Here is a 56545-nt window from a genome sequence, read left to right on the forward strand (position 1 = left end):
ACGTCTCGAAAAAGAGCTGGAAAAAACGAAAGTAGAACGTGTGAAAGAAGAGTATTCAGTTGAGTTCTCTATTCAAGCGAATAAAAAAGTAGGAAAACGTTTTTTAGAAGTGAAGCAATTGAGGAAAGAACTTAATAGACGAACATTATTTGAAAACGTTAATTTCACAATCCAGCACGGTGAGAAGGTTGCGATTATTGGACCAAACGGTAGCGGGAAAACAACATTACTGAAGATAATTATGGGAACGGATACTGCTCAAGGAGACATATGGATTTCACCATCTGCAAACATCGGTTATTTAACACAAGAAGTATTTGATTTACCACTGGATAAAACACCAGAAGATTTATTTTTTAAAGAGACATTTGAAGAAAGAGGAAAAGTCCAAAATTTAATGAAACATTTAGGATTTCAAGCTTCTCAATGGAAAGAGCCGATTGAGCATATGAGCATGGGCGAACGAGTGAAATGCAAGTTAATGTCTTATATTTTAGATGAAAAAGATGTACTTATTTTAGATGAACCGACGAATCATCTTGATCTCCCTTCACGTGAACAGCTTGAAAATACATTAGCGGAGTATAATGGAACACTAGTTATAGTTTCTCACGATCGATATTTTCTGGAGAAAACAACTAACACGAAACTCGTGTTTTCAAATAATACGATACAAAAGCAGCTAGAGAAGTCTACTAAGACAAGAGATGGCATTGAAGAGCTACGTTTAACGTTAGAAACAGAGAGACAAGAAGTATTAGGTAAATTAAGCTTTTTAACTTCTAAGGACAAAGGATATAAAGAACTTGACGAACGATTTAAAGAACTTACGAAGCAGATAAAGGCACTTTAATATACCTCTAGCTAGGAGGTATCTATAATTACTGAATTATAAAGTGAAACTTTAATCAGTGGGGGTTTTGTTCATCTCTTACTGATTATTAGTTGAAACAATCGGGCGTTTACGGGCAGTTAATCTCCCATCTAACTTCTTTGTTCCAGCCGAATTTTTGGTGGGAGTCTTACTGCCCGTTAATGCGGGATAAACGTGATTAAGGGGGATTATCATGGGAGAAGAAAATTCGGTTAAGTTATTTAAAATAGACTGTGGAGATATATACTTACAAGAGTTTTCCATTGAAGATGCGGAGAATATTTATAAAATAGCGAATCAACCGGAAATAGAAAAGTTTTTGCCAGACTGGAAATCAACGAAAGAACAACGAGTTAATTGGGTTGTAAATTATGAAATACCAGCAAATAAAGCATTTCTTGATGCGGTAACAAAAACAACAAACATAGATGGTCATTTTTTAAAACTGGGAGTATTTATAAAAGATACCAATGAATTTATTGGATGGTGCTGTACGGGCATTAAAGAAGAACTTCCTTCACCGAATAGAGAAATTATGTATGCTATTTCAAGTGAGTATCAAAATAATGGGTACGCTACGAAAGCGACTAAAGGGTTGATTAACTATTTGTTTAAAAATACAAATGTAGATGTCCTTAACGCAGTTGCTTTAATTAACAACGTACCATCAAATAAAGTTATTGAAAAATGCGGGTTTACTTATATGAGTCAGCAGACGATAGAAAATCAACTATTTAAACATTATTTATTGGGTAAATCAGAGTGGATAAATAATGGTGTTCTTTAAAAGGGCGATAATGGAATGAAATCATTTTAAGAACAAAAAGCTTAGAGTTAAAACTCTAAGCTTTTTTCATTTTATTTGCTTTTTAAGTTACTTATAAATCATTAGTTGTTATCCAATATATTGAAGTTGTATATTTATTTTTTAAGCTCCTTCGTATTTTGCTATTAATGATAGTAAGAGATAAAGTAATTACACCAATATTAAAGGCATGAAACGCCGCTTAATTCCACTTCTATTCTAGATGAGAATTTTAATGAACTAATAATGTCATGAAGATCAAAAATAAGTATCATTGTATTTTATACTGCTATGCAAATATTATAAGATAGATAGGCATTGGTTATAGAATTATTATCAGTTTTTTTAGAAATCTTACAAGCGTGTAAGATAAATGAAAGATGAATCAATATGAGCTATAAGACAATTCCTTTACACTTTGTAGTGAGCAGTGCAAATGAAGGGAGAATAGAAATGGAAATTTTACATGCAAAAAGTATTAGTAAAGTATATAAAGGGAAATTACCTTTTAAAGCATTGGTAGATATTGATTTGTCAATTCAAGAAGGTGAATTTGTAGGGATTATGGGGCCATCAGGAAGTGGGAAAACAACGTTATTAAATATGGTATCTACTATCGATTCTCCAACATCGGGAGAAATATTAATAAATGGCACAAATCCTTTCCAGTTATCATCAGATAATTTAGCTTTATTCCGTAGAAAAAAATTAGGATTTGTTTTTCAATCGTTCAATCTTCTCAGCACACTTACAGTAAAAGAAAACATTGTATTGCCAATGACATTAGATGGTGTTTCTGTACAAGAAATGAACAAACGAGTGGAAGAAGTTGCAGACAAATTAAATATTACAGATATATTGAGTAAAAGAACGTTTGAAATATCAGGGGGGCAAGCTCAAAGAACGGCAATCGCTCGTGCAATCGTTCATAAGCCGCAATTATTACTTGCCGATGAACCGACAGGGAACTTAGACTCTAAATCTTCAAATGATGTAATGGAGATGTTAGATACTCTTAATAAGGAAGAAAAGGCAACGATGATGTTAGTTACACACGATCCGTATGCAGCGAGTTTTTGCAGCAGAGTCATATTTATTAAAGATGGTCAACTATATAACGAAATTTATTGTGGTGAAAGCAGGCAAGCATTTTATCAAAAGATTATGGATGTCCTTTCTTTGTTAGGGGGGAAAAGGCATGACTTTTCGTCAGTTCGCATTTAATAATATTTTTCGTAATAAGCGTACTTATGCTGCTCACTTTTTAAGTAGTGCATTTTCTATTATGATTTTCTTTACGTATGCTCTTTTATTATTTCATCCTGATTTACAAGGCGAGTTAAAATCGACAAGTGCAACAATAAGTGCATTGGGTACAATGGGATTTACAATTTCGCAAGGTTTGATTTTTATATTTTCATTTTTCTTCATTCTATATTCAGTAAGTTCATTCTTAAAAACGCGTAAGAAAGAATTTGGCATATTAATGATGCAAGGTATGTCAATGAGACAGCTTAAAAAATTATTATTGATTGAAAATATGTTAATTGGATTTGGTTCAATTTGTATAGGCATTCTCATAGGTCTCATATTTTCTAAACTAGTTTTATTAATAAGTGCAAGTGTATTAACGATTAGTAATGGCTTACCTTTTTATATACCAGTGCAGGCTGTATTATTAACAGTCATCACATTCTTTTTCTTATTTTTAATTGTTTCGCTAGTTACATTTAAAATGATAAAAGTAACAGAACTGGTGGAACTTATACAAGCAGAGGAAAAGCCAAAGCCAGAACCGAAAGCTTCCATTTTATTATCGCTACTTTCTTTAATTAGTATAGGGTTTGGATATTTTTCAGTATTTCGTTTTATTTCAAGTCATAGCTTTATTTTGCTTGGAACCGGTGTACTTTTAGTAATTATAGGGACGTACTTTTTATATACGCAATGTAGCGTTTATATATTGTATTTTGCGAAAAGGAGTGAATCTTTCTTTTTAAAGAGAACAAATATATTAACATTTTCAGAATTGATTTATCGTATGAAAGATAATGCAACCATGTTTTTTATAGTATCTATTATTTCAGCAGTTGCATTTACAGCAATTGGTACAACAGCTGCTCTTGGAAATAAAGATTTGGTAAAGATGACCAATCCGTATACATTTCTGTATACAGGTCCTGAAAAAGACAAAATAGCGGATAAACATCTTTCTATTATAAAAAAACATCTTGCTGATGTTAATATTCCGTATCGAATGGCTTCATCTTCAAATAAATATACAGAAAGTAACGTAAATGTAATGAAGTTAAGTGAATATAACGAACTAGCGAGAGCACTCGGGTATCAACAAGAAACGATTGAAAAAGAAGATGAAATTTTATTAATCCCTGGAGTCGTATCACAAAAACAAGAATTTAAAAATGGTGACTATAAAAAGAATATTGAAGTCATTCAAGGAGATTGGACAAAGATATTTCGAGTGAAAAAAGCTGTAGAAAATTTAGTTTTACCACATGATTCTAGTAGTATTTTTATTGCTGTTCAAGATCATGTGTATGATGGAATTCCTCTTACTAGTGACCCGGATAATAAAGATATTCAATATCGTACTTACGGATTTGTTGTAGATGATTGGATGAAAACGAAGGAGATTTCAAACCAATTAAATAGTATATTCGATAAAGATACTAGAGAAGTACATTTTGAATTTCGAGCTTTAACATTAGAGTTGTTAAGTGCAAAGCAAATGAATGGATTATTACTTATGGCAAGTGTTTTAGTCGGCATCGTCTTCTTCACATTCGCTGCTAGTTTTATTTATTTCCGATTATATACTGATTTGGACCGCGATCAACAGCAATATAAAATGATTTCGAAAATGGGATTAAGTAAACGAGAATTAAAAAAAGTTGTAACGAGACAGTTATTATTAATGTTCTTCTTACCGATTGTCGTCGCGGTGATTCATACTGTAGTTGCTTATACGGCATTACAACAATTAGTCGATTTTTCTATTTTAAATAACTCTATCGTTATTTTAATTTCATTTATATGTATACAAGTTTTATATTTCTTTATAACCCGTTGGCGTTACCTACAAAAACTTTATAAGACTATGGAGCAATAGGGTATCTCAGCTAGAAAGATTACAGAAAAGCATGTAAAAAATGAATTGAATGATGAAAGGAACCGTGATGAAAAGAACTTTAACTATTTTTATGTTAACTATAATACTTTTAATAAGCTTGAGTGCATGCTCTAAAAGTGAAAACTCATTTCCAGTAAACGGTGTATTAATCATTGGAGATGAAAATAATATTTCTCCAATTATTAATCATTATCAGGAAATTACGAAAGAAAATGAAGTGTTTTCTGTGAAAAAAGGTGGAGTTGGAAATGGGCAGGTATTAATTTTAAATGAATCTACAGCACAAGCGATGATTAAAGCAAAGGTTTTTCGTAAACGAGATAATGGATCCAATTTTAAACCAATAGATACGTTACCGAAATTTCCAAAAGAGGGAGCGCTATTGTTTACACATGAAGACGAAAAGACTATGAAAAGTATTAAATTGGAAGGGAAAGAGATTCCTGTTACATACGATAGTGACGCTTGGATAGGTAACACTCGTAAATATCCAACGCAATCGTATGTGATTGTAGCAAAAAATAGTGTATATAAGGAAATAAAAGCAAATGAAACGAAAATGCATCTTCTTCAATTAAAGAAATCTCTAGGTGACGAAAAACCTAAAATGTCGACAGATAATACAATGATTAATGAGAATGTAAAAGTAACAAAGCTAATTAAAGGTATCGAAGGAAAAGTATCAGTCCAATTTGTAACGATTGGAGAAAAATCTTAAAAAAGAGTTAAAGGTTGATAAAAACTTTATCAACCTTTAACTCTTTTTAGTTATAGACCATTTAGATTACATTACTTCATTTAATCGAGTCTCACTCGTTTCTTCAATCGTATTTGAATTTTGAACCGAACTATTTTGAGCTTCCTTTTCTTTACGGGATTTTTGTAGCATTTCAAGTATGATCCATAAAGGAACACCTTTATCTTTTAACATCTTCCATAAATCTAATTCGTTAAATTTATGCTCAGGTTGTTTCATTTCTTTTCCAGATGAACGAATATCAAATTTGATTGAATCATTTGCTTTCTTATCTTCAAGTTTAGTAGAAGAGATAGTATTATGCCCAAGACTAGAGGGAGTTATTTTAGTAGGCTGAGATAATGTATGAATGTTTAATCCGATTTGCATTTTGTTGTTCCTCCTTTTTATGTAATCAAGATAGCCTTCTTATAAATTAATAGATTGGTTTAACATGAGGAAACTATATTCAATTATAAATTCTAATAATAAGATTTACAAGTTGTATTATAAAAAGTAAATGCTTACTTGAATTAATATTTATCAACATTTGTGTATGTTTTCTATATATACAATGTATATAAAATACTTTACATTATGTTTAAGTTAAAAACTAATTGTGTAAATCTTTTTCACGGAAAAATGTAAACGTTTTATTAGGGGGAGAAAGTATGGGGAAGTTATTTTTAAAAGTATGTTTTTTCGCATTAGGGACTTTGTTTTTATTCACAGCGAAAACAACTTACGCTGAAGAGAGACAACATAATAATTATCCTATCATATTAGTGAATGGCTTTGCCGGATGGGGTAGAGAAGAAATGCTTGGGGTTAAATATTGGGGTGGTGTTCATGATATACAGGAAGATTTAAAAAGAAATGGTTATACAGTACATACTGCTGCTGTTGGGCCTGTTTCTAGTAACTGGGATCGTGCCTGTGAATTATATGCACAAATTAACGGCGGAACAGTAGACTACGGTGCCGCACATGCTGAGAAACATGGACATAATCGTTTTGGCAGAACTTATAATGGTTTTGCACCAGGTTGGAGTGAAACAAATAAAGTTCATTTAGTTGGACATAGCATGGGTGGACAAACGACAAGAACATTAGTACAGCTATTAAAAGAAGGAAGTTTTGAAGAAAAAAATTATGTGCAAAATCATCCAAACACAAATATATCACCACTATTTGAAGGTGGAAAATCATATGTTCATAGTGTTACAACATTAGCAACTCCTCACAATGGGACAACACTTGCTGATGGAAGTCTTCTGTTGCCGTTTGTTAAAGATTTACTTATTACAGCTGCAAGTTTAGGAGGAAACAATAATTTATCATTATATGACTTTAAATTGGATCAATGGGGTATAAAAAAGAATGCTGGTGAGTCCTTTTTCCAATATGCTGATCGTATTCTAAGTAGTTCAATTTGGAAAAATACAAAAGATATTAGTCAATGGGATCTAAGTACTGATGGAGCAAAGGAGTTAAATAATTGGGTAAAGACGCAATCCGATGTATATTACTTATCATATAGTGGACATGCATCGCAAGCAGCACCTATAACAGGTTTACAATTACCTCATATTACGATGAATAAAGTGTTAATGGGGAATGCGTTTTTCTTAGGTTCTTATGCAAGATATGAAGAGAATCGCCCATTAATAGATACTTCTTGGTGGCAAAATGACGGTGTAGTAAATACAAACTCTATGATTTCGCCTTCGTCTAATATTGCTGTAAATAATAATGAGTCTTTACAGGTTGGAAAATGGAATCATATTGAAACGAAAGTAAATTGGGACCATCTCGATATGGTAGGACTTAGCGTTTCAGACACGTTAGGTTTTTCTAATATTCAAGAGTTTTATAGAACAATTGCAGATAAGTTATCACGTTTACCGAAATAGGTAATAATAAAGCGCTCTCGATGGAATTCGAGGGCGCTTTATATTATATTGAAAGAGGGATTTGGTAGAAAAATATGGGGGGATATTATGAAAATTCAAGTCGTATTATCAGGATATGGGACAGTAGGAAGAGAGTTTATAAAATTATTAAACGAAAAATATTTATATATATATGAAACATATGGAATTCATTTAGTTGTAAGTGGCGTATTAGGTAGAAATATTGCAATACATAATGAGGAGGGTTTATCTATTCATCATTTATTGATGTATGGTGGCGGTACTGCTGCAATTGAAAAATATTTAGAACATCACCCGAAGGAACGTGCAACAAATGGGATAAGTGGTACTGTACTGGTAGAATCAACTGTTACAAATCTTAAAGATGGAAACCCAGGAAAACAATATATAAAACAAGCGATTGAGAAACATATGGATATAGTAGCAATTTCAAAAGGTGCTCTTGTTACAAACTGGAAAGAAATAAATGAGGCAGCAAGAATCGCAAATGTACGAATTCGATATAGTGGTGCAACTGCCGCTGCACTACCGACACTCGATATCGGACAATTTAGTTTAGCTGGTTGCAATATTGAAAAAATAGAAGGGATATTAAACGGGACAACTAATTATATTCTTACAAAAATGTATGAAGCAGATATTACGTTTGAAGAAGCAATGGAAGAAGCGCAACATAAAGGAATTGCTGAGACGAACCCAATATTAGATGTAAGTGGTTCGGACAGTGCATGTAAATTGTTACTTTTAACAAACAGTTTAATGGGAGTAGAGAATACGTTTGAGAATATACATGTTAAAGGAATCGAACGCATTACAAAAAAACAAATACAAAATGCTAGGGAACAAAATAAAATTATTAAATTAATAGCATCAGCGCATAAAGATGAGGATGGCAATGTGAATCTAAACGTTGAACCGTATGAAATAGATAAAGACCATCCGTTAGCAAAAGTAAATGGGACAGAAAAAGGAATTACGTTCTTTACAGATACGATGGGGCAAGTTACTACAATTGGTGGGGCTTCTAATCCACGCGGAGCTGCAGCAGCAGCTTTAAAAGATGTAATTAACTTATATCGAAAAGATTTATCCCGCATTAACGGGCAGTAAAACTCCCATCTCAAAATTCGGCTGGTGCAAAGAAGTTAGATGGGAGATCAACTGCCCGTAAACGCCCGATTGGTTCAACTAATAATCAGTGGGGGATGAACAAAACCCCCACTGATTAAAGTTTCACTTTATAAGACCGTACCGCCATTTATAAAAAACACATATGTAGTGGACCTTTTGAGAATGAAATGAATATGCAAAAATGATTGCAGGGGGTTAGGAATTGTTTAAGGATTTTAAAGTTGTAAAAGATCGTCCCGTTTATATCCAACTGAAAGATTATTTAAAAAAGATGATTATGAAAGGACATTTGTTAGGGAACCAAAAAATCCCATCAACCCGAGAGCTGAGTGAATTATTATGTGTGAGCAGAAATACTGTACTCGCTGCTTATGCGGATTTAGAGCAAGAAGGGCTCATTTATGCAGTGAAAGGAAAAGGGAACTTTGTTGCGAAGGTTGATATTTCTAACACTGCGTCTGTTGAAATAGATTGGAAAAATAAACTCAATACTGTTACCGCATTAGCGGATGAATTAGATTTAATGAAACATGGAGTTCGCTGGGAAAAAGGAATGATTGTTTTTAATAGTATAGCCCCAGACGAAAAGCTATTTGATGTTGAAAATTTCAAAAGAGCTTTTCTTACTCGTATGTCCATTGAAGGGGATATCGTATTGAACTATGGATATGCAAAAGGTTATAGACCGTTAATGAATTATTTACTTCATTACATGGAAATGAAAGGTGTAGATATTTCAAACAAAGATATTCTAATTACAAATGGATTTACAGAAGGATTAGATATTGTACTATCTTCTTTATCAAAGAAATCAGGACGTGTAATTTGTGAGAATCCAACTCACCATGCTGCACTGAAGCTTTTTCACTTACATGGACTTGAAGTGCATGGTATTGATATGAATGATGATGGTATTAATACGAATGAAGTAGAAAAAAGTTTGCATGAAATGGATTTTGATTTCGCGTATTTAATACCTTCTTATCATAATCCAACTGGTATAGTTACGAGTTCGGAGAAAAGAACGGAATTGATGCGGTTATTTTCAAAATATAAGGTTCCTATTATTGAAGATGGATTTAATGAAGAATTACGTTATTCAGGTTCACATTTAGCACCATTATTAACTTTTGCTGGAGCTGGTAATAATGTGATTTATATTAGTAGCTTTTCAAAAGTACTTTTCCCTGGTTTACGTGTAGGTTGGATTATCGCAGATAAAGAGCTAATTCATTATTTAGAAAGTGTAAAAAGAGCAAGAACGATTCACACTTCTACATTAGATCAAGCTGTTCTGTTTCAATATTTACATGAAGGATATTTTGAAAAATATTTAAAAAAAGCAAGATCTGTTTATAAGAAAAAATATGAGTTAGCTGTTGGGGCGTGCAATCAGTACATTCCTTTTAAAAGAATGACTGGAGATGGTGGACTTCATTTATTTATAGAGTTGGAAGAAAATATTCACGCTCGCACACTTTTACAAAAGTGTTATGAGAAAGGTGTTACGTTTTCTCCTGGAGATGTTTTTTATTCTGATGGAGGAGGAGCGAATACGTTCCGGTTAGGCTTTTCACGTTTGAAAGAAAAGGAAATAGTTAGCGGGATTCAAATAATTGGCGAAACATTAAAAAATGAAATTTGGAGTTGAGAAGATGAGAATTGGCGTAATTATGGGAGGAGTATCCTCTGAAAAACAAGTATCCATTATGACTGGAAATGAAATGATTGCACATTTAAATAAGAGTAAGTATGAAATCGTTCCAATTACGTTAAATAAAAAAATGGATTTAATTGAAAAAGCGAAAGACATTGATTTTGCATTGCTAGCATTACACGGAAAGTACGGAGAAGATGGTACAGTACAAGGAACGCTTGAGAGTTTAGGTATTCCTTATAGCGGCAGTAATATGTTATCTAGTGGTATATGTATGGACAAAAATATTTCGAAAAAGATTTTGCGTTATGAAGGAGTAGAAACACCAGATTGGATTGAACTTACAAAAATGGAGGATCTAAAGCTTGAAGAGTTAGATAAGCTAGGATTTCCGTTAGTGGTAAAACCAAACTCTGGCGGCTCGAGTGTTGGAGTGAAAATCGTCTATGATAAAAATGAATTAATCTCTATGCTTGAAACTGTATTCGAATGGGATTCTGAAATAGTAATTGAGAAGTATATAAAAGGTGATGAGATTACATGTTCAATTTTTGACGGAAAACAGTTACCCATTATTTCAATTCAACATGCAGCTGAGTTTTTTGATTACAACGCAAAATATGATGATGCTAGTACAGTTGAAGAAGTTATAGAACTTCCAGCTGAAATTAAGGAACGTGTAAATAAAGCGTCAATGGCTTGTTATAGAGCATTAAAATGTAGTGTTTATGCAAGAGTTGATATGATTGTAAAGGACGGAATTCCATATGTAATGGAGGTTAATACATTACCTGGAATGACAAAATCAAGCTTGTTGCCAAAAAGTGCAGAAGCAGCGGGAATTAGCTATAGTAAGCTATTAGATATGATCGTTGAAACTTCTTTACAAGTAAGGAAAAACGAAGGACTTTAAGTTAGTTGTTTTGCCTTTACAAAACTATATAAAATGATTTGAATTCACATTTATATTGCTGTTCTTCTATATGAATTTACTATCAAGAATATAAGATGATGAGTCAAACAAACCTTGATATAACAACGTTTGTTTGACTTGTTTTTATGGAATGCAAACATAAGTTATCCAAAGATGCTTTTACCAAAGTTTTTAACAGCTTCTTCTTGCATGTTCGGTAAAACATGAGAATAAACACTAAGTGTCATTGAAGTGTCTGTATGACCTAATCTTTCACTGATAATTTTAGGATTAACTCCTTGTTTCAATAGTATGGTCGCGTGTCGTTCTAATGAAGTGTTTTCTGAAAGTTTCTCTTTTTACAAACGTTCCAAACTCATTGCAATTAATTAAATCAAAATCTTGATAAGCAGAACCAAATGTTAAAAAAGCAATTTATCACGGTCATGGATTTCAACCGTCACATTGCCTGGGAGAAGAGGACGGAAATACTTATAAATTACCCTTAGAGCTAGGGGACATTATCTATTATGGAGCGATTATAGCGCATGAGCTGGGATATACGTTAATAGCTGCGCCTACTGCAGAACCTAGCCAATCTCTCCAGCTTAATGTATTTAAAGGTGTATCTGTTAGATTCATAATTAAGAAGATAGCAAACATTAATACACCGAATGATAAGCATCCCCAAAATGTTTGTAAAGATTTAATCATCTTCTTTCGAAACTTGTTCATATAAAATCATCCTTTTGTATATAGAAAAATAAGATACTATGCTCCGTTGATTGGGAATCTTTTCTAAGGTATTCTTAAGGGTATGGGAATAGAAGGAATATCTTCAAGAAGAGAGTGATTAATTTATGTTAGGAAATTGGATGAATAAATTAAAAGAACCTAAATGTATACATAGATATAAACTTATTAAAAGTCAAGATAGTGAAGATTTTAAAACTGGTAAGATGGGGATAGTTAGTTATTATAAATGTGAAAAGTGTGGAAAAGAGAAGAAAATCAGTAAATATACTAATGACGTTAATAGTGACTATTGGGATATTTAAAATAATATTTGAATTAAGTCCGGCTAGAAAACTAGAGGACACCAATTCATTAAAGCAGCAATGAAAGCTGTTTTAGGAATAGGTGTCCTTTTTATTTTGAAAAGGGAGATGAAGGAATGAAGGTACTAAGAGATCAATTACGTGAACGGAAAAAGCAATCGAAACAAACAAGGGAGAAAAAAGATATAGAGTTCAAGTGGTTACGAGATAACTTGAAAATAGAAATTAAAGGAAGTTGATAATTAAAAAGATAAATAATTAAACATGCGGATGTATTAAATGCAAATGAAATTAAAATTAAAATTAAAAAGGTATAATTTTAATTTTTAAGTTAAGTATATAAACCGAATGAATTATCTAGATATAAAGAAAGGATGGATTTCTGCATATGAGCTCAAATGAATCAAATTTCAGTCTTACCAGTAACAAAGACATTGTAAAGTACCTTAATGTAAGAAAAGACCCTGTTGATTTAAGAGACAAAATGTTTCGGAGTTACTTATTTAGTAATGAGGGGGATCTGCCAACGCAAGTCGATCTTCGTTCTAAGATGTCAGGTATAGTAAACCAATGGAATATAGGCTCTTGTACGGCAAATGCAATTGTTTCAGGGTTACGAGAATACCTATTATTACAATCAGGTCGCCCATTTACTTGCTTATCTCGTTTGTTTTTATATTATCATGAGCGAGAAATAGAAGGACATATTCAGGAAGATAGCGGAGCGATTGTTCGTGATGGTATGGATGTTCTTAAAAACATTGGGGTATGCCCTGAAGAGGATTTTCCTTATACTGAGAATTTTAGAGATAAGCCATCTTCAAAGGCTGAATCCGATGCTGCGCTTTATAAAATTGGAACCTACTATCGTATTCAAGATTTATCGAGATTAAAGGCTGCGCTTGCTCATGGATTAGTTGTTGTACTTGGATTTGCTGTGCCAAAATCTTTTATGTCAGAAGAAGTTAAAAAGACTGGCATAGTTCCGGTATCAGGAACGGATGATGTAATTGTTGAAGATGATCAACAGGCAGGACATGCTGTTTGTGCTGTTGGATATGATGATAATAAGCAAACTGTTATTATTCGAAACAGCTGGGGAGAAGACTGGGGAGATAAAGGATATTGTTATTTTCCATATGAATTATTTAAAAATGGAATTGTTCAAGATATGTGGACAGGTCGTTAATTAGAAAAAGGAGTGGTAGTATGGAAACTACAAAACACGTTATACATGTTACAGGTAGTATAAAAGAGCGTGAAAAAGATGTAGAAATAAAGGGTGTAATGCATTATCATCTATTAATTAATAATATATCAGTTATACATGCAAGTGGTGTAGAGGTATCAACGATTCCAGATGAGCTATTCTGTGCTATTCGTTACGGAGATGACGAGGGTTTTGGGGAGCCATTAGTGGTCTAGAATCAGGTAATCCAATTGAATTACAGGGAGTCTATATTGATAAAAATCATGCATATCCTTCAATTGGAAATCCTGGTGATCCAGTTTTGCATTTTACCCATCATCCAGTAGGGTTTGTTATTTACAACGGAAAAAGATATGAGTAATATTTTTGTACAAGCTGGTATTTTAAAGTGAACGAAAAACAAATATCGTCCGGCTAGGAAACTAGAGGACACCAATTCATTAAAGCGGCAAATAAAGCTGTTTTAGGAATAGGTGTCCTTTTTATTTTGAAAAGGGAGATGGGGAAATGAAGGCGCTAAGAGATCAGCTACGTGAGTGGAAAAGGCAATCAAACCAAGCAAAGAAGAAAAACAAGAAAAAACGAAAAGAGAAATTAAGTACTCGTGACATTGAAGATTTAATGGGAATTCGTGGCCCACGTTATGAACGTAGACGTGGAGCATTAAGACAAAAATAATTATGGGTGCCATCTTCACAATACGCTATAGGTGCACCATTAAGATTATAAAAAGTAATGCCAGCCATGTTCTCACCTCATTTTCATGTAACATATTTCGACATGGTTGAAGAATTTCCTTTTTATTTTGTTGAAATAGTAATATTGGATGTGGGTGAATATTAATGGAAAAGAAAATAGCGGTAAGAGTAAAGGACGTATGGCGTTCGAGTATATTAATATTTTAATTAAAGCATTCCTTATGGAGTGCTTTTTATTATGCGAAACTTATATAAACCGTGTGAGAGTTGAAAAAATAGTATATTATCTTTCTCAATGTACATATTAAGTAAAGTGTTTAATATCATACCATTTGCGCGCAGCATGATAGGTCAGGGTTAATAATCGGTTAGGATGGAAAAAATCACTGCTGATTTAAGTTTCATTTTATAGTCTACAAGTAAAAGTCAATAATTTTGAGGCTTCTATGAAGTATGCTATGATGAATATGAAAACTAAATATTTATCCACTAGGGGGGCCTTTTATAGGCTGAGATCAAATATAATTTTGAAACTCTTAGTACCTGATCTGGTTAATGCCAGCGTAGGGAAGTGGGAAGACGGTCATATTTAATGAATAAATTAATATTGTCTATTTCACTTTCTTTACGCCTGTAAAGAAAGTTTTTTTATTTTCCAGCCTTAATAACTGTGGATAAATACTTATATTTTATACATTATTGGAGGGATTCAAATGACTTTTTCACAAACATTACGTAAAGAAGTAAATTCTATTTGGGAGGCAAGTTTTAATCATCCTTTTGTAAAAAAACTTGGTGAGGGAACATTAGATTTAGCTAGTTTTCGATATTACGTGCTTCAAGATTCGTATTATTTGAGTCATTTTGCTAGAGTACAAACTTTAGGAGCTGCAAAGGCTCTTGAATTAGAAACGACAGCTCGTATGGCACACCATGCCCAAAATACATATGAGGCGGAATTATCCTTACATGAGAATTTTGCCAAGAAGTTAGGGATAACAAGAGCAGAAAAAGATAATTTTATCCCTGCGCCAACTGCATATGCGTATACCTCACATATGTATCGTGCTGCGTATGAAGGACATTTAGGAGATATCATTGCAGCAATTTTACCTTGTTATTGGTTATATTACGAAATTGGTGAACGTTTAAAAGGGTGTCAGCCGGAAGAGCCAATTTATAGGGAATGGATTTCTGCTTATGGATCTGATTGGTTCCGTACGTTAGTTGAAGAACAAATTGTACGATTAGATGCTATCGCTGAAAAAGTAACAGAGGCAAATCGTAAGCGAATGAAACAGCACTTTATAATTAGTAGTCAATATGAATATTCATTTTGGGAAATGGCTTACACTTTAGAAAAGTGGCCGATTAATATAGAAGAAAAAGATACTATTAGATAAAAAGTTTAGTGGAGGTATTGCATGTACTTATGCAATACCTCTTCTTATGTATATTTTATGTAAAAAATACGTAAATTATAAATACGTTATATATAAATATAATATAATCATTCTTGAGGAGGGATATTAATGGAAAATATGACATAAATAAAATTAGATTTTTATTCCTTACTTTTAAAAGTAAGGAATTTATAGTGTAATATTGTCATAAAGCGATTTATTTTATTTTCTTTAAAGCACTTGGGTTTAAATTTCTTAGATTAGGATGTATACAAAGTAATTATTTTTTCTATTTTTTGATGATCAAGACAAATGAAGAAAGGAAGTATTCATTACATGGAAAAATTACGCTTATTAACATTTGAAAATATAGTAGAACCACTTTTTAATGAACATGTATCATTTATATATTTCCCTATTGAATGGTTGGACATTGTTGAGATACATTATAAGACATTTTTATTAACGAGTAAGCTGAAACGTTTAAACGAAAGACTGTATGATATGTTTTCAGATATATTATTTATTCAGCATAATCCGTATGTATTAAATGAAAATACACCATGGATTGTATCCAAAGAACCAATTAAACAAGAACAACTTGATTATATTTTCCAAAGCTGGTATGAGGTTATTCATGATTGGAAACCGAATCAATTAATAGAACCGCCAAAATATGAATGGCATTACGATTCGATTTCTAATTTACCTGTATTACATGATAATGAAACGTTTTCTAAGTGGATACCAGCTTTAATTTCACATATTTTTTGTGAACGCCCTATACAATTAGAAAATACAAATGAAGAAATCTATTTTTCTCCTCTTAGATCACAAAATATCTGTGAAGTTATGTCAGAGCCAATTAAAGATGAAAAAACACAAGATTTTTTCGCCTATGTATATCGACTTGAATGTATAACTCGCGGAGGCGAGAATGTCCCATTATTAAATGTTTCAGTAGGCATTCGGAGATTCTATCAAGAATATAACCATCCTGATATTCCTTTACTTTTAAGACGAAAACGGGGCATGATATTGATTTCTACTCCAGAATTCACATCAAATAATAAAAAAATACGGTTTGTAAAGCTAAAAGTGCAACAAGCTACAAACGGTATGAAATGGATTAAGTTATTTAGAAATTTAAAAGATGATTTTCATATAGGTGGAGAAGTTGAATTGGAACATATTCTTCAATACCCGAAAGACCATATTGTTGGAACAAATAGAAGAGTACTACTTCCATATAATGAGAGAATATATAAAGTTCAAGGTACTAAAATAAAACTTGGTATAAAGGTAAAGGAGAGGGAGGATCTATTTAAAGAATTTCAGCGGAAATTCTCTTATTTCTCATTACTTCCAGAATGTAAAAAGGTACTAACAAACAATGAAAATACATTATTATCATTATTTCTATCTAAATACCTCTATACTAATAATTCTGGTCGCTTTATCAAAACCTCTTGCCCACAATTTGCCCACGAGATTTCAAAAAATCATCGTATTGATTTACTGTGGTTTCTTCCATAGATTTTGTTACATGTAGGTAAACATCCGCTGTCATGTTGATAGTGGAATGTCCAAGGCGTTCAGAAACATATTTTATATTCGCTCCACTTTGTAACAGATGAACAGCATGCGTATGTCTGAAACCATGCAATGTAATATATTCGAATCCCCCCGTATTGCATGTTTTTTTCAAAAAACCTAGCGTTGAAGCCCGCAACATACAAGAGTTATCTTCATTGGTAAATACAAAGTTATAATCCTTATAATATTTCCCGTTTCTTAAGGTGTTTTTAGCTTGTTCTTTTTTTATTTTCTTTAAAAGTGCTAAAGTAGAATTATCTAGAGTAAGTATTCTGATACTACTTTTATTTTTAGGTGGTCCGAATTTTATAGACTGATTTCTTTGAGTGGTAATTAATGTTTTGTTAATATAGACTTGTTTTTTTTCAAATTCTATATCATCCCATTGTAACGCCAAACATTCTCCGATTCGTAAGCCAGTTCTCGATAAAAACATAAACAGAGAATAGTATTTAAAAGTAGCTTGTTCATTTAAAACGTAGTTCAAGAATGATTCTAATTCATCAATGTCAAAACATTTAATTTTTGTTCGTTTGTCGATTACCTGATGTTCTTTGATACTAATTTTGTTTGTTGGATTTTTAGCGAGAATTTCAAGTTCATTAACCGCTATTTCTAATGCATTGTGCATAGTAGCATTGATTTGCGATACGGTTTGTTTACTAAGTTTTTTTAAAAGGTCATTTATGAATTTTTGATATTTAACACGAGTTAAATCTTTCAATTTTATGTTACCAAATGCAGGTAATATATACAATCGAATATTCTTTTTGTAAACTTTATATGTTTGTTCAGAAATAGTTCCTTTTTTATAAGTATCTAACCATTCATACATATAGACGTTGAATGTTAAATTACTAATGTTTACGCCAACCCCGCTAGCTAACTTTTCTTCAACCTTAGCGGCAGCTAATTGAGCTTCTTTTTTGGTTTTAAATCCACCTTTAGAGGTTTCTTTGTATTTTCCCATCTCTTTGTATCTAATGCGATATTCCCATTTATCATTTCGTTTTCTGAAACTAGCCATTTAAACCCTCCGTTTTCATTAACTATATTTGGTGTGGAAAATTAGTCATGTTAATAATTAAAAGAAGCGTTCCATTTGCTTAGGTATTCCGTAATACTGTAATAATTCTTGTTTGGTTTGTATGTAGTAATCATGGTGACTTCCATCGATGAGAAACCTTGTTGCAAAATAATTTGCTTCTGCTTCTATACGGATTTCAGAACAAAGCGATACCTTAGATAATCTAGGTGTATTTTCATTTGGATGAAAGATAGCGTGTCCTAATTCGTGAAAGCAGGTGAATACTTGATTTTGATATGAAAGTCGTTCGTTAATATGAATAAAGGGGATACGAGATATTTTGTGATAGTATCCAAAAATATCTCCTAAGTCTTCTGTGATGACTACAATCCCCTTTTCTTCAGCAATGAGAAATGGATCCCTGGTGTTATATTGTCTAAGTAGTTTGTCTATTTTTAAATTGATTTGTTGTTTTGAAACCAACCAGATCCGCTCCCATCACTATTCGTTTCTGTATTTATTAGGTGTAAATTTCTTTTTAGCCATTTGTTTCCCCAATCTAAGAGAGTTTTCTAATGATACTAGTAGTAACTGCTTAGTTTCCTCTGACATTGGTTCAGAGTCTTTAGAGAAAGCGAGTGCTTCAGATTTACTCATATCCTCTATTAATTCTTCTAATTTCTTTTGTATATCCTTCTCTTCTTTTTCGTTTAGTTCCCAGTATTTCTTGTCGGTTCTTCCTAACAAGTAATCTGTTGACACATTAAAGTATTGAGCTATAGTTTCTATTCTATCTATTGATGGCTTTTGAGTTTTTAACTTATATAAAGTATTAGGGCTAAAGTCTAAGCGCCTTTCTAATTCAGCCATTGATAGTCCTTGATTAGAAGCCAGTTCTTTTACTTTTTCAAATAACGTCATTTGTTTCCACCTATCTCACGCTAAAACACATTCTATCCTAAAGGTTAGATTTAAATGTTGACTTCTTACTTATAGGATAGTATTATGTGTTCATAAGCTATTTATTTAGCTCTCGAAACACTACTGAATAAAGCCGTCATACCACGTTCCCCAACGTAAAAGGCTATTAATGTAGGTTTATTAGCTATGTCTTAATTCTAACTTTTAGGATAGATAATGTCAATAAAAAGCTAAAAAATTAGCTAATAAAATAGAAAGGGGAGAAAGCATGGATAATAATGCATTTGAAATTAAAGTTAAAACATGGCTGATAATCAATGATATGAAGCAAAAGGATTTAGCAGAAATGTTAGAGATTTCAAATCCGTATCTATCCGATATTCTTTCGGGAAAAAGGAACGGAAAAAAAGTAAGAGAAAAAATCATGAAAATTTTAGATGTGAAGGAGGCTTCATAATGGCAGCGACAGTGCAAGTCATAATTGATGATGTCTACTTGCAAAAAGAAGTTTCTCGACAAGTTAATGAAAGGTTAGCGGATATGGGAGTTGGTACTTGGTGGGATATGAAAAGACTTCAATATGAAACTAGTCGAAGTTATGACTGGTTAATGGAATATGTAGTTTGTGATCCTCGTGTACAAGAATTTGCTAAACAAAAAAATAATCGTTGGTTATTTAAAGCGAATGAAATGAAATTATTTCTTTCTAAGTTTTTCGACGAGCTATAAGGAGATGTATGGAGTGAAAAAAGTAACAGTAATTTTTAAATCAGGTGCAACAATTAATTTTATAGCTAAAGAATTCAAAATCGGAAAAGATGAAAATGGGAAAACAACTGCAATCAGTTGGAACTGTGAAGGAGTAAAAGAATATCCGGTACATATAGAGTTAGAAAATATCGATGCAATCTTATTAGAGGAAGTAGGCGAGTTAATTGAAGAACGGTAAAAAGCCCACTAAGAAAGAAAAAATCCATATCCAATCATACAATTTGAATCCGGAAAATTGGTTGATTTTCAAAAAGGTAAGTAGTGAATTGCATTTGATACATCGCTATGCAAATCAAACTAAAATCATTCCGAGTATATAGAGAGGAGGAAAAGTTATGGATCAATTAACAGTAGTAAATGAAAAACGTGTGAATAGTCAATTAGTATTTGAAGTTAATGGTGAGGTAGTAACGGACAGTTTAATGATTGCAGATATGTTTGGAAAAGATCATTACAATGTTTTAAAAGATATCCGAAAACAAATTGGATATGCAGGTAAAGAATTTGGACAAGTAAATTTTCACGAGTCCTCTTACAATAATTCGCAAAATAAAAGAATGCCTAAATTCGATTTAACAGAAGAAGCTTTCACACTGGTTGTCATGGGATACAACACAAAAGAAGCTGTTCAAATGAAAATCAAGTTTATTGAAGAGTTCAAACGTATGAAACAACATATACAAAATCAGCAAAAAGTACCAAAGGATCCAATGAGTGTTTTGAAATTAACGTTTGAAGCCTTAGAAGGACAAGCCCAAGAAATTCAGCATATTAAATCTGATGTAAAGGACTTACGTGAAAATGCACCTTTATATGCAGTTGAATGTGATGAAATATCAAAAGCTGTAAGAAAGTTGGGGGTTCTTCTATTGGGTGGTAAGGATTCTAATGCATATCAGGACATTAGCCTTAGAAAAAAACTATATAGCGATATTTATAGTCAGCTACATAGAGAGTTTGGCGTGAATAGTTATAAAGCTATCAAACGTCATCATTTAGATAGAGCAATTCAAATCATTAATCAAGAATATTCAATTCCAACAGTTTTAGATGAAGAAATTACGGTTACAAATGCACAAATAAACATAACGGAAGTTCAATAGGAGGAAATAACATGCAACAAAAGATTTTAGTAATCGTTAGTAATTTCGCAGGCTTCCCAGGTATCAATGAATTTAATTCAAAAGATGCTGCAAAAGAAGAAGTTAAAAAGTTGATTAAAAAAGGTGTAAGTCAAAAATCAATTCGTGTAACGCAAGAAATCCCTATAAATATCGATATTCAAGTAGATGTTGAATTTTAATAAGAAAGGTTTAGGTGAGAAAAGAAATGGAAGTCATGATTGATTTAAATACGTTTGCTGATGGAGCGCTTGCTGAAAGGTTTCATCAAGAGTTTGAGCGAGTAATGGAAAATATGGCGGATTTGAATACCGATCCGAAAAAAGCAAGAAAGATTGTTTTAACACTTTCGTTTGCTGGTGATAAAAAGCGTGATGTATGGAATTGTCAGGTTCAAGCAACTTCGAAACTAGCACCAACAGAAGCAGTGGAGTCTAAGATTCTATTAGATATGGACCAGAACGGAAATTTAGTTGGTCAAGAATTAGCTTCTGGAACCAAAGGACAATTCTATATGGATCTACAGGGTGATGTAAAAACAGATGTTGGACAACCCATAGAAGAAGTGGAAGAGCAAAACAAAGCTGCAGCAGATAAGCAAACGGTAGTAATCGATTATTTAAAAACTAAATCAAATTAAGAAATGAGGAAATGTAAAATGACTATGACAAGAGAAGCAATTGAAAAGGTATTAGAGATTGGAACGATTGAAACACATAAAATCGGTGAACAGACATACTCAACGCAACGATTACATCTTGTGCAAGAACCAACACCTGCAGAAATTATTGTACGTAGTTTATCTGGTTTAGTAGGTTATGTAAAATCAGAATTTGACACAACTGAACCTGTAATGATTCATATTGTAAATCCAACAACGGTAAGTTGCTTTACTGCAGTTAATGGAGATAAGGCTAGAAGTACATATATCCAAGCGCAAGCATCTACTCCACGTTTTAATTTTGGAAGCTTTTATGACAGGGAAGAATTTAATATTGCATTGCAATCGGGTTTTGTACAAAACAATCATCGAGACATCGTTTTACAGGTAGTAGGTACCGTCGTAGAAGAAGATGTAAAGGAAATTGGAGATGACGGTGTATCACAAGCTGTAACGGTGAAAACAGGAGTTGCTAGTAGAGGGAATGCGAAAGTACCAAATCCAGTTCAATTAAGCCCATATAGAACATTTGTTGAAGTGGAACAACCAGAAAGTAAGTTTGTATTCAGAATGCGTGAAGGTGCTCGTTGTGGTTTGTTTGAAGCTGACGGTGGGGCTTGGAAGCTAGAAGCGATGAATAACATTAAAGAGTACCTAAATGAAGCATTATCGCAAGAAATAGAGTCTAAAAAGGTGTTTGTTTTAGCCTAATGGACATTATAACGGTAGAAAGTACAACGAATGTCTGTATTTTTGGATTAGGGTTTGCGGTACTTATGTATGGAATTTATAAAGGTGGTACTTTCATTGAACGAAAGTTTGATGAAAGTGATCGTTTAGAAAGGGAGCGTTTGAACAATGGGAACCGAAAGCAGAGTGCTTCCAGAACATTTGATAATGGCATCAGAATTAGAAAAAGAGCGTAAGGAATGTATAAAGAACAGACAGCTTTTATATAAACAAATGGAGCAAGCTAATAGAAATGGGGACAAAATTGCTTATGTTGAACTTCATGATTTATATCAAAAGCAAAATAGTAGAGATTTAGAAATATCAAAAGAGTTATCAGCCATGTACTTTAAGAAAATAAAAAATGATTCCTCAAAGGAGAGTAAAGATGTTCTAGATATAGCAGATCGTCTGGAATCTGTAGGAGGAAGAAAAGAAGTTGTTGAAGCAATTCGAAGAAATGCATAAGGAAAGAACCCGCTGCAACGGGTCCTAAAGTAAAAACAATAATATGTATTATAGCAATTAATTGATTTTTTGCAAACAGGAGAGGTAGGGAATATGGGAATTGTAAGAGTGGAAAAGAACAAAAATTATTCTGTCGTAAATAATACCGGTTTAAGAGATGAAAGGCTTTCATGGAAAGCGAAAGGTATTTTAGCGTATATCCTTACACTTCCAGATGATTGGGTATTTTATAGAGAAGAGTTAGCTACACATGCGAAAGATGGTCTTGATAGTTTAAGAAGCGGCATGAAAGAGTTAAAAGAATACGGATATTTACAACGTCTTCCAATTAGAAACGAAAACAATAAAATTGTAAGTTGGGAAACAGTAATTCATGAAGTTCCGCAAGTGGAGCCACTGGCGGGTTTTCCACCAGTGGAAGAGCCACCAGTGGAAAATCCTCCGGTGGGAAATCCCGAGCTACTAAATACTAATATACCAAGTACTAATAAACTAAATACTGATATACCAAATACTAATCATCATGATGATAAGGATGAATCGAAATCACATGTATTAGTCGATGAAGAGTTTAAAATCAGTTACAACTTTTTAAGAGAAAAAGGCATTCCTTTAAGTGAAATTGCAATTACGGAATTAGGAGAGTTTTGTGATTTATTTGGTCGGGAGTTAATTCTACATGCGACTAATAAAGCAATTGACGAAAATGCACCTAAATGGAATTACATAAAAGCAATATTGAAAAATTGGCAAAAGCAAAAAGTAAAAACGTTAGATGATGTCGCTGCATTAGATAGACGTTTTGAAATGAGTAAGAACAGGAAATTTAATAGATCAGGTACAGGTCATTCGAATAGAAAAGAAATTGTTCCAGATTGGTTACGTGAAGATGTTGAACCAACTAAAAAAGAAATAGAAAAACAACACTCACAATCTATTGATGAAGAGCGTGAAAGATTGCAAGAAGTGTTAAACAAATATAAATCATAGGAGTGACTAACATGCTAGATATCTTTGCTGATGTAGGAGAATGGTGTGATATTTGCGGTAATTCTATTCCGCCTACTGATGAAAGAAATATGTACATTGATGGCTTAGAGAAAACATTGTGTAAAAGTTGCAGTGGACAAATCGAGCAAACGTTAAAAGTATTAGATTTTCGCTTGATTTGCGATTTGCTAAAGGAATTAATAAGAGGATTTGGTCGCGATAAGGTCCGTCAATTCAATTTAGTAACTGCAGAAAGATACGTTATTAAAAATGAAGTGGTTCTAACTATAGAAAAACGTGGTGGCAAGTTTAATCAAGAACCTTTAGGTGAATTTGTATCACTATCTACTCAAGAGTTAATTGCAGTCATCGAATTTCTAAAGAGAAAAATTAATCCTTATTTATGGATGAATGCAGTGATGGGGAATGTTTTGAAACGACAAATATTTATTACATTAGGTCAAGCAGAATGGAGCGAGAATCAATGAATTTACAAATAGCAAATCAAAAAGAAATAAAAGGACAATGGGTTGTTTGTGAACTGGAAGATGGTCCACAAATTACAAAGGTTGAAAAAGCTGTTAACAATAACGTTCATAATAAATTGGCTCTATGGGGATTTTGGCAAAGTGAAGGTTCAATTAAAGGGGAATGGGGATTCAATCATATAGATCAGTGCCGTTTAGCTACTGCAGAAGAAATTGATATGGAAAGTTGGCGTGAAGTATTCAGACGTAAAGGAAGAGTCCCAGGTAAGTTTATTACAGGTGACTGGGTAACGGATGATGTAAATGCACTAACAGTACTATATCAAGATGATGACATTGTAACAGTAGGTGTTGTTAATTCTACTAAAACATATCAAATTGCTGCAGAAGATTTAGAGCCATTGTTTTTTAAAGAAGACATGGCAGGGTGAAGTGAAACGTAAAACAAAATAAAAATTTCATTTTGCCGAAAAATGGCTTTTCAGATTCAAGAGAAACTATGGCGTTTTTCATTCCTAATACAATTTATCATGCGGATGTTAAAACGTCTTAGGAAGGAAAATAAAAGTATTTTATTAGATTTATAGTTTTTAGTAGAAAGTAGAGGCATAAATGGTTAATCGTAAGAAAACTCAAGAAAGCAATTAATAAACGTGCTAAAAAGTTCGAGAAAGATAGAGTTACATCTGCATGGAGAAATATATTTGTAAAACGTGGAATCTTGAAATAGAAAGTAGGTGATCTAGGTGGGTTATGCAAATAGAGGAATGGCGTTTGAACTTTTATTAAATAATACAAATCGAATGTATAAAGCAGCAAACATAGGTGTTTTTAATAAAAGACCTACACCAGTTAAAGTCTTAAAAACGGATAAACGAGGAAATATAACGAAAAGCAATTGGCAAGAGAAATCAACAGTTGATTATGATGGTGTATACAAAGGAAGGGCGGTATATTTTGAAGCGAAATCCACGGAAAAGAATACAAGTTTCCCTTTAGAATATATACATAGACATCAAATTGATTATCTAAAGGATACACAAGAAATGGGTGCTATTTGTTTCTTCTTAATTGAATTCCGAACGGACCATGTTATATATTTTGTTCCAGTTTCCTTGGTAGCCGAATATTACGAATCAATGCTTTATGATGGAGGAAGAAAGTCTATTCCAAGAGAGGAATTTGAGAAAAGAGCGTATATAGTGCCACAAACAAATAGAGCGGCTGTTGATTATTTGTATCATGTAGATAAATTAGGAATGACAGCTATATGAATAAAAAAGAAGCGAGAATGGAAGTTGGGAAGCTGTTAGAGGATCATTGTCATGGTTGTAAAAATAAGTATTCTCGTGATTTGCAATATTGTTGGAGTAAATGCGAGATAGGAAAAATGCTCAATGAGATTGGTGTATTTTTGGGTGGTACAGTCGTTAATAAACAGCTAAAACGAAGAACAACAGAGCAATGGGATGAAATTTGTGAAACAACAGTCAAGCTTAAAGAGAACGGAATGACATACAAGAAGATTGCTAATAAGTTTAACGTGTGCGTGGGACATTTAAGATTACAACTAAAAAGAAGAAACATGACGAAATAAGCCCAGGCGCTGAAATAGAAAGTAGGTGAGTCATTCCTTGTTTAAATGGCTTAAAGATTATCAAAAACTTGAAGAAGAAATTGCATATTTAGAATACAACTTAGAACAAACAGAAGCTGAATTAAAACGTTGGATTAGAGGCGATTTGTGCAATGTCCGTTTAACATCAGATTCACAAGGTGCAAAGGTAGAAGAGATAATTGAGAAGATAAAAAGCGAACTTCATATAAAACAAGAGAAAATGAAAAATCTTGTACACTTAATAAGTAAGTTCAAAGGTTTAGAAAATAAAATACTTAAAAAGAAGTATATTGATGGAATGACATTAGAAGAAGTAGCTGAGAATATGAATTATAGTTCTAGCTATATTTATAAAAAACATGCTGAGATTATGAAACGAATAAAGTTTGCGGAAGAACTTGCACTTTAATGACACTCAGCTCCGTGAATGTTAACCATTGAAAAAATGAATTATAGTAATTTCATAGAATTTTACGTAAGAGCAACTGGTGCATGGTTGCTCTTTTCTATCTTTATAGAAAGCGCGAAATTTTAATGGGTTGGTTACCGAATGCAGCTTTTATGGATGCCTGTTTGAATGAACTGGTGTTTATAGTGTAAGTACATAATTACAAAGAGAACTTCCGAATCTATTTGAAATTATGTAAGAGTACAAAAAACTAAACGGTCTATAAAGAGAGCTTTTGCTCTTCTTCCAGTCACTGATGTATAAGACACGTAGTCTATTTAAATAAATACAGTGATTGGAAGAACAACAAAAGTTATATAGGAGAGAGCAACTGTTACACGGTTGCTCTCTTGTTATTGAAGATTTTATTTTAACTCCTTTTTAAAAGGTTTTTGAATGAAAAAAATGGTAAAATATAAATTGAAAAACTTTTTAGAAAACAAGAGGAGGAAATGAATTGGATACGATTGTAGTAAATGATGTAGAACTTCAGTGTGCTAGTTATGGGGAAATAATAGATGATAATGGAGAAGTAAATGCATTCGATATTGGTTTGCATGTTAAAGGTAAAAATAATTATTATATGATAAAAAATTTGTTTAAGGGAACAATCAAACTCTTATTTACAAATACACAATCAGAATATCGAGTGAAAGTAGATTCAGTATCTTCACGATATCAAGATGAATTGACAGATGATACTAATATCGACATACGATATATACTTTCCATTGTAGATGAAGAAGAATCTGATGATACTTTACAAGGAAGAACGATTAAACAATTGTTTGAAGCACAGTTGAAAATTCGTACATTGACCGAAATACTAATGGAAAAAGAGATTGCTACCAAGGAAGAGTTAGAGAACAAATTTCAGAGTGTTATACAACGTGATGGTAAAAAGCTAATTGAAGAGCTTACAGGTGTTAGTTATAAAGAAGATACCGAAGAGAACGAATAATAAAAAGACACTTTAATAAGTGTCTTTTTATTATGTGAAAATTACACAGGTGGTGTTTCGTATGTTTGGGTTATTTAAAAAGTTCAAAGATTCTAATCACAAACAATTAACTATAACTTCAGTAAAGTTTTTAGATCCAATAGACAAGATGGTTGAAAAGGAAATGGCACAATTGAAAGCTATAAAGGATGAGAAAGAGGAAATGAATGAAGTCTTGCATAATGTGATTGATGCGCATGAAGCTGCATCCATTCTTAATGTATCACCTGGGCATATCAAGAATCTTTGTGCTCAAAGAAAGATTGTAGCAAAGAAGATTGGTAATACGTGGGTGATTGATAAATCAAGATTAAGAGGAGTGAGATAATAATGATTACTGAAATTAGAAAAACAATATCAGGTACCGAGTATTGGGATAATGGAAAGAAGAAGAGTCTATTTGTTCCTACAGGTGAGGAACCAGGATTTGAAGTAACTGTTAATCCTGAGAGCATGATTCTGGGGATGGACTTACCAACTGAACCGGATAAGACAGTAGTTAGTGAAGTGCCAGTACTAAGTAACATGACAGTGAAAGAGTTACGTGAGTATGCTGATGAATTAGGCATTGAGATTCCAGCCGATGTTAAAAAGAAAGAAGACATCATTGAATTACTATCATGAGATACTGTAATTTCAATGGATGTAATAATAAGGTAGCAAAAGGTTTATATTGCGAAGAGCATAAGCGTAAAAAGAAGAAGAGAAAAAAGACTGAGGTTTATCATCACGAGAATAAACCTTTCTATCGTTCAGATGCATGGCAGTCAATGCGTTCATTTGTTTATGAAAGAGAAAAAGGTTGCTGTCAAAGGTGCGGAATATTTGTATTTGGTAGACAAGCACATGTTCATCATGTCATTCCAATAAAAAAGAATCCATTATTAAAATTAGAACCAAATAACTTAAGATTACTTTGTCCAACTTGTCATATGATTGAGGAAAATGAAGAAGACGATAAAAAGAAAAATATCTTTGCTAGTTATTTTAATTGTTAGCCCCCCTATCGAAAAATAAAATTTTACTCTCTAGGGGGATAGCTAGTGGGGAGTCAAACGTGTGTCAGAGTAAATTCTACATGAGGGGGGGTATAGTGTTATGGCGAAGTTGAGTAAGAAAAAACAAGATGAGTTAATTGAACAGGAAATCGAACGGTTAACCCAGCTTTTTAAAGATGTGCCAGATGATAAAAAGCAAGCGATAAGAGAATTGATTGAACGTGTTGCATTTATGACTATTACTCTTGAAATATTAGAAGATACCATAAAAACAAAAGGACCTACTTATATGTTTCAAAATGGTTCTCAAAAAATGCTTGTGGAAAATCCAGCCCAAAAATCTTATAACGCCATGATTAACAGATATACCGCAGCCTATGAGAAGTTGCTAAACTTTTTATCGAAAGATACACCAGGGCAGGGGAAAAATCCACCAGAAACCGATACCTTCCAAAAATTTAATAATAAGTGGAAGAAGTAACTATGATTGAACGTGGTATAAATTATGCGGATGAGTTCGCTAAAAAAGTTACAAAGAATAAAAAACAATATCCAAAAACAGTTGTTAAAGCTGTAGAACGATATAAACGGTGGAAAAAAAGAAAAGATATTTGGTTAGATCTTGATGAAGCGAATAGAGCAATGGATTTTATGGAGACTTTCTGTATTTATGCAGAAGGTGATGTTGCTGGACAAAATTATGAATTAAAAGATTGGCAACAATTCGCTTTTACAAATATTTATGGATGGAAAAAGAAAGATGATAAAGGGCGAATTGTCAGGGTTATTCGTACAGATTACATTCAAGTACCTCGCAAAAATGAAAAAACAACTATTGCAGCTGGACAAGCAACTTATGCTTTATATGGAGATGGCGAGGTTGGTGCTGAATGTTATACCGCAGCAACCGATAAAGACCAGGCGAACATTTCAGCAAAAAAGATTGCTATAACAATTGAAAATAGCCCGGATTTAGATCAGCGTACACAAATATATAGAGGACCAAAAGGCGGAGTAAACTCAATTGTTTACTCTTTTTCTGTTGAAGGAAAGAAATTTAGAAACTCTCTTCAACCTTTATCAAGAGATACTAAAGGTTTAGATGGTAAAAACCCTTCTTTCGTTTTACTTGATGAAGTTCACGCTCAAAATAATGCTGATATGTATGATGTATTAAAATCTGGTATGGGTTCACGTTCTCAGCCTTTAATGTCTATTGTTTCTACAGCTGGAAAAGGAACAACTTCAGTTGGATTACAGATTTACAATTATTCTAAGAAGATTTTAAATGGAGAAGTAAATGATGATTCATGGTTTGTTCTAATTTATGAACCTGATAAAGGTGATAAATGGGATGATCCAAAAGTTTGGGCAAAGGTTAATCCGAACTATGGCATTTCTGTTAAGAAAGACTATTTAGAAAACCAGTTCAAAGAAGCTCAAGTGTCAGCAGAACGAAAAGACGAGTTTTTAGCTAAGCATTTAAATATATTTGTTCGTTCAAGTGGTACTTATTTCGAGAAAGAGATTGTAGAAAAGTGTTTAGTGGAATATTTAGGAGAGTTGAGTGGTTTAGATTGTGTTATTGGGTTAGACCTTTCTAAGACTACCGATTTAACTTGTGTAAGTATAAATATTCCAGCATTTAATGATGAGGGGAAACCGAAATTAAAGGTAAAGCAAATGTATTTCATCCCCTCAGAAGGTATAGAAGCACGAGAAAAACTTGAAAATATTCCATATAGGAATTTAGTTGAACGCGGATTTGTGACACTGTGTGATGGGAAAACAATTGATTATGATATGGTTTTAGATTATATCAAAGAGCAGGCACAAATTTATAGTGTGAAACAAATTAACTATGATCCAGCGCATGCTGTTAAATTAGTTGAATCATTAGAACAAGAAGGTTTTGAATGTATAGAGGTTCGTCAGTATCCATCAAGTATGAATGCTCCATTTGATGACATTGAATTATTAATGTTTGAAGGGAAAGTTGAGACGGATAATCCTTTACTTATTTATTGTACTGAAAATGTTGTTGCCTTTATTAATATGCAAGGATTAAAAGCACCATCTAAAAAGCAGAGTCAAAATAAAATTGATGGATTTGTAGCGTTGCTCAATGCGCATAAAGAAACGATGATGATGATGAATGAAGTAAATGATGAGGGCTTGGATGAGTTACTGGATGAAATTTATAGATAAAAAAGTAGTTTCATATCTTATCAGTTATACTAAATATAAATATTAACTGATGAGGAAGTGTTTTTATGAAAGAATTTATACCTAATATTATAACAGGTGTTTGTACATTGATAGGTGCATTAGGAGGTGTCTATTGGACTCAAAAAGGAAATAAGAACATTCTGGAACAACAGGTAACGAGAGATATGATAAAAGAAAAAAGAAATGAACTAAAAGAAACATTATCAACTTACAGTCAAATTCTTAAGATTGATGGGGAGACACAATTATATATTAAAGTCGAAAGTACAATTATAGATTTTGATTTAGATTTTTATAAATCTAAAATCAGACCGATTCTTTTCGAGAAGTATCACATATTACACGATGATGTAGCACTCTCAGTAAAGAGGATAGATGACGTTATAAAAAAGTGTAATTACACTCAAAAAATCGAAAGAGATGATCACATACTTTTAAATCGTAATTACTCACTATTAGTTAGTAATATGAGGCAACATATTTATAATTTCCGTAAGGAGGATATATCTTAAGGAAGGCGGTGAGAAATTGAGTTTAAGGGATAGGTTTTCAAACTTTTTATTTAGACAAGCTGAGAAACGTGGCTTGTTCGAAGATATTTTCAATAATGTAGTTCGTTATGGTGGTAGATATGCAGGTGATGATAATATCTTGGAATCTAGTGATGTTTATGAGTTACTACAAGATATAAGTAATCAAATGATGTTAGCTGAGATTGTTGTGGAAGGTAAGGATGGCAAGGAAATTAAAGAAGATTTTGTTCTTAAAGTATTGAAGAATCCAAACAACTATCTTACACAGTCTGAATTCATCAAATTAATGACTAATACATATTTACTTCAAGGTGAAACCTTTCCAGTGTTGGATGGTGACCAATTACACTTAGCATCTAATGTTTATACAGAATTGGATGATAGATTGATAGAACATTTTAAAGTAAATGGAGAAGAAATACCTTCATATATGATTCGACATGTGAAGAATATTGGTGCTGATCATTTAAAAGGTAAAGGTATTCTTGATTTAGGAAAGGATACGCTTGAAGGTGTTATGTCAGCTGAGAAAACATTGACTGATAAGTATAAAAAGGGCGGATTATTAGCCTTTATTTTAAAGTTAGATGCCCATATTAACCCACAGAACGGTGCACAGTCTAAATTAATTAAAAAGATTTTAGATCAGTTGGAATCTATTGATGATGCAAGGTCCGTTAAAATGATTCCACTTGGAAAAGGGTACTCAATAGATACGCTTAAAAGCCCGTTAGACGATGAAAAAACTCTAGCATATCTAAATGTATACAAAAAGGATTTAGGTAAGTTTTTAGGTGTAAATGTGGATACATACACGGCTTTAATTAAGGAAGACCTTGAGCAGGCAATGATGTATTTACATAACAAAGCAGTTAGACCAATAATGAAAAACTTTGAAGACCATTTGAGTCTTCTTTTTTTCGGAAAAAATTCGGACAAACGTATTAAATTCAAGATTAATATCCTTGATTTTGTTACTTATAGTATGAAAACAAACATTGCTTACAACATTGTTCGAACTGGTATTACATCGCCAGATAATGTTGCTGATATGCTTGGATTCCCTATGCAAAATACACCAGAATCACAAGCTATCTATATTTCAAATGACTTATCTAAAATTGGTGAGAAACAAGCTACAGATGATTCACTGAAGGGAGGTGATGGAGGTGGCAAAGACAAAGGAAACGCGGACATTTGACATCACAAAATTAAATACTAGAGAGGCAACAGGTGAACAACCTTCTATGATAACTGGTTATGCAGCCGTGTTTAATTCAAAAACATCTATTGGTGGTTGGTTTGATGAAATTATTGCACCTGGTGCGTTTGCTCGTGCTCTTTCTGAGAATGGGGATATTAGAGCGTTATTTAATCACAACTGGGATAACGTTTTGGGTAGAACTAAAAGCGGAACTTTACGATTAGAAGAGGATGAAAAGGGACTGAAATTTGAAGTTGAATTACCTAACACCTCTACTGGTCGTGATTTAACAGAAAGTATGTCCAGGGGTGACATTAATCAATGCTCATTTGGATTTTGGGTAACTGGAGAAGAATGGGATTATAATGTTGAGCCAGCAGTTAGGACCGTTAAAGAAGTAGAACTTTATGAAATATCGGTTGTTTCAATACCAGCTTATGACGATACAGAAGCATCATTAGTGCGTGGAAAAGAGATTGGTAAAGACATAGAAAAACGAATGAAAATGATTAAACAAATAAAACAAATTCTGGGGGGAAAGTAAAATGAACAAACAATTATTATTAGCACTACAAAAACGAAATAAAGAAAGATTAACAGAATTACGTACAAAAATCGAAAGTCCAGATTTACGTGCCGAAGATTTAACGGCAATTCAAGAAGAGATTGATGAAATTAATAAACAATTACAGGATGTCGCTGATGAATTAGCAAACCTTGAAGATGATGGTGAAGACGGAAACGAAGATGATGAAGGAGGTTCTGGCGAATCTGGTACTGACGGTTCTGGTGAAGGTGGAGAAGGTCGTGCTAACAATCCTGATGGTGGAGAAAATAGAACTGGTTTAACACCAGAGCAACGAGATGCAGCAATGTCAGCTATTGCATCGGGTCTTTCTACACGAGGACATAAAACAACGAAAACGAAAGAAAAAGAAATTCGTTCAGCTTTTGCTAATTTTGTAGTTGGTCGAATTAGTGAAGCTGAAGCTCGCTCACTTGGTATTGAAGCGGGGAACGGATCAGTAACTATTCCAGAAGTAATCGCAAGTGAAATTATTACGTATGCACAAGAAGAAAATTTACTTCGTAAATATGGTTCAGTTGTAAAAACTTCTGGTGATGTGAAGTATCCAGTTCTTGTTAAGAAAGCAAATGCAAATGTACGTAAAAAAGAACGTGGAGATAGTGATGAAATCGTAGCAACAGATATTGAATTTGATGAAGTTTTACTTGATCCAGCTGAATTCGATGCACTTGCTACTGTTACTAAAAAATTATTAAAAATGACAGGTGCTCCAATTGAACAAATCGTTGTGGACGAGCTGAAAAAGGCTTATGTACGTAAAGAAATTAATTTTATGTTTAATGGCGATGATGTTGGAAATGAAAATCCTGGTGCGTTAGCGAAGAAAGCAGTAGCATTTACACCTTCTGTACCGGTAGATTTAAAGGCAACTGATGCAGGTCAAAAAATGTATGATGCTTTAATTGAATTTAAAAATACACCAGTTACAGAAGTAATGAAAAAAGGGCGCTTTATTATTAACCGTGCAGCATTAACGGCAATTGAGAAAATGAAAACTGCTGATGGATTCCCGTTATTACGCCCAATGACACAAGCGGAGGGCGGTATTGGTAATACGCTTGTTGGTTATCCTGTAGAATTTACTGATGCAGCTGATGTAAAAGGAAAACCAGATGTTCCAGTTTTATATTTTGGTGATTTTTCAGCGTTCCATATCCAAGATGTTATTGGGGCAATGGAATTACAAAAATTGATTGAAAAATTTGCTGGTACAAATAAAGTTGGTTTCCAAATCTATAATTTATTAGATGGTCAATTGATTTATTCTCCATTTGAACCCGCTGTTTATCGTTTTGAAGTAAAAGCAGCAACTCAAGGTTAATTGATTATGGAAGAATTAATTGAGAAATTAAAATCTCATATTCATTGGGAAGAGGGCATGGATGATTCTATGCTCTCTTTTTATATCAATCAAGCAAAGACTTATGTAAAGAATGCGACAGGCAAACAGACCGAGTATTTAATTATTATGGTAGCCTGTATTTTCTATGATTACAGAGTCGCTGAAAAAGAATTAGGTCAGGCACTTGATGCACTGACTCCTTTCTTTATCCAGGAGGTTTATGTCGATGAAGAGACAGACAAATAAACTTAGATGGATGGGAGATCTACTCAAATTAGGAGAGACAATTGATCCGGAAACAGACCGTGTTGTAATGGGATATCCGCTAGAACGGAAAATTCGCTATAACAACATTGGTGTTACGGCTACTGATAAATTTACAACGAAAGATACGAATGAAATTGTAAAGAAAATTGAGGTGCGTATTGATCGGGAGATTGAAGACAATCAAAAAGATTACCGTATAAAAGTTGGTGGACGTATTTACGATATTGAGCGTATTTACGTAAAAGAAGAAGATCGATTGATGGAGGTGTCACTGTCCTATGCAAATTAATTTTGAACAGTTGCGAGCTCTTATGAAACAATCTGGTATTCCAGTTTCTCGTGATAGTGCACCTACAGGCTCGGATTATCCTTATATTGTGTATGAATTTGTGAATGAGCAACACAAGAGGGCGTCTAATAAGGTCCTAAAAGATATGCCACTTTATCAGATTGCTGTTATCACAAATGGTACTGAAAAAGATTACGAACCACTAAAGGCGGTTTTTAACGATGCAGGCGTTTCTTATTCTCAATTTGATGGAATGGGTTATGACGAAAATGACGACACTATCACGCAGTTTATAACGTATGTGAGGTGTATTCAGTAATGGCTTCTAATAATAATGGATTTGCAGAGGCGTTGGTAGATATCAATACATTATTAAGGGTTGATAAACAAGTAAGTCTAGATGTATTAGATGAAGCAGCAAAGTATTTTGCTAGTAAATTAAAACCGAAAATCAAAGCATCCAATAAAAACAAGCGTACACACTTGAGAGAGAGTCTAAAGGTAGTTATTAAAAATGATCGTGTGTCTGTGGAATTTGAAGATAAAGCCTGGTATTGGTATTTAGTTGAACATGGTCATAAAAAAGCAAATGGTAAGGGTCGTGTGAAAGGAAAACACTTTGTTCAGAATACATTTGATGCAGAAGGCGATAAGATTGCCGATATTATGGCACAAAAAATAATAGATAGAATGTGAGGATGATAGAAATGGTAGCAACAAAAGAGAAAGAACTATTGTATCCAGTAGGTATCGAGTCATTGTATATTGCAATGATGGAAGGCGGTAAAGATACGAAAGTGCAGATTCCTACTTATGAAAAAGAAATCTATCAAATGGATAATATCGTTGAGATCGGCATTGCAGGTAATAGCACAGTAACTCAAAAGTGGGCATCTAATAAATTATTTGTTAATGCAAGTAAAAATTCAAAGTATACATTGTCTTTAAGTCACGTAGCCTTACCGCAAATCGTTAAAGATGCAATTTACGGTTATTTTGCTGAAAAAGGTGTTGTATTCAACAAGGCAACATTAAAAGAGTTTCCGATGTTTGCAGTTGGTTTTGTGGCTCCTTTAAGTGACGGTTCACGTATGGGTCGTTGGTATCCTCGTGTACAGGTTACACCAGGTGAAGAGAAATTTACTACCACAACGGAAGAAGCAGAAATTCAAGATCAAGCGTTAGCTATGGAAGCTACTCCTTTGCTATTCAATGATGTAACAGAAGTAGACTTTTCGGAAGCTCGTTCTTCAGCAACAGGTATTACTGTTGAGGATTTCATGAAACAAGTTATCTGTGATAAGTCGCAATTAGCAGAATTGGATGGAACTACAGGACAATAAGGAGTGATAATATGGCACGTTTAAGTGATTTAGTTAACGTTGATATAAATAGAGAAACAATTACAATACAGAAGGTGCAAATTCCCGTTATTTTTACGATGGAGTCATTCCCTTATGTGGAAGAAGCCTTTGGAAAGAAATTTCATGAATTTCAGGAAGAAATGAATGATATGTTTGAAAAAGGCGAAGTAGTTATGGGAGAACATGAAATTAAATTAATGAGGGTCTTGATTTATGCAATGATGCGTAGCGGTGGAACAGAATGTACATTGGAAGAAGTTAAAGGCTCCATTCCGTTACATGAACTGCCTGATGTCTTTCAAGCTGCAGTTAACATATTCAACAGACAAAACTTCCAAATTGAAGATATGGAGAAGTTGAAGAATGAAAAAAAGTAAAGAACATACTGAATGAAAATGAAGAATCTCAGTCCGAGTTGGACTGGGATTTTTATTTTTATGTCGGTAATACGTTACTCGGTTTGAGTATGAATGACTTTTGGAAAATCACTCCTAATCATTTTTTAAAGCAATACATTATGCATCTTAGATACAACAATCCAGATGCACTTGAAGAAAAAGAAGTGAAGCCACAAAGAGTTTATCTAGATCAGACTCCATTTTATTAAAAAGTGAGGTGAGAAAATGCCAGGGAATAAAGAAAGAAACGTTGTTCTTAATTTTAAAATGGACGGACAAGTCCAATATGCTCAGACATTGAAGCAAATCAACATGGTCATGAATAATGCAGCGAAAGAATATAAAAATCATGTTGCGGCTATGGGACAAGATGCCACAATGACCGATAAATTAGCAGCTGAAAAGAAGAAGCTTGAAATTCAAATGGAAGCAGCTAAGAAGCGTACAGCAATGTTGCGTTCTGAATTTGAAGCAATGTCTAAGGATACTAATACAACATCTGAACAGCTTAATAAAATGTACGGTAAATTACTTGATGCAGAACGTGCTGAAACTTCTCTTGATGCAGCAATGAAACGAGTTAATGAAGGTCTTTCAGAGCAAGCGATTGAAGCGAGAGAAGCACGTGGAACTTTACTTGATTTACAGGAGAATTCTAAGAAATTAGAAGGTGAACAAAAACGTCTGACAAGCTCATTTAAGCTTCAGAATGCTGAGTTAGGTCAAAATGCTAGTGAAGCGGATAAGTTGGAATTAGCACAGAAACAACTACGTCAGCAAATGGAAATGACAGATAGAGTCGTCCACAACTTAGAACAACAATTAAGTGCGGCAAAGCGTGTATATGGTGAGAATTCCGCAGAAGTACAGCAACTTGAAGCGAAGTTAAATCAAGCTAAAACTACATTAAAACAATTTGAAAACTCACTTCAAGAAGTTGGGCAAAGTGGAGATCAAGCTGCAGCAGGTATGGAACAGTTAGGTAAAAAGCTGGACTTACATAACATGATGGAAGCCACTCAAATGCTTCAAGGAATGTCAGAAAAACTAATTGAACTCGGCAAAGGTACAGTAGGTATAGCAATAGATTTTGATAGTTCGCAACGGAAGATACAAGCATCTTTAGGTTTAACTGGAAAAGGTGCTGAAAACCTTCAAAAGATTGCAGTGGATACCTGGAAAAATGGTTTTGGTGAAAACCTTGAAGAGGTAGATAATGCACTGATAAAAGTCTATCAGAACATGAGAGACGTTCCATACGATGAATTGCAAATGGCATCAGAAGATGTTTTAACATTGGCGAAGATTTATGATGTTGATTTAAACGAGGCTACGAGAGGCGCAGGACAGTTAATGTCGCAGTTTGGTTTATCTACACAAGAAACATTTGATTTACTTGCAGCAGGTGCTCAAGAAGGTCTAAATTATTCTGATGAGTTGTTTGATAACCTTTCTGAATATGCACCTTTATTTAAACAAGGTGGTTTTAGTGCTCAAGAAATGTTTACCATTCTTGCGAATGGGACAAAAAATGGTTCGTACAATCTTGATTACATTAATGACCTTGTAAAAGAGTTTGGTATTCGTGTACAAGATGGATCTAAAGGTGTATCAGAAGGATTTGGTGATTTATCTGAAGAGACACAAAAAGTATGGGAATCATTCAATGAAGGTAAGGGAACCGCAGCTGATGTATTTAATGCTGTATTAGATGACTTACGTAAAATGGATGACAAAGTAAAGGCAAACCAGATTGGTGTTGCTCTATTTGGCGTGAAATGGGAAGACATGGGCGCAGAAGCAGTATTAAGCTTAAATAATGTTCATGGTGGTCTTGGTGATGTAAACGGACGTATGGAAGAAATGAAAAAGCTCCAAGAGGAATCACTTGGGCAGCAGTTTCAAAAAGCATTAAGAGAAACACAAGCTGCTTTAGAACCGGTTGGAAAGAAACTGGCTGAATTAACTAAAACTGTTTTACCTCCAATAGTTTCTGGGATTAAATCGGTGGTAGAGTGGTTTACTAAGTTACCAGCCCCAATTCAAAACTTTGTTTATGTTTTTGCTGGATTAGTAGCTGTAATAGGTACTTTGGCACCCATCATTGCCGCGGTTGTAGTATCGGTTGGTGTATTAGGTACAACGTTGGGAACTGTCATGCTTGTTATCGCTGGAGTAGCGGCTGTAATAGCCGGTGTTATTTGGGCAATACAAAATTGGGGGCAGATAACCGATTGGCTTTCTGAAAAGTGGTCTCAATTTAAAGATTGGTTTGGTGAATTGTGGGATAGCATAATTCAAACTTGTGAAGATGCTTGGTCTTCCACAGTTGAATACTTTTCGGAAGCGTGGGCTTCATTCTTAGAAATGGTACATGAATTTTTTGACCCAATAGCTCAATTTTTTAGTGATTTGTGGACTGGAATTGTCGAAACAGCATCTTCTTGGTGGACAAGCCTTGTTGAAACAGCATCTCAATTGTGGGGGACACTAGTACAAACTTGGCAAGATACGTGGAATACAATACTTACCGTTTTAGACCCGATTATTTCGGCGATTTCTACGGTTTTAGAAGCTGGGTGGCTAATTATTCAAGCAGGTACGCAAATTGCCTGGGCTGCAATCAGTAAATACATTATTGATCCGATTACTGAAGCATATAACTGGTGTAAAGGACAACTTGGAGATTTAGCAAGTTGGATTCTAGGAAATTGGGAAACTATAAAATCTTATACACTTACGGCATGGAATTTAACAAAGAAATATATTATTGATCCAATCGCGGATGCGTATAACACGGTGAAAGGAAAACTTTCGGATTTAGCAAATTGGATATTGGAACACTGGGATCAGATAAAATCTTATACACTCACATCTTGGAATTTCGTGAAAAAATATATTATCGATCCCGTAACGGATGCTTATAATTCAGCGAAAGAAAAGTTTGAGAGTATGTATAACACAGCGAAAGAAAAATTTGATGCGGTAAAGAATGCTGCTCAAGAAAAATTTGATGCAGCCAAAAAATTTATTATTGATCCTATAAAAGAAGCGGTTGGGAAAGTAGAAGAGCTTGTGGGCAAAATCAAAGGATTCTTTGATGGGCTCAAATTAAAAATTCCTAAACCTGAAATGCCTAAAATGCCACATTTTAGTTTAGAAACTAGTACGAAAAATGTTTTAGGAAAGGACATTACTTATCCATCTGGTATCAATGTGGACTGGCGTGCTAAAGGTGGTATCTTTACTAGACCTACTATTTTCGGAATGAATGCCGGAAACTTACAAGGTGCAGGTGAAGCAGGACCAGAGGGTGTTTTACCTTTAAACGAGAAAACATTAGGTGCAATCGGTAAAGGTATCGCTGATACCATGCCACAAACAAACGGTGATATTGTAGTACATATTTATTTGGATGCAGATGAAGTGAATGCAAGACTTGCTCCTGGTATGAGTAAACAATTAAATCAAAACAATAGAATGAGTGCTCGTAGTCAAGGGGTGATTATATGATCACGCTGGATGATAAATATAGATTTGAAGACTTTGGGTTTATTTGTGAGCCGGGTTATGAGGATTCAATTACACCTGTTTTTGACCGTAAAACATATAGTATTCCAGGTATAGATGGCGTTGTCCCATTTGGAACTGAAATAAAAGAAAAACCTTTCTTATATCCTTTGAAAATAATGGAGAGATTTCATATAGAAATGCAGAAGAAGTTCGAAGAGTTTTCTTCTTTTTTCTTTGACAAATATGGACATCCGCGAAAAATAAAAATGGTACGTGATTATGATCCAGGAAAGTATTACTTTGTTGAGTTAGCGCAACAAATGTTGCCAGATAGATTACCTGAGGATGGAACCATTGTATTACCTTTAGTTGCATATGATTCATACGCATATTCAATAGTAAAAAGTACCGATAGTATCAAATGGGGTACTCGTATACCATTTGCAACAAGAATTAAGTTTGGTTATAGTCCAACTCAATACACCGTGAACGGTCCACAAGACTTAGAAGTAAATAACATGGGTTCATTAGTTGTTCGTCCTGTTATTAAAATAGTAGGGACAGCTACAGGATTAACTCTCACAATAAACGGTGAGAGTTTTTCTTTTGGGGATTTAAAAAGTGAAACTTTATTTATTGATGCTGCAACTTATACCGTTATGAAAAATGGTAAAAACCATCTATTTAACACGAAAGGGAATCTTGAGGAATTAGAACTCTTTCCTGGGAACAATACAGTGAAAATTGGTGGGACTAACTTGAATATAAACATAAAAATTAAATTCCAAGGTAAATACAGATAGGTGGTGATAGAAATGGCTGAAAATGAATTAGCGGCACTAGCGGTAGAATTAATTAGCTTAGAGGAAGAATTACCAGATGGAGTCTTTAAAATAAATAAGGCTATTACTAATGCTTTTAATGCAATGCAACCAGCAACAAGTGAAAGAATTGCAGTTGGGGCGATTACAAACTCTAAGTTAGCAGATGGATCTGTAAATAGTGCAAAACTTACAAAGTATGCTGTCACAGAAATCAATATTGCTACAGAAGCAGTAACTAATGCCAAGTTAGCCCCAGGATCAGTGTCTAACTCTAAAATAGCAGATGGGGCAGTAGCTAATCCACAATTAGCTGATAAATCCGTATCTAATGCTAAATTAACAGATGGAGCGGTTTCTGAAAATAAGTTAGCTGATTTTGCTGTAGGCTATAAGAAAATGGCTGTAGCAAGTAGAGGGCTAGGAATCAATACTGGTATTCTCTATCCTATGCAATCCATTAAAATTAAAGGAAATGCTTTACCTGATCCAACGCCTAACTCAAATCATTTAAACGTCATTCAAGATGTTAAAATTCATGGCGCTTTATCTCACAAAGTATACGCTATTGAATCTGTTTATATGGGGTTTGTTTTTCAAGGTTCAGAGAGATATGGTGCAACGTTTGGTTGCTTTGATAGAAAAGAAGATGGCACTGTAGATGCATCAACTTATCAACGGATTTTAGATTTTGATGAAATGCCTGATTCGACTGTACCTGTAAATGGTATTGTAACTAAATTGTACAAGTCCAAGAAGTTTAATTTAATGTTCGAAATTACTTACAATACAGATATTACAAACGTTAATAGATTGGCGTTTATTGCGGGTACTAACTTCTATGAAGCAGTTATTCATGATAGCTGTTTAAATTTCAGGAATGAATCTACATTCAAGAAAATTAACTTCCTTGGAGATAGTTTAACTGCACAAACAGGTCACGCTTCCAAACCATATCATTCATGGATAGGCGATTGGCTTGGCGCCAAGGTTAACAATTATGGCATTAGCGGTTCAACTGTGGGAAGTAACTATGATCCTATGTCAGTCCGTTACACTGATATGGATGATAATGCTGATGCAGTAATTGTTTACGGAGGAACAAACGACTTTGGACGAAATCAACCACTTGGAACGATGGCAGATAGAACGAATGAAACATTCTATGGTGCCATGCATGTACTATTACAAGGTCTATGGAAAAAGTACCCGGATAAGAAGATTGGATTCATATCTATGCACCATTTTGGAACAGACTTCTTTAAAGAAATAAATTCGTTCGGACTTACTAAATTAGACTATGTAAAGGCTACAAGAGAAGTTTGTGAGTATTATTCGATTTCGCTATTGGACTTATATCGTAGTGGCGGGTTTAACTTCGATATAACTGAGCAAAAGACACTATATAGTGTTGATTCATTACATTTTAACAACTTAGGTCATGAGCGTTTAGCGAAGTTAATATATGAGTTCATTCTTAGCTTATAAAAACTTATAAGGAGTTGGTAATGTGGGGTTTATTATTAAATGTTCTAAATACGGAGAAGAACAGGAATTCAAAAGTAACGAATTTAAAAAGGGAACAATTGATATATATCTTCGCTCTTGGTCATTCGGTGGCGAAAGTAATAGCGAAATGAGTATTGATTGTGATTGCAGCAACAGTATAGACTATGACGAAAAATAATATTAAACAATGGTAAGGCGTGCAGAAGCAGGCTTTTTTATTTTGAAAAAAAGAGGTGATACTTTGAGCCTTATAAAATTGTATAATAAAAAATTACAGCATAAAGCATACTTAGAAAATGCTTTTAAAATTAGTTATGAGCAGCAGTTCAATGCAATTTGGACGGCTGCTTTTTCATTACCTTTAGATGATCCAAAAAATGATGAAATCATTGCATTAGATTTCTTAGAAATCTTTGACCAGGATAAACGAATAGGAATGTTTCGTATTATCCCTAAACAGACTGTGAAAAACGAAAACAACCGAACAATAACATATAAATGTGAGCACGTCCTAGCTACTCTGCTAAGTGACGTGCTTTTTCGTTATCATCAATTGTCTAATTATAAAACTAGAGATGTACTTGAATATTTATTAAACCAACAGGAAATTAAATATTGGCGACTAGGAAAATGTGATTTTGTTAGGTATTTTCATTACAGTTGGGAGCACGAAAATACAATATTAGGTCCAATTTTTAGTGTTCCAAAACCGTTTGACGAGCAATATGCATGGACTTGGGATGATTCAATAGAAAATTATCCATGGACATTGAATTTAGAAAGGGCAAGTAATGAAATCACAGGTGAAATTCGTCACCGTAAAAACTTAAATGGGATTACAAGGGTAGATGATCCATTAGGTATTATTACTCGTATTTATCCTATGGGATATGGTGAAGGAATTAACCAATTAGATATCACTAAGGTAAACCCAACTGGAAAACCATATATAGAAGCACCAGCGCATATTATTGAAAAATACGGCATCGAAAAGGAAATTTGGGTGGATAGACGTTTTGAAAATGCAGACGTTCTATTTAATTCAGCGCAAGCAGATTTAAACAAAAAATGCAGACCAAAAGTTACGTATTCTGTGGATGCTATTGATTATGAACTAATAGATTCATACAAAATTGAAAAATATGAAGTTGGTAAGTTAGTACGAATAACTGATGAAGATTTTGGAGAAATAGATGTACGTTTGATAAAGAAAGGTAAGTCTGATGTTACAGGTAATCCTTTAGATATGAGTTTGGAAATAGGAGACCCACTTGAAGACTTAGGGACTACACAGGCAGATTTGGAGCGTAGGCAAAAGATTAATGAGACGTATTCACAGGGTTCTACTAACATCTTAAATTATTCTTATAATGACAATTGCGATTCAGAGAATCCAGCCGTTGTTAAATTCTATCTACCTGATGACTTGGTAAATATTAATACATTAGATTTAACCTTTGAAACAGAGGAATTTCGTGCGTATAGTGGGGTAACACATGGCGGCGGTGCTCTTGTAGAATCAACAAGTTCTGGTGGGGCAATCGTGACAAGTACAAGCGCTGGTGGTGCTGTAGTAAATTCAACAAGTGCCGGTGGAGCTGTGGTTAAATCAACAAGCTCTGGTGGTGGAAGTACACAAACATCTAGTTCTGGCGGTGGTATTGCGAAGTCAACGGCTAGTGGTGGTAATTCAACACAAACCAGTAGTGCAGGTGGTGGTACAACACAAAGTACGACAACATCAGCATTTGCTGAGTTACATCTTATGTCTGGTGTTCCAGAGAATAGTATTGGCTCAGAGAACTGGGGAAATCATTTACATGAAACAGTTATACCTGGTGATTATTTTTCACATGCCCATAGTGTTACAATACCATCTCATTCTCATAGCGTATCTATTCCAGCTCATACACATAATTTTGATATTCCAAATCATATGCATACTGTGAATATTCCTGATCATGCACATGAAATTAACATCCCAAATCATACACATGAGATTAGTATCCCAAATCATACGCATACAGTAGAAATAAAAGATCATGTTCATAAAATTACAATACCTGATCATACACATGAAATTAAACATGGTATTTATAAGCTCTCAGAAAAGCCAAGTAAAGTATTAATTAAAGTAGATGGAAATGAAGTACCTATTAACTCTACCTCAGCAGAAAATGTTAATCTTATCCCTTTTCTTTCAAAAGATGGTGGAGGAAAGATTGAAAGAGGAAAATGGCATGAAATCACCATTACACCGGACAAGCTCGGAAGAGTGAATGCTAACGTTATTTCACGTTTATTTATACAATCACGTACAGGAGGTACATTCTAATGAAAACAATTGAAATATATACAGGTAGTGAAAAAATATCAGTTCAAACAGAGGATTACAACCCAGTATCACTTAATGAACAACTGAACAATGGGGAGCTTAACACAGTATTAATTGGTGACTTTATCAGCGCGCGCCTTGATGTTAAAAGAGTTGTTGTTCCTATAGAAAATGTAGATAATGCATCCAAAAAAGCAAAAGTGTTATTAAGAAATGGACAATCTGTAGAAATCCCAGTGGATAATGATTTTGATATTAAGTTTTTGAATGCACAATTAAACAGTTCTTCTGTAACAACAGTTTTAATTGGATGTAATATTTATCAAAAATTTGAAGTTGCACAAGTTGGTTTAATTAAAGAACAACCGAAAGAGCCAGAAAAACCGCCAGTAACAGAACTGCCAACAACTGAACAAACGGAATCTACAGAGCAGCAATAGGATAAATCTTATTTTTCGTAAAATAAGATTTACATTTTAAAATTGCTATTTTAGGAGATATAATAAAAAAGAACTCACATATAGGGCGGTCACCCTGTGAGCTCTTGATATAATGGATAATTTTCTAATCCTATTATATCATAATTTTGATAATAAGTAGGAGTGTAAAAATGAATTACCTAGATGAGATATTTGAGAAGCATTTAAAGAATGAAAATTTGGGGAGAATTTACACTGGGGAGAATGAGCACATTCGAAGAATTTTTCTCGACTTCAACGATTCTCTACAAGTTCAAATGGAAAATAACCCTTCTTTACCAAAACCTAATTTATATGTGACTACATTAGCAACAAAATCCTCAGTGTTTGTATTTAAAGAAAAAGGTCATTATTTTATAGGGATAAGCATAGGGACCATTGAAGCTCTACTTAGGTTTTTTAAATTTCTTTATAGTCAGCCATACGTTGATCCAGAATTTGGAGACATAACGAAAGAAAAAGAGACTTCTTTGGATTTATCTTTAAATCCGGATTTTCTTTTAGATTACTTTTATAACTATGACTTAGATATTAGCCCAAATTGTCCAGCGAGAAACCATTTTTCTTATCAAGTTTTTTTCAAGGCAATTAATTACTTGTTGCTACATGAATATGCTCACATTTCTCATGGGCATTTAGATTATTTGTCCAGAGGAAAACGAAATTATTTATACTATGAAAAAGATACAATTAATGCAGGGAATGCGGATATAGAAAAAGCCTTAGAGTATGATGCTGATTCAGCTGCTACAGTTCATTCATTGAAAGATAATACATTTTTTTCGATGTTTGGCGCGTTAGCAGTAAGTGAACATAACCTAAAAATAAATATAAAACAACTGAATATTGCTGTTTATTTTTTGAATAAGTTAACAGAACTAACAGATATTGATTTTGAAGATTATGCTAATAAATCACATCCGATATCAGATCAAAGGACATCTAATCATTTTGATTTAACTGTAACGTATTTTTCACAAAGAAGAGCCCAATATAATTTCGATGTAAATTCTTTGAGTGATTACGGATCAGATGTATTATTAAAACTAGCTATGCCTGCTTATTCAAAGATGTTTAATAAGGGAATCATAGATGATAAATTGTTGTATTTTTACAGTAAACAAGGACTACCGTATATAAATAATGTGAGAAAGAAATGGAACATTGTTAGAAAAGAACTTGAAAAATGTGCTTATACAAAAATTCCTCCCGAAGATGAACTAATTAGTGGAGAAGGATTATATGATTACGATGAAGTTTTAGAAAGAAAGAGGAAAAAAAATGTGGATAGTAGTGGTGAAATACAGCAGAACAAATGAAGTGTTCCTATATGAATCACTAAAAGATGCGGAAAATAAATATAATAAAGTGATTGAATCAGGAAGAGTTGCTTATCTAGCGAATCTAATCCAAACCAATCTTTAAGTTTTGAGCAATAGCAAGCTAACATTTATCGGAGCCTTTTCTAGGGCTCTTTTTTTCTAGAGAATAAGGCTTTGAGTAAATTCATAGATCAAGAGGAGCGATTTCGCTTCTCTTTTTATTTTGAAATGAGGTGTGAACAGTGGAGGAACAAATTTTTAATTCAGTTATTCAACAAGGAGCATTCGCAGCATTATTTGTGTGGATGCTTTTTACTACACAAAAAAAGAATGAACAGCGTGAAGCACAGTATCAAGCAGTCATTCAAAAGAACCAAGAAGTTATTGAAGAACAGGCAAAAGCGTTTGGATCTATTTCTAAAGACGTAACAGAAATCAAACAAAAACTTTTTGAAGGGGAAGATAAATAATGACAAAACGTATTTTAGATATTTCATACCACAATGGAAATCCAAATTGGAGTGTATTAGCACCGCAGCTAGATTTAGCTATTTGCCGTGTTCAATATGGTTCAAATAAGAAAGACGTTAAATATAATGAGTATGTTGCTGCACTAGAATCATACGGTATTCCACATGCTGCTTATGCGTATGGATGCTATGTATCTGTATCTGATGCAATTGTGGAAGCTAAGGACTTTCTAGCAAGAGTAAATCCTAATGCCAAATTCTTAGTGCTAGATGTGGAAGATGATACTTTGGCATCTATGAAAGATAAAAGTAAACTTGCAGAAGCATCACAAGCATTCATTGATACATCTCGTGCTGCAGGTTGGAAAATTGGTTTATATGTAGCTCATCATATGTATGGTGACTACAATTTACAAAGTGTAGATGCAGATTTTATCTGGTTACCACGTTATGGAACAAATAACGGACAACCACAAGTTAAACCAGATTATTCATGTGATATGTGGCAATACACAGATAACGGTTATATTGATGGTATAGGAAGAGTGGATATTAACTTGTTAGAAGGAGATAAGTCATTAAATTGGTACATTGGCAATCATGCTGGTTTAACTGCTCCAGAAGCAGGAAAGCGAATAATTTCAAAGGTAGATCAATTACGATTCTATTCCAAACCTTCCTGGGCAGATGAAGATGTTGCTGGTATTGTGACTAAAGGATTAGGTTTTGAAATTATCGATAAAGTATCTGTAAATGGTTCTCCACAATATAAAGTTAAAAATAGTAGAGGAAACGTATTTTATATTACAGCTAGTTCTTATTATGTGAGTGTAAAATAAAAATATGGAAATTCTCCATGTTTTTTCCTATAATTAAGATTGTTTAATAAGAAATTTAGGTTTTTTAATCTTATTATTTAAGGGAAAGAGTCAGGAGGAAAAGTTTTGACAACTGATACAATTGCTTCTAATACTACTACCATTACTAAATATGTAAATTTTGATTATTTTACAGTGTGTTGCAAAGAAAAAGGTGTTCCTGCTATTGGTCCGGAGACACCATTCAATTTAACAACTATGTTTACAATTTTGAATTCAAAAACGCTAGAGGAAAGAACAAAGGAGTACAAACAAGAAAAAGCAAGACTTGATGAAATAGGCTTAGCTGGAAAAAGTGATACATTGTGGAGCTTATATTTTTCTAGATTAAGAGATTTTAATTTACCTAATAGAGCAAAAAAAAATGGTCCATCTAAACCAGTTGATTTGGATGACGATGAATATCTAGGAGAAAATGTATCGGCAATTTATGATGAGGTTAGTAATATATTGATGATACAAAGAAATAGGAATAGTTTAGGTCCAAGTGCTATTGAATCGTATTTTAATCAATTTCTACAGGGAAATGATGAGATTGTTTTTAGACCTATTCCAATAAAAAACGCAAGAACGAGAATTAAAGAAGCACAATATGTGCGTAAATTGAAAATAAAATTTGCTGATGTGAAGAAAGCAGAAAACGAAGTAAGTGGGATCTCATTAAAAAAATGGATATCTCATTTTAATGAGTATGATTCAGTAACTGGAGAAATAATAATAACTGTTGGAAGGCAGAGAAAAGCGAGTTTAGGTGGAAATTTACAAGGATTACTGGATGAAGTTTATGAAAATGGGGATTTAATAACCAGAGCACAAGCTTCAGTGAAAAAATCGGATATTGCTGATCCGGAAATTATTGATTTATTCGCAGAGAATGCTCATGATGTCACTAGTTTTGCAGTCAAACCACGTACTGCATTAAAGCATGAGGTTGTTATTGGGGCGATGCAAGACTTATATGAACGTAAAAAAGTAGAGTTAAAAAATATTATTTATAAAAAAAAGGATGAATAATAATGAAAATTGAAAAGTATTATCCTTTTTGGATAAGTACTATATTAACAATTTTATTTGTTGTTTTCCATTTCACTCCCAAAATTAATGGATTTGAAAAGGTGCTTGATGGGGTTATCTCTTTTTCTTCAATTGCATTGGGTTTTTTAGGTGCTTTGTTAGCGATAATTTTGAGTATATCTAAATCCAATGTTATTCAACATCTATATAGTTATATGGCTCAAAATAGTGGAGATGGAAGAAAAATTCTTTTCGGGTATTTTCAAAGGGGTTTGCTAACTGGGTTCGCGGTAGTTATTTTATCAATCGGTATGTATGTAGTTTCCAAACAAACATTAAACAATTATTATCTATTAATTAGTTATTTGTGGGTATTCTTAACATCCTATTTTGTATTATCGTCTTATAGAATAGTATCGATATTGATGTATACATTGTTTAAACATGAGTCAGAGATAGAACCATATATACCTGAGACTAGGACGGATGAAGCGGAAACGGAAGCATTAAGACAAAGCTTAATCGATCAAAGAGAAGAAACAGTTGAATAAAAAAACACCTCCTAGTTGAGGTGTTTTTTGTTTTTAAATTTAAAAGTATGATGGTTTTGCTATGTAAAGGGAAACAAACACAAAATATTTTATTACAAATCAGATATCTTTCTAACTTGTTTTTCTTTCTTCTTAAAATTCTTCTTATACTGTTTGAAATCTTCTTTATCCACATAAAACTTTTCACCAGTAGCTACATCTTTTACTAATCGTGTTTTCATGAAAAAGAATTTTGTATAATAGTAAACTAAAAATGCCACTAAAGAAAAAGTAAAGGTTGGAATGAATAGAATAACTGCAACAATAATTAACGCTGTATCTAAAGAAGAATATATTGGTTTTAACACTAGACGTTTCCCTGTTGCAGCTTGAGCTTGTTCTAATTGTTGCATACGTTGTAGCGATGCAATCGTATCATAACTCATGAAATAACCTCCTTGAAGTAATAAGTAAATCATACCAATTTTGAACAATAACTGTAAATATTACGCTCCCATAAACTCACTGTCAAAATAGAACTTGTCCATTAAGTTATTTACAATACCGTTGAAATAAGCGAATTTACCCTTCTTCATTGTTGCTCCAGATTTAATTTTCATAACAAACTCTTTGATAGCTTTTAAGCCGATAGTAAGCTCTTGGTCCTTATCGAATGCTTTATCACCTGTAGAGAAGTTTGTAACTTTATTGCACTGTCTTACAACCTTCCACAGTTCTTGAATTGTTTTAGATTCACTGTAAAAAGAGCTAACTAAAGAAACAAAACGTTCTGGTACCCAGTGAGCAACAAAATCAGCTTGTTCAATATTCTCTTCTGGAGTATTGCTATTCTCATTACTATTACGTTTGTTTATATCTTTTATATTTTGTTTTAAGGAAGAAGGGGGTGTTTTAATGGTAGGACACTTTGTAGAACTTTTTGTATCTACCTTGTCGGACATTTCTTCCACAATTGGTTGAATGATAATAGCGTTAGAAGTTTGAAGCATATTTTTTTTACGCTTCATAGCTACCTGTTTAATTATCTCTAGATCCACAAGTTTCTTCATTAAACGTTGTACAGTTTTATAGGAAACTTCCATCTTTTCAGCAATTCTATTTTTGCATAGGAAACTAACACCTACATATTTGCAACTGTGGCGCTTTAAAATTTCAAGTAATGTAATGAGTTTAGATTGTACATCGGTACGCTTAACAGACATACGGATAGTGTCTCTGTATGCACGTACAGTTTTATTTAATTCTTCTACATCTGTGAATGATGATAAGTTGTGGAAGGATTCTTTAGTTGCGATAACATCGATACGTTTCTTTTTCATAATATTGGCCCCTTTGTATAAACAAAAAAGCAACAGAATGCCGTGTGTAAGCAAACTGTTGCTAAGGAGCCCTTACGTACTGTAAAATAGTCCGTAAGAGTACAGCAAGTGTTTGCCTATCTAGAGTAGGCGGACGGTATATAAAGTGTTGGCGCACGATATATACACGCTGTGCTCTTTTGTTATTTTCGCCCACATTTCGCCCACATACTTTTCTTTTGATAACGTTTTTTATCGATAAAGAAAAATTGTAGATGAAATGCAGGGCTTGTTGTATAAACGTTTTTAACTTTTTATCGTCTATTATCTGATTGAGGATTAAAATACATTATTTCCATTGTTTGCGCCAAAAGGATTAGATACCGTAACGTTAGAAGTTTGGTCCGAAAATATATCATTGGAAATAGAACAAGCATTATTTGATAGTGAAATTGTTTTAGCTAAAATAAGCGAAACGTCTTATGTAGTTAATGCAGACTCGCCAGTATTATTAAAGATAGTAAGATATAATATTGAAAAAGTGTTACAAAATCCATATAAAATGCAATATTGCCAGAAATATAAAACAAACCTTGTAGATGATGTGGTAAAAGCAGTTCATGCTACTGCAGGTAAGCGAAATGATACGACGTTAGCATTAATCGCAATGAAAAATTGTGACGGGCGGGAGAAGATTGATCCAAAACAAATACTTCGTGAAGGATTTGCACGAACAAAACGTATTTCAACATTTATTAATTTATTTATAGGTCAAAGTGTATCCCGTGAAACGATTGTAACTAATATTCTTAGTTTATTAGAACAAAAAGGATTTTTGAAACGCAGTTGGAACAAGATGAATTTACCTTGTACGTATGTCAATTTATCAGTTGAACGAATCTCGAAATTTGATTTCTTACCTATTTTTTCAAAAATAAAAGGCAGAGAAATTTCATATAAATTATATGGGAATACAGAGTGGAAACCACTTGACAATTTATTATTAAATATATATAAACATAATGCATTTTTACCGCAACCATCAAAAAGAAATGATATGGGGGCCCTTTTTAAGCAATTTATTTCCGAAACTTTAATGGGAATTTTACAACATGCGAAAGAGGAAAATGAACAAGTTTATTTTATTATAGATGCAAATATGAGAAAATACTGGATAAAAGAGTTGCAAAATGAAATAATTGATGTGGATATTTTACCTGAAATTGTTCCAAATATGCTAAAGGTTCCAAATTTAAATGCCATAAGAATCAATACAGCTTTGGATGTACCAAGCTATTTTGTATTAGAGAGTGATGATGTTATGGATGGAACGGGATTATATGCAGATCAAAAAGGAATGTATTATAGCACTGGGGAATATTCATTAAATTGTAGTGACACATTGCAACAATATATACTTGAAATTCTACCATTAGGTGTAAAACCAGTAGAAAGGGATCATATCGCTAAAATGATACATTACATGTGCTGTAATTCAAGTATGCTTTCGGAAAAAAATATGCACATGCCATATTCCATGCATATGGCTAAAGCATTAAAGAGTTACATCACTGATATAGATATAAGAGAGTTTAAAGAATTCGATGATGAATTAGATGTAGATATAATAAAGATAGAAAAGAAAGATTCAATAATTCTAATTTAAATAATAGTAAACAAATCCTGCTCGTTATACCGATCAGGATTTGTCATTTTTTCATAAAAATAAGGATATCCTTTGTCATGTATCTTTACTTTTTCATATTTACTTTAATTACAATCAGGATTAAGATGTTTTTTAGAAATACAAAAACTGAAAAGAAATTTGAAAGGAATGGGGAATTGTGAAGAAATTAGATGTATTATTAATGCTACTGAGCGGCCTCTTTCCAATTGCAGGAATAATAAAACAAATCCCTCTAGAACAATCATTATATATTGGAGGACTATTATTTTTCATTAGTTTCGGTAGTTACTTTGCGAAAAAGATATATTCACGTATATGTAGCTGGATAGCGTATGCACCATTTATCACACTACTGTTAGTCATTTGGAATCAGGATATTTCAACAAGTTCTATAATAACGAATGCCAAAATTGCCGCTTGTGTCGCTTTAATTCCTTGTTTATTCCGTTTTCGTACATATGGGCTTACTTTAGGCTTATTCTCATTATGGGGTGCTTTACTATGGGATATAAAAGAAGTACAGTCGTTAGTCATACTTGAGCGCATGATGAGTTTAATGACAAGCCATTACTTATATCTTCTACTTTTAGTTGGAGGACTTATATTAGGTGGATTATTTGCGATGTTATTACACCGTAAAGAGAGAGAGAATAATAAAGAAAATACAAGTCTATTTAAACAAAAAAAGAAACGTAAAAGGCTATCATTTAAGATTCACCTTCCAAGATTACCGAAATTTAAGATGAAATTATTTAAGGTAGGTGGGAAAGCATCTAAACGTAAAGCGCCTGAAAGAGCCTATGAGCGTAATTACGAAGAACCAGTTGCGACATATGAAATGACAGAGCAAATAGATCAATTCAAAGAAGGCACTGTTCAAGGGCAAACGAGGATGGAACGTCGAAGAAATAGGTATAATGCATAATAAGGTTCAATAACCCTTTAATGATTTATCGTTAAATTGATAAAATATTAAGGGGTTTTTTATGTAATTAAATATAGGTTGCTAATGAGGAATTCATAGCATATTTTGAAGGTGGGGGATTTAAATAAAATAATGGGAGGACAAAATGCTTATTATTACATATACATCTGTTTGTATATTATTCTTAGTTAGCTTTTTACATGTTTATTGGGCTTTCGGAGGTAAGTGGGGGACAAATAGTGTTATTCCAACTAAATCTGGAGAAAAAGCGTTTACACCTCGTGCAGGAATGACATTCTTCATTGCGTTATTATTAAGTATGGCAGCAATAATTTTATTACAACAAACAAATGTTGTTCATCTTGTAGTACCTAATGTAATTGTTCAAACAGGGTCCTGGATTTGTATGATTGTTTTTTTCATAAGAGTAATTGGTGAGTTTCATTATTTTGGTATCTTTAAACGAAAAAAAGATACGCATTTTGCTAGAATGGATACTGTTTTATATATACCACTCTGTGCATTTTTATCTTTTTCCTTCTTATTAGCAATTATAACGTGAACATATAAAAGATAATTATGCGATGCATTTAGTATGTGGATATACGGATGTTAAATGAGTTGTTTCTGTGCAGTCAGAAACAGCTTATTTTTTTAGTATATGACGAGGTATGCTTATTCTAGTCTTAATGATAATGAACAAAAAAAATTAATTAACAAAAACTTATAAATCCATTATCAATAAAGGGCAACTATTGAAAGTTAATTTCTCAACTTCAGTGAAAAAAGATACATATCACAATTTCTCCAGTTTTGTTGCCGGAATATTTCGTTTTATTTAAAGGGTCATGTGGCAAATTTGATGAAAAAATCTTTAATTAAAAGTACTATTCCTAGCAGAAACAAGACTTCAAGTGAGAACCAAAACATACTTTTATGAGGTTTTTTAAACTCCATAATAATAGATGAAAATAAAAAAATAGCAATGAATATGATGATTAAGAGCCGGATTATATCAGCCATTAATAACACTCCTAATATTTAATCAGTATTATTATATAATCTTTTCCAAAAGTATGGAATTCTAGAAGCGTTTTATTGAAATTCCTGAAAAATTCGGATTATATCAGTTGTTTTTCTCAAAATACCCTCAAACGTGAAGTGGTGAGTAATAAATCCACATTTTAACAAAAGTATGTAAGTGTATTCTTATAGGGTTATAGACAATTAAGAAAGGCGGTGACACTATGAAGTATGTAAAAGTCTGTATGAATGGTGGAAGTGAGCACAAATTCTCGATGACTTTAGGTCGGTTTGCAGAGCTTATTACTATAGAGAATGGGTTATTAGAAAATACATTAGTTTGTATTGAAAATGTAATGATTAATCCTACTAATATATCTTCTGTAATCGAAAAAATTGGTGTGCCAGCTAAATTTATGGAAGCTTAAGAATCGTTAGATAAAAAACATCCATTGGGGTGTTTTTTAATTTATAAATATAGTAATTGTACAATGAATGTATGAGCAGATTTTTTAAGCAATGTGTATGCATCTATTAAGAAACTGAATATAGTTCTTTTTAATGCACAATATAATAAGTACAAGCATATATATGGAATAGGACAAGGTCTTCGTGTCCTATTTAATGCTCAGAAAAAACCTCTAATCACATTTGAGCATCCAATAGCAAGGGTGCTCTTATTTTTTATGAAAAATTATCACGAACATTATTTCTAGGGAAAGTAGGAGTCAATAATGAAGGCCTAACTAGAAATAGTGTTCGAAGTAAAAGAAGAATCTAAACGGTTTCATTTCAATTATAGTTTTCTTTAATCTTTGATTTTAAACTTATCTTTAACGTTAATAAATATTAAAAATAATATAATAGCAGAAATTAAGTTAGCCAAGTAGAAATCTTGATGAAACAGTAGTTCAAAGATGACATCGAAAGTATATAATAAAGCGATAGTAGGTAATATACAAATGAATATAAATCTCCAATTTTTTAAATAATGTTTATAATTAGTAAGTACTTTCTCCATAGAAATTGCTCCTATAATTTTTATTTTCTATATAAATATACATTTGAATAAAAGGATTTGTAAAGGGAAAATATTTAGCAATTAAGAAATGTAAGGAAAGCATTTTGATAAAAACTTAGATGGGTGTAGCAATCAATGTGAAAATATGATTTGATTTTAAAAAGACTTTTTAAAATCTATGTTAAAATGATACACTATAATCTACGTTATTTTTAGAATGGATAGAGGGATTTACTTGATAGATAAAATTAAAAATGCTGTTGAAGATATGTATGAAGATGAAGCAAAAGATTTACTTCAAGGTATTCTTATACAGTTAAATTTATTAGAAGAGAACTATAGTGAAGATACGATTAAATATTTGATGACTATTCCTAAGCAACTAACGAATAAGAATTTTTATAATAGGAATTTAGAAGAGAGTATACATGTTCATATTGCTTTTGATGATTCAACGGCTGGGTGTGTAAAGTATATGTTAAATCAAGAAGAACAATTGGACGAGAGTGTTGTTGCATTCTCTGAATTCTTTTCAATAGGACCAATACAACAATTACATACAGAAAAAGGGCAACTTGAAAGAAAACAATGGCTAATAAATAACTTAACTTCATATGATTGTTATTTTGAAGAAGAATATCTACCAAGATTCATGGAAACTTTAGAAGAACTACAATCTATTCCAATTGAAACATCTATTACAATTTGGAAGGCAGATAATGCTCATGAGCATGTAGGACTTTGTTTTGTAATGGCGCAATTAAAAGAAAAGAAAAATATTCGAGTTATTAATACGTCTGAAGCAAGCAGAAACATATTAAATCAAGAGTATGATATACGTGGAAGTGGAGAATTATCGTCTGAAAGTTTAGCTAGTTTCAAAAAAAGTTTTGCTGAATTGTCGTATATAACTGAAGAGAAGCGAGTTAAATTTGAACAAGAGTGGGACAAATTATCAAATAGTACGGAGTTCTTAAGAGTTTGGATAGACAATAAAGTGGATTCTGTACAAGAAGACTATTTTGATCATTTCATTATTGAGTGTGCGAAAAGAGTAGGTGCTGATAAAGAGTTTATA

Annotated in this window: 71 protein-coding genes, 4 pseudogenes and 1 riboswitch (2 of these 76 cut by a window edge); of the genes and pseudogenes, 66 read left to right on the top strand and 9 right to left on the bottom strand. The window is 33.1% G+C overall.

What is annotated here, in order from left to right; translation table 11 throughout:
- From abc-f to ACQKNR_RS06640, 5 genes are all read left to right on the top strand, one after another.
- Positions 1-853: the 3' portion of a ribosomal protection-like ABC-F family protein gene (gene abc-f, locus ACQKNR_RS06620; RefSeq protein ID WP_427316308.1), read on the top strand. It extends 776 nt beyond the left edge of the window; 853 of the gene's 1629 nt are visible here — the last part of the coding sequence; its start codon lies beyond the left edge, outside the window; its stop codon occupies positions 851-853.
- A gap of 214 nt (positions 854-1067) precedes the next feature.
- A complete protein-coding gene (locus tag ACQKNR_RS06625; RefSeq protein WP_427316310.1) occupies positions 1068-1661 on the top strand; it encodes a GNAT family N-acetyltransferase in 594 nt (197 codons plus the stop codon).
- Between the two features lie 471 nt (positions 1662-2132).
- Positions 2133-2903: an ABC transporter ATP-binding protein gene (locus ACQKNR_RS06630; protein ID WP_427316312.1), complete on the top strand. Its 771-nt coding sequence runs from the start codon at positions 2133-2135 to the stop codon at positions 2901-2903.
- Positions 2878-4809, top strand: coding sequence for an ABC transporter permease (locus ACQKNR_RS06635; protein ID WP_427316314.1), 1932 nt, complete (start codon positions 2878-2880; stop codon positions 4807-4809). The genes ACQKNR_RS06630 and ACQKNR_RS06635 overlap by 26 nt, the downstream gene beginning before the upstream one ends.
- Positions 4810-4876: 67 nt before the next feature.
- The gene (locus ACQKNR_RS06640; RefSeq protein WP_427316315.1) at positions 4877-5548 is read left to right on the top strand and encodes a lipoprotein BA_5634 family protein; all 672 of its coding nucleotides are present in this window, start codon (positions 4877-4879) and stop codon (positions 5546-5548) included.
- 66 nt (positions 5549-5614) lie between these two features.
- On the opposite strand, the gene ACQKNR_RS06645 is transcribed toward ACQKNR_RS06640, so the two are convergent.
- Complete coding sequence (locus ACQKNR_RS06645; protein ID WP_427316317.1) at positions 5615-5956, bottom strand: DUF3914 domain-containing protein; 342 nt, start codon at positions 5954-5956, stop codon at positions 5615-5617.
- A gap of 281 nt (positions 5957-6237) precedes the next feature.
- Here ACQKNR_RS06645 and ACQKNR_RS06650 point away from each other — a divergent pair, with 281 nt between their 5' ends.
- The 4 genes from ACQKNR_RS06650 (at position 6238) to ACQKNR_RS06665 (ending at position 11201) form a co-directional block, all read left to right on the top strand.
- Positions 6238-7479 (top strand): esterase/lipase family protein, encoded by a 1242-nt coding sequence (locus tag ACQKNR_RS06650; RefSeq protein WP_427316318.1) that lies wholly within the window; start codon positions 6238-6240, stop codon positions 7477-7479.
- Positions 7480-7566: 87 nt separating this feature from the next.
- Entirely contained in the window at positions 7567-8610 is a 1044-nt protein-coding gene (locus ACQKNR_RS06655; protein ID WP_427316320.1) for a homoserine dehydrogenase, read from the top strand.
- Positions 8611-8833: 223 nt separating this feature from the next.
- The gene (locus tag ACQKNR_RS06660) at positions 8834-10282 is read left to right on the top strand and encodes a PLP-dependent aminotransferase family protein (RefSeq protein WP_427316322.1); all 1449 of its coding nucleotides are present in this window, start codon (positions 8834-8836) and stop codon (positions 10280-10282) included.
- A 4-nt stretch (positions 10283-10286) separates the two neighbouring features.
- On the top strand, positions 10287-11201 hold the full coding sequence (locus ACQKNR_RS06665) for a D-alanine--D-alanine ligase (RefSeq protein ID WP_427316323.1): 915 nt from the start codon (positions 10287-10289) through the stop codon (positions 11199-11201).
- A 164-nt stretch (positions 11202-11365) separates the two neighbouring features.
- Here ACQKNR_RS06665 and ACQKNR_RS06670 read toward each other — a convergent pair.
- Positions 11366-11627: pseudogene (locus ACQKNR_RS06670) on the bottom strand (tyrosine-type recombinase/integrase); the annotation flags it as partial.
- Here ACQKNR_RS06670 and ACQKNR_RS06675 point away from each other — a divergent pair.
- Positions 11623-11769 (top strand): annotated as a pseudogene (locus ACQKNR_RS06675) (nucleoside triphosphate pyrophosphohydrolase family protein); the annotation flags it as partial. The pseudogenes ACQKNR_RS06670 and ACQKNR_RS06675 overlap by 5 nt on opposite strands.
- On the opposite strand, the gene ACQKNR_RS06680 reads toward ACQKNR_RS06675, so the two are convergent.
- Positions 11730-11936 carry a hypothetical protein gene (locus ACQKNR_RS06680; protein ID WP_427316325.1) on the bottom strand — a complete coding sequence of 69 codons (207 nt, stop codon included), beginning with the start codon at positions 11934-11936 and terminating at the stop codon, positions 11730-11732. The pseudogene ACQKNR_RS06675 and the gene ACQKNR_RS06680 overlap by 40 nt on opposite strands.
- Before the next feature lie 125 nt (positions 11937-12061).
- Between ACQKNR_RS06680 and ACQKNR_RS06685 the strand changes: the two genes are divergently transcribed.
- The 7 genes and pseudogenes from ACQKNR_RS06685 to ACQKNR_RS06715 all read left to right on the top strand — a co-directional run.
- Entirely contained in the window at positions 12062-12259 is a 198-nt protein-coding gene (locus tag ACQKNR_RS06685; protein ID WP_427316327.1) for a hypothetical protein, read from the top strand.
- 116 nt (positions 12260-12375) lie between these two features.
- Positions 12376-12498, top strand: coding sequence for a hypothetical protein (locus ACQKNR_RS06690; protein WP_427316329.1), 123 nt, complete (start codon positions 12376-12378; stop codon positions 12496-12498).
- Between the two features lie 149 nt (positions 12499-12647).
- Entirely contained in the window at positions 12648-13448 is an 801-nt protein-coding gene (locus tag ACQKNR_RS06695; protein WP_427316331.1) for a C1 family peptidase, read from the top strand.
- Between the two features lie 20 nt (positions 13449-13468).
- Entirely contained in the window at positions 13469-13684 is a 216-nt protein-coding gene (locus ACQKNR_RS06700; protein WP_427316332.1) for a hypothetical protein, read from the top strand.
- A 292-nt stretch (positions 13685-13976) separates the two neighbouring features.
- Positions 13977-14147: a hypothetical protein gene (locus ACQKNR_RS06705; RefSeq protein ID WP_427316334.1), complete on the top strand. Its 171-nt coding sequence runs from the start codon at positions 13977-13979 to the stop codon at positions 14145-14147.
- Positions 14148-14648: 501 nt separating this feature from the next.
- Positions 14649-14754, top strand: a riboswitch (TPP riboswitch).
- Between the two features lie 126 nt (positions 14755-14880).
- Positions 14881-15570, top strand: a complete 690-nt coding sequence (tenA, locus tag ACQKNR_RS06710) for a thiaminase II (protein ID WP_427316336.1) — start codon at positions 14881-14883, stop codon at positions 15568-15570.
- A gap of 336 nt (positions 15571-15906) precedes the next feature.
- Positions 15907-17010, top strand: a pseudogene (locus tag ACQKNR_RS06715) (pPIWI_RE module domain-containing protein); the annotation flags it as partial.
- Between the two features lie 19 nt (positions 17011-17029).
- On the opposite strand, the gene ACQKNR_RS06720 reads toward ACQKNR_RS06715, so the two are convergent.
- From ACQKNR_RS06720 to ACQKNR_RS06730, 3 genes are read right to left on the bottom strand one after another with little or no spacing between them, the layout of a single operon-like run.
- On the bottom strand, positions 17030-18193 hold the full coding sequence (locus tag ACQKNR_RS06720; RefSeq protein ID WP_427316338.1) for a tyrosine-type recombinase/integrase: 1164 nt from the start codon (positions 18191-18193) through the stop codon (positions 17030-17032).
- A 57-nt stretch (positions 18194-18250) separates the two neighbouring features.
- Positions 18251-18676 carry an ImmA/IrrE family metallo-endopeptidase gene (locus ACQKNR_RS06725; protein WP_427316340.1) on the bottom strand — a complete coding sequence of 142 codons (426 nt, stop codon included), beginning with the start codon at positions 18674-18676 and terminating at the stop codon, positions 18251-18253.
- An 18-nt stretch (positions 18677-18694) separates the two neighbouring features.
- Positions 18695-19114: a helix-turn-helix domain-containing protein gene (locus ACQKNR_RS06730; protein WP_000171806.1), complete on the bottom strand. Its 420-nt coding sequence runs from the start codon at positions 19112-19114 to the stop codon at positions 18695-18697.
- A gap of 268 nt (positions 19115-19382) precedes the next feature.
- On the opposite strand from ACQKNR_RS06730, the gene ACQKNR_RS06735 reads away from it, so the two are divergent.
- The 44 genes from ACQKNR_RS06735 (at position 19383) to ACQKNR_RS06950 (ending at position 49513) form a co-directional block, all read left to right on the top strand.
- Positions 19383-19571 (top strand): helix-turn-helix domain-containing protein, encoded by a 189-nt coding sequence (locus tag ACQKNR_RS06735; protein WP_427316342.1) that lies wholly within the window; start codon positions 19383-19385, stop codon positions 19569-19571.
- Complete coding sequence (locus tag ACQKNR_RS06740; protein WP_427316344.1) at positions 19571-19843, top strand: DUF771 domain-containing protein; 273 nt, start codon at positions 19571-19573, stop codon at positions 19841-19843. Before ACQKNR_RS06735 ends, ACQKNR_RS06740 begins: the two co-directional genes overlap by 1 nt.
- Positions 19844-19856: 13 nt before the next feature.
- Positions 19857-20063, top strand: coding sequence for a hypothetical protein (locus tag ACQKNR_RS06745; RefSeq protein WP_427316346.1), 207 nt, complete (start codon positions 19857-19859; stop codon positions 20061-20063).
- On the top strand, positions 20050-20205 hold the full coding sequence (locus tag ACQKNR_RS06750; RefSeq protein ID WP_427316348.1) for a DUF6906 family protein: 156 nt from the start codon (positions 20050-20052) through the stop codon (positions 20203-20205). The genes ACQKNR_RS06745 and ACQKNR_RS06750 overlap by 14 nt, the downstream gene beginning before the upstream one ends.
- A gap of 15 nt (positions 20206-20220) precedes the next feature.
- Positions 20221-20988: an ORF6C domain-containing protein gene (locus ACQKNR_RS06755; RefSeq protein ID WP_427316349.1), complete on the top strand. Its 768-nt coding sequence runs from the start codon at positions 20221-20223 to the stop codon at positions 20986-20988.
- A gap of 11 nt (positions 20989-20999) precedes the next feature.
- Positions 21000-21188: a hypothetical protein gene (locus tag ACQKNR_RS06760; RefSeq protein ID WP_427316350.1), complete on the top strand. Its 189-nt coding sequence runs from the start codon at positions 21000-21002 to the stop codon at positions 21186-21188.
- 26 nt (positions 21189-21214) lie between these two features.
- Complete coding sequence (locus tag ACQKNR_RS06765) at positions 21215-21646, top strand: replication terminator protein (RefSeq protein WP_098357897.1); 432 nt, start codon at positions 21215-21217, stop codon at positions 21644-21646.
- An 18-nt stretch (positions 21647-21664) separates the two neighbouring features.
- Entirely contained in the window at positions 21665-22378 is a 714-nt protein-coding gene (locus ACQKNR_RS06770; RefSeq protein WP_427316351.1) for a hypothetical protein, read from the top strand.
- The gene (locus ACQKNR_RS06775) at positions 22378-22593 is read left to right on the top strand and encodes a hypothetical protein (protein ID WP_427316353.1); all 216 of its coding nucleotides are present in this window, start codon (positions 22378-22380) and stop codon (positions 22591-22593) included. Before ACQKNR_RS06770 ends, ACQKNR_RS06775 begins: the two co-directional genes overlap by 1 nt.
- Entirely contained in the window at positions 22565-22864 is a 300-nt protein-coding gene (locus ACQKNR_RS06780; RefSeq protein WP_427316355.1) for a hypothetical protein, read from the top strand. Before ACQKNR_RS06775 ends, ACQKNR_RS06780 begins: the two co-directional genes overlap by 29 nt.
- Before the next feature lie 93 nt (positions 22865-22957).
- Positions 22958-23854, top strand: coding sequence for a DnaD domain protein (locus ACQKNR_RS06785; protein WP_427316357.1), 897 nt, complete (start codon positions 22958-22960; stop codon positions 23852-23854).
- Between the two features lie 11 nt (positions 23855-23865).
- Positions 23866-24342 carry a hypothetical protein gene (locus ACQKNR_RS06790; RefSeq protein WP_427316359.1) on the top strand — a complete coding sequence of 159 codons (477 nt, stop codon included), beginning with the start codon at positions 23866-23868 and terminating at the stop codon, positions 24340-24342.
- A complete protein-coding gene (locus ACQKNR_RS06795; protein ID WP_427316361.1) occupies positions 24339-24773 on the top strand; it encodes a hypothetical protein in 435 nt (144 codons plus the stop codon). The genes ACQKNR_RS06790 and ACQKNR_RS06795 overlap by 4 nt, the downstream gene beginning before the upstream one ends.
- Before the next feature lie 188 nt (positions 24774-24961).
- Complete coding sequence (locus tag ACQKNR_RS06800; protein WP_427317008.1) at positions 24962-25072, top strand: DUF3983 domain-containing protein; 111 nt, start codon at positions 24962-24964, stop codon at positions 25070-25072.
- 16 nt (positions 25073-25088) lie between these two features.
- The gene (locus ACQKNR_RS06805; protein WP_000540087.1) at positions 25089-25616 is read left to right on the top strand and encodes a Holliday junction resolvase RecU; all 528 of its coding nucleotides are present in this window, start codon (positions 25089-25091) and stop codon (positions 25614-25616) included.
- Positions 25613-25939 (top strand): hypothetical protein, encoded by a 327-nt coding sequence (locus tag ACQKNR_RS06810; protein ID WP_427316363.1) that lies wholly within the window; start codon positions 25613-25615, stop codon positions 25937-25939. Before ACQKNR_RS06805 ends, ACQKNR_RS06810 begins: the two co-directional genes overlap by 4 nt.
- Positions 25940-25976: 37 nt before the next feature.
- Positions 25977-26369: a hypothetical protein gene (locus ACQKNR_RS06815; RefSeq protein ID WP_427316365.1), complete on the top strand. Its 393-nt coding sequence runs from the start codon at positions 25977-25979 to the stop codon at positions 26367-26369.
- Between the two features lie 496 nt (positions 26370-26865).
- Positions 26866-27369 (top strand): hypothetical protein, encoded by a 504-nt coding sequence (locus ACQKNR_RS06820; protein WP_427316367.1) that lies wholly within the window; start codon positions 26866-26868, stop codon positions 27367-27369.
- 202 nt (positions 27370-27571) lie between these two features.
- Positions 27572-27736, top strand: a complete 165-nt coding sequence (locus tag ACQKNR_RS06825) for a helix-turn-helix domain-containing protein (protein ID WP_427317009.1) — start codon at positions 27572-27574, stop codon at positions 27734-27736.
- Positions 27737-27738: 2 nt separating this feature from the next.
- Entirely contained in the window at positions 27739-28032 is a 294-nt protein-coding gene (locus tag ACQKNR_RS06830; protein WP_427316368.1) for a Rho termination factor N-terminal domain-containing protein, read from the top strand.
- Positions 28029-28406, top strand: coding sequence for an HNH endonuclease (locus tag ACQKNR_RS06835; RefSeq protein WP_427316370.1), 378 nt, complete (start codon positions 28029-28031; stop codon positions 28404-28406). Before ACQKNR_RS06830 ends, ACQKNR_RS06835 begins: the two co-directional genes overlap by 4 nt.
- Before the next feature lie 100 nt (positions 28407-28506).
- Entirely contained in the window at positions 28507-28887 is a 381-nt protein-coding gene (locus ACQKNR_RS06840; RefSeq protein WP_427316372.1) for a hypothetical protein, read from the top strand.
- Between the two features lie 2 nt (positions 28888-28889).
- On the top strand, positions 28890-30614 hold the full coding sequence (locus ACQKNR_RS06845; RefSeq protein WP_427316374.1) for a terminase large subunit: 1725 nt from the start codon (positions 28890-28892) through the stop codon (positions 30612-30614).
- Positions 30615-30679: 65 nt separating this feature from the next.
- Positions 30680-31147 carry a hypothetical protein gene (locus tag ACQKNR_RS06850; RefSeq protein WP_427316376.1) on the top strand — a complete coding sequence of 156 codons (468 nt, stop codon included), beginning with the start codon at positions 30680-30682 and terminating at the stop codon, positions 31145-31147.
- Between the two features lie 16 nt (positions 31148-31163).
- On the top strand, positions 31164-32369 hold the full coding sequence (locus ACQKNR_RS06855; RefSeq protein WP_427316378.1) for a phage portal protein: 1206 nt from the start codon (positions 31164-31166) through the stop codon (positions 32367-32369).
- Positions 32338-32916 carry an HK97 family phage prohead protease gene (locus ACQKNR_RS06860; protein WP_427316380.1) on the top strand — a complete coding sequence of 193 codons (579 nt, stop codon included), beginning with the start codon at positions 32338-32340 and terminating at the stop codon, positions 32914-32916. The genes ACQKNR_RS06855 and ACQKNR_RS06860 overlap by 32 nt, the downstream gene beginning before the upstream one ends.
- Position 32917: 1 nt before the next feature.
- Positions 32918-34282 carry a phage major capsid protein gene (locus ACQKNR_RS06865; protein ID WP_427316382.1) on the top strand — a complete coding sequence of 455 codons (1365 nt, stop codon included), beginning with the start codon at positions 32918-32920 and terminating at the stop codon, positions 34280-34282.
- 6 nt (positions 34283-34288) lie between these two features.
- A complete protein-coding gene (locus ACQKNR_RS06870; RefSeq protein ID WP_427316384.1) occupies positions 34289-34549 on the top strand; it encodes a head-tail connector protein in 261 nt (86 codons plus the stop codon).
- On the top strand, positions 34530-34859 hold the full coding sequence (locus tag ACQKNR_RS06875; protein WP_427316386.1) for a hypothetical protein: 330 nt from the start codon (positions 34530-34532) through the stop codon (positions 34857-34859). Before ACQKNR_RS06870 ends, ACQKNR_RS06875 begins: the two co-directional genes overlap by 20 nt.
- Positions 34849-35178: a hypothetical protein gene (locus ACQKNR_RS06880; RefSeq protein ID WP_427316388.1), complete on the top strand. Its 330-nt coding sequence runs from the start codon at positions 34849-34851 to the stop codon at positions 35176-35178. The genes ACQKNR_RS06875 and ACQKNR_RS06880 overlap by 11 nt, the downstream gene beginning before the upstream one ends.
- Positions 35178-35555, top strand: coding sequence for an HK97-gp10 family putative phage morphogenesis protein (locus tag ACQKNR_RS06885; protein ID WP_427316390.1), 378 nt, complete (start codon positions 35178-35180; stop codon positions 35553-35555). Before ACQKNR_RS06880 ends, ACQKNR_RS06885 begins: the two co-directional genes overlap by 1 nt.
- An 11-nt stretch (positions 35556-35566) precedes the next feature.
- The gene (locus tag ACQKNR_RS06890) at positions 35567-36202 is read left to right on the top strand and encodes a major tail protein (RefSeq protein WP_427316392.1); all 636 of its coding nucleotides are present in this window, start codon (positions 35567-35569) and stop codon (positions 36200-36202) included.
- Between the two features lie 11 nt (positions 36203-36213).
- A complete protein-coding gene (locus tag ACQKNR_RS06895) occupies positions 36214-36600 on the top strand; it encodes a hypothetical protein (RefSeq protein ID WP_427316394.1) in 387 nt (128 codons plus the stop codon).
- Positions 36601-36846: 246 nt separating this feature from the next.
- Entirely contained in the window at positions 36847-40134 is a 3288-nt protein-coding gene (locus ACQKNR_RS06900) for a phage tail tape measure protein (protein ID WP_427316396.1), read from the top strand.
- Positions 40131-40937 (top strand): phage tail domain-containing protein, encoded by an 807-nt coding sequence (locus ACQKNR_RS06905; protein WP_427316398.1) that lies wholly within the window; start codon positions 40131-40133, stop codon positions 40935-40937. The genes ACQKNR_RS06900 and ACQKNR_RS06905 overlap by 4 nt, the downstream gene beginning before the upstream one ends.
- Positions 40938-40949: 12 nt before the next feature.
- Positions 40950-42443 (top strand): SGNH/GDSL hydrolase family protein, encoded by a 1494-nt coding sequence (locus ACQKNR_RS06910; protein ID WP_427316399.1) that lies wholly within the window; start codon positions 40950-40952, stop codon positions 42441-42443.
- A gap of 22 nt (positions 42444-42465) precedes the next feature.
- Entirely contained in the window at positions 42466-42642 is a 177-nt protein-coding gene (locus ACQKNR_RS06915) for a hypothetical protein (RefSeq protein ID WP_427316401.1), read from the top strand.
- A 63-nt stretch (positions 42643-42705) separates the two neighbouring features.
- Positions 42706-44799 (top strand): phage tail spike protein, encoded by a 2094-nt coding sequence (locus tag ACQKNR_RS06920; protein ID WP_427316403.1) that lies wholly within the window; start codon positions 42706-42708, stop codon positions 44797-44799.
- Positions 44799-45239 carry a hypothetical protein gene (locus ACQKNR_RS06925; RefSeq protein WP_427316405.1) on the top strand — a complete coding sequence of 147 codons (441 nt, stop codon included), beginning with the start codon at positions 44799-44801 and terminating at the stop codon, positions 45237-45239. The genes ACQKNR_RS06920 and ACQKNR_RS06925 overlap by 1 nt, the downstream gene beginning before the upstream one ends.
- Positions 45240-45409: 170 nt before the next feature.
- Entirely contained in the window at positions 45410-46597 is a 1188-nt protein-coding gene (locus ACQKNR_RS06930; RefSeq protein WP_427316407.1) for a hypothetical protein, read from the top strand.
- A gap of 245 nt (positions 46598-46842) precedes the next feature.
- A complete protein-coding gene (locus ACQKNR_RS06935; RefSeq protein ID WP_427316408.1) occupies positions 46843-47070 on the top strand; it encodes a BhlA/UviB family holin-like peptide in 228 nt (75 codons plus the stop codon).
- A complete protein-coding gene (locus tag ACQKNR_RS06940) occupies positions 47070-47909 on the top strand; it encodes a GH25 family lysozyme (protein ID WP_427316410.1) in 840 nt (279 codons plus the stop codon). The genes ACQKNR_RS06935 and ACQKNR_RS06940 overlap by 1 nt, the downstream gene beginning before the upstream one ends.
- A 105-nt stretch (positions 47910-48014) precedes the next feature.
- Positions 48015-48962 (top strand): DUF6731 family protein, encoded by a 948-nt coding sequence (locus ACQKNR_RS06945; protein ID WP_427316411.1) that lies wholly within the window; start codon positions 48015-48017, stop codon positions 48960-48962.
- 2 nt (positions 48963-48964) lie between these two features.
- The gene (locus ACQKNR_RS06950; RefSeq protein ID WP_427316413.1) at positions 48965-49513 is read left to right on the top strand and encodes a hypothetical protein; all 549 of its coding nucleotides are present in this window, start codon (positions 48965-48967) and stop codon (positions 49511-49513) included.
- Between the two features lie 92 nt (positions 49514-49605).
- On the opposite strand, the gene ACQKNR_RS06955 is transcribed toward ACQKNR_RS06950, so the two are convergent.
- Both ACQKNR_RS06955 and ACQKNR_RS06960 read right to left on the bottom strand, forming a co-directional pair.
- Positions 49606-49938: a hypothetical protein gene (locus ACQKNR_RS06955; RefSeq protein WP_427316415.1), complete on the bottom strand. Its 333-nt coding sequence runs from the start codon at positions 49936-49938 to the stop codon at positions 49606-49608.
- Positions 49939-49998: 60 nt separating this feature from the next.
- Entirely contained in the window at positions 49999-50832 is an 834-nt protein-coding gene (locus ACQKNR_RS06960) for a helix-turn-helix domain-containing protein (protein ID WP_427316416.1), read from the bottom strand.
- Between the two features lie 322 nt (positions 50833-51154).
- On the opposite strand from ACQKNR_RS06960, the pseudogene ACQKNR_RS06965 reads away from it, so the two are divergent.
- From ACQKNR_RS06965 to ACQKNR_RS06980, 4 genes and pseudogenes are all read left to right on the top strand, one after another.
- Positions 51155-52477: pseudogene (locus ACQKNR_RS06965) on the top strand (RNaseH domain-containing protein); the annotation flags it as partial.
- A gap of 178 nt (positions 52478-52655) precedes the next feature.
- Positions 52656-53423: a DUF3959 family protein gene (locus ACQKNR_RS06970; RefSeq protein ID WP_427316418.1), complete on the top strand. Its 768-nt coding sequence runs from the start codon at positions 52656-52658 to the stop codon at positions 53421-53423.
- Between the two features lie 145 nt (positions 53424-53568).
- Entirely contained in the window at positions 53569-53985 is a 417-nt protein-coding gene (locus tag ACQKNR_RS06975) for a DUF3995 domain-containing protein (RefSeq protein ID WP_427316420.1), read from the top strand.
- A gap of 685 nt (positions 53986-54670) precedes the next feature.
- Positions 54671-54874, top strand: coding sequence for a hypothetical protein (locus ACQKNR_RS06980; RefSeq protein ID WP_427316422.1), 204 nt, complete (start codon positions 54671-54673; stop codon positions 54872-54874).
- 380 nt (positions 54875-55254) lie between these two features.
- Here the strand turns inward: ACQKNR_RS06980 and ACQKNR_RS06985 are convergent, their stop codons facing one another.
- Positions 55255-55467 carry a hypothetical protein gene (locus tag ACQKNR_RS06985; RefSeq protein WP_427316424.1) on the bottom strand — a complete coding sequence of 71 codons (213 nt, stop codon included), beginning with the start codon at positions 55465-55467 and terminating at the stop codon, positions 55255-55257.
- Positions 55468-55702: 235 nt separating this feature from the next.
- On the opposite strand from ACQKNR_RS06985, the gene ACQKNR_RS06990 reads away from it, so the two are divergent.
- A protein-coding gene (locus tag ACQKNR_RS06990; RefSeq protein ID WP_427316426.1) for a DUF1835 domain-containing protein crosses the window boundary here: on the top strand, positions 55703-56545 show its 5' portion. The gene runs 162 nt beyond the window's last position; only the first 843 of its 1005 coding nucleotides appear in the window; the start codon lies at positions 55703-55705; the stop codon falls past the right edge of the window.

It is taken from the genome of Bacillus sp. NPDC094077 (assembly GCF_050279465.1).
Lineage (GTDB): Bacteria > Bacillota > Bacilli > Bacillales > Bacillaceae_G > Bacillus_A.

Bases quoted from the DNA above. Each gene is read 5' to 3' on its own strand.
- ACQKNR_RS06665 (WP_427316323.1), top strand. From the start codon at position 10,287: ATGAGAATTGGCGTAATTATGGGAGGAGTATCCTCTGAAAAACAAGTA.
- ACQKNR_RS06795 (WP_427316361.1), top strand. From the start codon at position 24,339: ATGAATTTACAAATAGCAAATCAAAAAGAAATAAAAGGACAATGGGTT.
- ACQKNR_RS06960 (WP_427316416.1), bottom strand. From the start codon at position 50,832: ATGAAAAAGAAACGTATCGATGTTATCGCAACTAAAGAATCCTTCCAC.
- ACQKNR_RS06840 (WP_427316372.1), top strand. From the start codon at position 28,507: ATGGCGAAGTTGAGTAAGAAAAAACAAGATGAGTTAATTGAACAGGAA.
- ACQKNR_RS06635 (WP_427316314.1), top strand. From the start codon at position 2,878: ATGACTTTTCGTCAGTTCGCATTTAATAATATTTTTCGTAATAAGCGT.
- ACQKNR_RS06940 (WP_427316410.1), top strand. From the start codon at position 47,070: ATGACAAAACGTATTTTAGATATTTCATACCACAATGGAAATCCAAAT.
- ACQKNR_RS06925 (WP_427316405.1), top strand. From the start codon at position 44,799: ATGAAAACAATTGAAATATATACAGGTAGTGAAAAAATATCAGTTCAA.
- ACQKNR_RS06895 (WP_427316394.1), top strand. From the start codon at position 36,214: ATGGCACGTTTAAGTGATTTAGTTAACGTTGATATAAATAGAGAAACA.
- ACQKNR_RS06730 (WP_000171806.1), bottom strand. From the start codon at position 19,114: ATGACGTTATTTGAAAAAGTAAAAGAACTGGCTTCTAATCAAGGACTA.
- ACQKNR_RS06775 (WP_427316353.1), top strand. From the start codon at position 22,378: ATGGACATTATAACGGTAGAAAGTACAACGAATGTCTGTATTTTTGGA.
- ACQKNR_RS06625 (WP_427316310.1), top strand. From the start codon at position 1,068: ATGGGAGAAGAAAATTCGGTTAAGTTATTTAAAATAGACTGTGGAGAT.
- ACQKNR_RS06645 (WP_427316317.1), bottom strand. From the start codon at position 5,956: ATGCAAATCGGATTAAACATTCATACATTATCTCAGCCTACTAAAATA.
- ACQKNR_RS06760 (WP_427316350.1), top strand. From the start codon at position 21,000: ATGCAACAAAAGATTTTAGTAATCGTTAGTAATTTCGCAGGCTTCCCA.
- ACQKNR_RS06955 (WP_427316415.1), bottom strand. From the start codon at position 49,938: ATGAGTTATGATACGATTGCATCGCTACAACGTATGCAACAATTAGAA.
- ACQKNR_RS06700 (WP_427316332.1), top strand. From the start codon at position 13,469: ATGGAAACTACAAAACACGTTATACATGTTACAGGTAGTATAAAAGAG.
- ACQKNR_RS06690 (WP_427316329.1), top strand. From the start codon at position 12,376: ATGAAGGTACTAAGAGATCAATTACGTGAACGGAAAAAGCAATCGAAA.
- ACQKNR_RS06830 (WP_427316368.1), top strand. From the start codon at position 27,739: ATGATTACTGAAATTAGAAAAACAATATCAGGTACCGAGTATTGGGAT.
- ACQKNR_RS06755 (WP_427316349.1), top strand. From the start codon at position 20,221: ATGGATCAATTAACAGTAGTAAATGAAAAACGTGTGAATAGTCAATTA.
- ACQKNR_RS06845 (WP_427316374.1), top strand. From the start codon at position 28,890: ATGATTGAACGTGGTATAAATTATGCGGATGAGTTCGCTAAAAAAGTT.
- ACQKNR_RS06790 (WP_427316359.1), top strand. From the start codon at position 23,866: ATGCTAGATATCTTTGCTGATGTAGGAGAATGGTGTGATATTTGCGGT.
- ACQKNR_RS06825 (WP_427317009.1), top strand. From the start codon at position 27,572: ATGAATGAAGTCTTGCATAATGTGATTGATGCGCATGAAGCTGCATCC.
- ACQKNR_RS06985 (WP_427316424.1), bottom strand. From the start codon at position 55,467: ATGGAGAAAGTACTTACTAATTATAAACATTATTTAAAAAATTGGAGA.
- ACQKNR_RS06980 (WP_427316422.1), top strand. From the start codon at position 54,671: ATGAAGTATGTAAAAGTCTGTATGAATGGTGGAAGTGAGCACAAATTC.
- ACQKNR_RS06975 (WP_427316420.1), top strand. From the start codon at position 53,569: ATGCTTATTATTACATATACATCTGTTTGTATATTATTCTTAGTTAGC.
- ACQKNR_RS06630 (WP_427316312.1), top strand. From the start codon at position 2,133: ATGGAAATTTTACATGCAAAAAGTATTAGTAAAGTATATAAAGGGAAA.
- ACQKNR_RS06865 (WP_427316382.1), top strand. From the start codon at position 32,918: ATGAACAAACAATTATTATTAGCACTACAAAAACGAAATAAAGAAAGA.
- ACQKNR_RS06650 (WP_427316318.1), top strand. From the start codon at position 6,238: ATGGGGAAGTTATTTTTAAAAGTATGTTTTTTCGCATTAGGGACTTTG.
- ACQKNR_RS06705 (WP_427316334.1), top strand. From the start codon at position 13,977: ATGAAGGCGCTAAGAGATCAGCTACGTGAGTGGAAAAGGCAATCAAAC.
- ACQKNR_RS06890 (WP_427316392.1), top strand. From the start codon at position 35,567: ATGGTAGCAACAAAAGAGAAAGAACTATTGTATCCAGTAGGTATCGAG.
- ACQKNR_RS06640 (WP_427316315.1), top strand. From the start codon at position 4,877: ATGAAAAGAACTTTAACTATTTTTATGTTAACTATAATACTTTTAATA.
- ACQKNR_RS06680 (WP_427316325.1), bottom strand. From the start codon at position 11,936: ATGAACAAGTTTCGAAAGAAGATGATTAAATCTTTACAAACATTTTGG.
- ACQKNR_RS06785 (WP_427316357.1), top strand. From the start codon at position 22,958: ATGGGAATTGTAAGAGTGGAAAAGAACAAAAATTATTCTGTCGTAAAT.
- ACQKNR_RS06835 (WP_427316370.1), top strand. From the start codon at position 28,029: ATGAGATACTGTAATTTCAATGGATGTAATAATAAGGTAGCAAAAGGT.
- ACQKNR_RS06870 (WP_427316384.1), top strand. From the start codon at position 34,289: ATGGAAGAATTAATTGAGAAATTAAAATCTCATATTCATTGGGAAGAG.
- ACQKNR_RS06770 (WP_427316351.1), top strand. From the start codon at position 21,665: ATGACTATGACAAGAGAAGCAATTGAAAAGGTATTAGAGATTGGAACG.
- ACQKNR_RS06905 (WP_427316398.1), top strand. From the start codon at position 40,131: ATGATCACGCTGGATGATAAATATAGATTTGAAGACTTTGGGTTTATT.
- ACQKNR_RS06735 (WP_427316342.1), top strand. From the start codon at position 19,383: ATGGATAATAATGCATTTGAAATTAAAGTTAAAACATGGCTGATAATC.
- ACQKNR_RS06780 (WP_427316355.1), top strand. From the start codon at position 22,565: ATGGCATCAGAATTAGAAAAAGAGCGTAAGGAATGTATAAAGAACAGA.
- ACQKNR_RS06685 (WP_427316327.1), top strand. From the start codon at position 12,062: ATGTTAGGAAATTGGATGAATAAATTAAAAGAACCTAAATGTATACAT.
- ACQKNR_RS06850 (WP_427316376.1), top strand. From the start codon at position 30,680: ATGAAAGAATTTATACCTAATATTATAACAGGTGTTTGTACATTGATA.
- ACQKNR_RS06910 (WP_427316399.1), top strand. From the start codon at position 40,950: ATGGCTGAAAATGAATTAGCGGCACTAGCGGTAGAATTAATTAGCTTA.
- ACQKNR_RS06740 (WP_427316344.1), top strand. From the start codon at position 19,571: ATGGCAGCGACAGTGCAAGTCATAATTGATGATGTCTACTTGCAAAAA.
- ACQKNR_RS06810 (WP_427316363.1), top strand. From the start codon at position 25,613: ATGAATAAAAAAGAAGCGAGAATGGAAGTTGGGAAGCTGTTAGAGGAT.
- ACQKNR_RS06720 (WP_427316338.1), bottom strand. From the start codon at position 18,193: ATGGCTAGTTTCAGAAAACGAAATGATAAATGGGAATATCGCATTAGA.
- ACQKNR_RS06900 (WP_427316396.1), top strand. From the start codon at position 36,847: ATGCCAGGGAATAAAGAAAGAAACGTTGTTCTTAATTTTAAAATGGAC.
- ACQKNR_RS06885 (WP_427316390.1), top strand. From the start codon at position 35,178: ATGGCTTCTAATAATAATGGATTTGCAGAGGCGTTGGTAGATATCAAT.
- ACQKNR_RS06950 (WP_427316413.1), top strand. From the start codon at position 48,965: ATGAAAATTGAAAAGTATTATCCTTTTTGGATAAGTACTATATTAACA.
- ACQKNR_RS06875 (WP_427316386.1), top strand. From the start codon at position 34,530: ATGAAGAGACAGACAAATAAACTTAGATGGATGGGAGATCTACTCAAA.
- ACQKNR_RS06930 (WP_427316407.1), top strand. From the start codon at position 45,410: ATGAATTACCTAGATGAGATATTTGAGAAGCATTTAAAGAATGAAAAT.
- ACQKNR_RS06880 (WP_427316388.1), top strand. From the start codon at position 34,849: ATGCAAATTAATTTTGAACAGTTGCGAGCTCTTATGAAACAATCTGGT.
- tenA (WP_427316336.1), top strand. From the start codon at position 14,881: ATGACTTTTTCACAAACATTACGTAAAGAAGTAAATTCTATTTGGGAG.
- ACQKNR_RS06765 (WP_098357897.1), top strand. From the start codon at position 21,215: ATGGAAGTCATGATTGATTTAAATACGTTTGCTGATGGAGCGCTTGCT.
- ACQKNR_RS06695 (WP_427316331.1), top strand. From the start codon at position 12,648: ATGAGCTCAAATGAATCAAATTTCAGTCTTACCAGTAACAAAGACATT.
- ACQKNR_RS06655 (WP_427316320.1), top strand. From the start codon at position 7,567: ATGAAAATTCAAGTCGTATTATCAGGATATGGGACAGTAGGAAGAGAG.